The following is a 55,523-nucleotide window of genomic DNA, read 5'->3' on the forward strand; positions in this document are numbered from 1 at the left end:
CGGCGCGCTCGCGGCGGTCGTCCTCGCCGTCGCCCTCGCCGCCCTCGACCAGTGGCTGGTCGCCGTACCGCCGGTCGCGATCGGCATCGTCGTCGCGCTCGCGCTCGTCCTCGGAATCGTCTATGCCATCCGCCTCTATCAGGTCTGGCAGTTCGAACTGCAGGACGACGCGCTCTACCTCGAGCGAGGCGTCGTCACCTTCGTCGAGACCGCCGTCCCGTTCGTCCGGGTTCAGCACGTCGACACCCAGTTCGGCCCCGTCGAGCGGGTACTCGGACTCTCGAGCGTCGTCGTCTACACGGCCGGGTCTCGGAACGCCGACGTTCGGATCCCGGGACTGACGCCGGATCGGGCCCGGAGCCTACAGGACACGCTCCGCGAACTGGCCGTCGAGAGCGAGGCGGAGGACGCCGTCTGAGATGAATCGCCTCCACCCGCTCAGCGCCGTCTCCTTGGCCATCCAGCGCGGGATCACCGGCCTCTCGATGCCGTTTTTCGCCGTCATGATTCTCTCGAGCGTCTTCGACTTCGTCGACGTCGGCTGGACGTTCGTGCTGGCGCCGATCGGACTCGTCGTCGGCGTCGGCTACGGCATCGCGTACTACTATCGGTTCTCCTACGAGGTCACCTCGGACACGTTCGACGTCACGTCGGGCGTGCTCTCCCGGCGCTCTCGCGAGATCCCCTACGGTCGCATCCAGAACGTCGACGTCGCGCGGGGCGTCCTCCAGCGAGCGCTCGGACTCGCCGTCGTCTCGATCGAGACCGCCGGCGGTGGCGAGACCGAGGCGACGCTGCGGTTCGTCAGCGAGGACGAAGCGAACCGGTTGCAGCGCGATATCCGCCGCCGGACCGCCGAGGTGAAACGGCGCCGCCGGGAGCGAGAGGCGACCGGCGGGGAGTCGGAAGCCACCCAGAGCGCCGCTGACGCGGATATCGACGATCCTACCGCCGGCACCGCAGACGGATCGCCTGCTCCGACAGCGGACTCGCCTCGAGCCGGGAGCGCGACGGCGGATTCCCAACCGAATTCCGAACCCGGGTCGTCGCCGTCCGCGGACCGAACGCCCGCGGAGCCAGCGCCCGAGCGATCCCGCCGGCAGCAGTTGTTCGCTCTCGAGCCCCGGGAGCTACTGCTGTACTCGCTCTCCTCGTTCCGGCCCGCGGCCGGTGCCGGGCTGCTGTTCCTCTTTTTCATCGCGAGCGATGCGATCGTCGAGTACCTGCTCGCCGTCGCACAGCCCCTCGGCGGGCCGGCGGACCTCGAGAGCGGCTCCGTCGGGAGCTACGGCATCCTGACGCTGGTTTCGCTCGTCAACGGGATCGTCGTCACGTACGTCCTCAACGTCGGCTACACGTTCGTCGCGTACTACGACTTCCGACTGGGACGGGCCGACGAGGACTTCGTCTACGAACGGGGACTGTTCCAGCGCTACAGCGGCTCGATCCCCGCCGACAAGATTCAGGCGGTGACGATCACCGACAATCCGATCCAGCGACTGCTCGGCTACGCCGGTCTCTGGGTCGAGACCGCCGGCTACGGCCCCGACAGTAGCGGCGGCAGCCAGTCAGCCGTGCCCCTCGCCGCCGCATCTCGCATCCGCCAATTCGCCGAGAACCTCACCGGCGCCGACCCGTCGCGATTCCGAAGCCCGCCGACGCTGGCGCGTCGACGGTATCTCGTCCGGTACGCCCTGATCGCGGCCGTCATCGTCGCCGCCGCGTTCGGGCTCGCGCAGGTCTCGAGTCTCGAGCGCTGGTATCTCGCGGCGGTCGCCTTCGCCGCGGTGCCGCCCGCGGCACACCTGCGGTATGCCCACCTGGGCTACGTCGTGGGCGAGGACCACCTCGTGATCCGGACCGGATTCTGGAAGCGCCGGACGACCGTGATTCCGTACTATCGCATCCAGACCGTCTCGACGCGGCGATCGATCTTTCAGCGCCGGCTCGGACTCGCGTCGCTGACCGTCGACACCGCCAGCTCCCGGACGTTCGCCTGGGATACGCCGACGATCTACGATATCGACCTCGCGGACGCGCGTGCCGTCAACGAAACCAGTCGGGAGAATCTGCAGGTGGCACTGCGCGAACGCGCTCGGGGCGACGGCGCGCTATCGGTGGATTTCACTGATCGGCCGTGAACCACCGAGACGACAGCGAGATCGATTCGGCGCTCGGCGACCTCCCTGCCATCACGGCCGAGACCACGACGTTTTTGCCCCGACCGTCCCACCCGCTCCGTATGGGTTCAGACGGCATCGACCGACCGACCGAGGACCGTCACCGGGGACGGCCATGATCAGCGATGCGCTCCGGTATCCGGTCAGTGACGCACTCGGACGGGCGGCGCTGCTCAGGTGCGGTGTCAGCGTCGTCGCGATCGCGGTCGGGTCGCGGTACGCTGGGGCGTTCGCGCCGTCGATAGTCGCGCTCGTCCCCGCGCTCGTCGCGCTCCTCGCTCTCGTCGTCCTCTTCGGAACGACGGCGTCCCTCCTCGGATCCGACGAGGAACGACCGCAGCCGTCCGTGCGAGCGGTCGTCCGTCCCGGTCTCGAGGCGCTCGCGCTGTCGATCGTGTTACTCGTTCCACCGATCGCCCTGCTGGCGCGGTCACTGATCGAGACGCCGGCGGCGCTCGCGCTCGAGAACGGCGCGGGACTGTTCTCGCTCGTCTCGTCGACCGCGGCAGTGTTCTTCTTTATCGCGTGTACGTACGTGTATCCGGCCGCAGTAGCCGCGAGCGTCTCGACCGGACGGCTGCGCGCGGCCGTCGAGGCCGAGACGTTACTGCCCGTGTTGATCGATCCGACGTACTTCCTGCGGTGGGCCGTCGGGTTTTCGTTCGTCGTTCTCGCGGTCTGGTTCACCGTTACGGCCGTCCGTCGCGGTGACGTACTGGGGCTGATCGCTGCGGTGACCGCCGCCTACGTTCTCGTCGCGGGCACCCGCGCCGTCAGCGTGGGCTACGCTCGAGCATCGGGCGGCGAACCGAAATCGTAGCCGCGTCCGGAGGCCCGAAATCCGTGCCGTATTGAGAAAATCAACCGCTGTGACCCGTCTCGAGAATCGTCGGACCGTCCTCGCCGATCAGATGTTCGGCGCTCGAGGCTCGGTGCTCTCGACGCGGCGGTTGTGGAGTGCCTCGTCGGTTTCCGCATCGAAGACGTGGATCGCGTCCTCGGGAATATGCGCGACCACGCGTTCGCCGGCTTCGATCCGGCTCATCCCGTCGATCGTCACGATGGCCGTCTCGCTCTCGTCCTCGCCGAAGTCGAGGTAGACGATGTTCTCGTCGCCGGTCGGTTCGACGACGCTGACCGTCGCGGGGACGGTGTGGCCGTCCGCTCGCCGGGCCTCACCCTCGCTGCGCTTGATACCGATATCCTCCGGACGTACGCCGAGGACGAGTTCGCTTCGATCCCCGATCGCCGTCGAGATGTCGTCCGAGACGGTGTACTCGAGGTTCTCGCCGACGAGGACGGCCCCGTCGCCGTCCGCGTCGCGGCGCGTCACGTCGAAGAAGTTCATCGCCGGTTCGCCGACGAAGTCCGCGACGAACGCGTTCGCGGGTTCGTGATAGCACTCGAGCGGCGTGCCGACCTGCTGCAGTTCGCCGTCGTTGAGGATGGCGATCCGGTCGCCCATCGTCATCGCTTCCGTCTGATCGTGCGTGACGTAGACCGTCGTCGTCGCGAGTTGCTCCTGGAGTTGCTGGAGCTCGGTCCGCATCTGCGCGCGGAGCTTGGCGTCGAGGTTCGAGAGGGGTTCGTCCATCAGGAAGACGTCCGGCTCCCGAACGATCGCTCGACCGAGCGCGACCCGCTGTTGCTGGCCGCCCGAGAGCTCTTCGGGTTTCCGGTCCAGCAGTACCTCGATCCCCATCATCTCGGCGGTCTCTTCGACTCGCGTGGCGATCTCGTCGTCCGAGAGGTCGGTGGACTCCTCGAGTCCGAACGCCATGTTCTCTCGAACGGTCATGTGCGGGTACAGGGCGTAGGACTGGAACACCATCGCGATGTTCCGTTCTTTCGCCGGCAGGTCGTTGATCACCCGGTCGTCGAGGCGGATCTCGCCGTCCGTGATCGTCTCGAGGCCCGCGATCATCCGCAGCGTCGTCGACTTGCCACAGCCCGAGGGGCCGACGAGAACGAGGAACTCCCCGTCCTCGATGTCGATCGATACATCGTTGACGGCAACGATCTCGTTGCCGTCGTCTTCCGTGAATACTTTTCGTACGTCGTCGAGTTGGGTTTCTGCCATCGTCAGAGCCTCCGGTTTCGTACCAGTAGTCGTCGGTCGGTCATGTCTGTACCCCCTCCGCGAACTTGTCGGCGAACAGTACGTAGACGAGCAGCGTCGGCAGTGCCGTGATGAACGCGCCCGCCATTCGGAGCGGGTAGTCCGTTCCCTCGAGCGACTGGCCGAGCCCGGACAGGATGAGGGTCGCGGACGCGGCCGGATCGTTGACGCTCCCGATGATCGTCAGCGAGAACAGGAACTCGTTCCAGATCTGCGTGAACTGGAAGATGAACACGACGGCGAACATCGGTATCGACAGCGGCAGGACGATCCGTCGGTAGACCCGCCAGACCGACGCGCCGTCGAGCCTCGCGGCCTCGATCATCTCGTCGGACATCGTCTTGTACTGCGACCGGAACAGCAGCGTCACGATCGGGATCCCGTACGCCGTGTGCGTGATGATCAGTTCGAGGATCGTCGCGTAGTGTGGCTCGAGCAGCGGGAGGCCCCACAGGAACGAGAGCCGCGCGCCCAGTTGCATGTACTGGCTCCAGAACTGGAAGAGCGGGACGATCACCGCCTGATACGGGACGAAGATGCCCGCGATGAACAGCGCAAGCACGGCGATCTGACCGCGCCAGTTGACGAGCGTCAGCCCGTAGGCGGCCATGCTGCCGAAGATCGCACACAGGATCGTCGACGGGATGGTGAACAGCATGCTGTTGACCATCCCGGGCGCGAGGTAATCGAACGCCACCTGCCACTTCTCGAACGTAATCCCGCTCGCAGAGAACGGCGGAAGGAACGGGAAGGTCTCTTGGAGTGCGGTCGACGTTTTGATCGATGTTACCAGTCCGGACTCGATCGGGATCAGGTAGAACCCGATGAGACCGATCAGCGTCGCGTACAGCCCTATCTGGCCGATCGAAATCTCGCTGGTCTCGTGTTCCGTCGGCGTCGCCTGCTCGGTGGTAACTGATTGTTCGCTCATAGGTTCCCCCGCTTATACTGATTGTACAGGTACGGTGCGATGACCGCCAGCGACAGCGCGAACAGCATGAGCGCGATCGACGATCCGTACGCCCACTCGGATCGGCCGAACGACTCGCGGACCATCTTGGTGGCCAGGATATCGGCCCCGCGGCGGGGTCGGTAGCCGTCGAAGGTCGCGTACAGGAAGTCGAAGGCCTTCAGCGCGAACAGCACTAACACGACAGATGCGCTAACCGTCGCCGGCCGTAACTGCGGAACGATTACGCGCCAATACATCCGAAGCGTGCTCGCTCCGTCGACTCGTGCGGCCTCGTACTGGTCGTTCGGGATCGACCGGAGCGCGGCGAGGTAGATGATCATCGTGTACCCGCTGAACTGCCAGACGAGCGCGAAGATCACCGATCCCAACACGAGACGGGGACTCCCCAGCCAGTTGTAGGGTCCGAGACCGAAGAGCCCGATGAATTGGTTGACGATACCGTTTTGAACGTTGTACATCCACCGCCAGAACTGGGCCGTGACGATGAACGAGAGGGCGAACGGCAACAGATAGATCGTCCGAAACGACCTGCTGAACCGGATCTCGCGATCGAGCAGGAGTGCTAGCAGCAGGCCGACGATCAGACACACGACCGTGAATCCCACGAGCAGGACGAGCGTGTTCCGCGTCGCCGCCCACATCCCCGGATCGTCCAGCATCGCCCAGTAGTTTTGCAGACTGAGGTTGCTGTAGTCCGGGTCTCCGAATCCCGAGTACTCCGTCAGCGAGAGCAGGAGGTTCCAGCCGATCGCGGCGTAGACGAAAAAGCCCATCAACAGGAACGGCGGCAGCCAGAACGGCGACGATTGAACGATGTCGCTGTCGAGCCAGCGACGGAGCGTCGAGCGCTTCTCGGTGGTCCCCCCGTCCGTCCTGACGCGTCGCTCGCAACCCGCTCGTTCGCTTTCCCGGCTCTCGCTTCGATTACGCCGGACGCTACGCAGTAGTTCTAAAAAACGTTTCATAGTCTTGGAACGGGTTAGACGGCGTCCATGAAGCCGCTCGTCGCGCCGTCGACGTCGTAGGGGTCCGCGAAGTTGTTGTTAAGGACGTCCTCGAGGTCGGACTGCGTGCTCGTGTCCACGGCGAGGCCGTGTGCGAGCGTCGGCGGCTTCTCCGAGGCGTTGTCGAAGTCGTCGATCGTGTCCGTGAGGTAAGCGTTGAACTCGTCGGTGGACACGTCCGTCAGCGTCGGGATCGATCCCTTGTACTGGTTGAACGCGACCTGCGCCGTCTCGGACCCGACGAACTGCAACCAGGTCGCGGTATCCTCGGGCGTCGGATTGTCGTTCGGGTAGATGAACGAGTCGATGTGGAGGGTGTAGTAGTCCTCCGTTCCGGGGTACTGGATCGCGTCCCATTCTCCGCCGTATTCGAGTTCCTCTGCGATGTACGCGCCGGCGGCCCAGTTCCCCTGGTGGATGAACGCGGCGTCGCCGCTCATGATGTCTTGGTTGACCTCGGTGAAGTCGACGGAAGCCGCGTCGGAGTTGATGTAGCCGAGGAGCCCCTCGAGTTTCTCGAAGGTATCGCGGACGGCGGCTTCGTCGCCGTCGCCGTTGATGAAGTTCATGTAGGCCTCGTAGCCGTGCTCGCCGAGCATCGTCTGGGCCCACGTCTGGAGGATGCACCACGGCGCGAGCGAGAACGCGAACGGCGTCGCGTCGGTCTGCGACTCCACGGCGTCCAGCGCATCGATCAACGCGTCAGCGCTGTCGATCGACTCCGGATCGACGCCGGCGTCCTCGAGGACCCCGACGTTGTAGAAGAGGTCGTTCAGGCGGTGGGAGCCGAGCGGGACCGCCGAGAAGCCGTCGTTGTGCTGGCAGAGTTCGACCGCTTCCTCGACGTGGGCGTCCTTCAGGCCGGCCTCGTCCCAGACCTCCGACTCGATGTCGCCGACGGCGTCCCCGTACTGCTCCAAGTTCGCACCCGGCCAGCCGGCGAACGAACTCGGCGGATCGCCGCCCTGAAGTCGGTTGGCGACCGTCTGATCGAGATTCTCGTTTCCGCCGCCACCGATCGGATTCTCATTGAAGTCGACGTCCGAATGCTCGTCCTCGAACGCCGAAAAGAGCGCGTCGGCGGCTTCGGCGCCGTCGCCGCCGGTCCATCCGTGCAGGACCTCGAGCGTGGCGTCGCCACCGCCCCCCGTACAGCCCGCGAGGCCGACGATTCCAGCCGTTCCTGCCATCCCCGCACCCTTGAGCACCGTTCTGCGTGGTAGAGTATCACCGTCAGACACTGTGAATCACACACGATGGATTGGCTGGGGTGCACTTAATAGTTTTCAAAATTAATTATGTTCCGAGTGAAATGCTTGAATTGTTGAATATCGGTCGCGTAGCCCCGTGAGACGCAATCGAGACACGAGCCGAAAACGGTCTCGTAGTGGCTCCCTGGGTCCCGAAATCAGACCGGTGGATTTTACGCACCTGCCCATCAACCCTCCGCACATGAGTGAGGACTACAGAGTCGAACGCGACAGTCTCGGCGAGATGCAGGTACCATCGGACGCCTACTGGGGCGCACAGACTCAGCGTGCGATCCAGAACTTCCCCATCTCCGGGATCACGTTCAGCCGCCGGTTCGTCCGCGGGCTCGGTGTCGTCAAGAAGGCCGCCGCACAGGCCAACCGCGATCTCGGTCTGGTCGACGACGACGTCGCCGAGGCGATCATCGAGGCCGCCGACGAGGTCATCGCCGGCGAACACGACGACCAGTTCCCGGTCGACATCTTCCAGACCGGCTCCGGAACGTCGTCGAACATGAACGCCAACGAGGTCATCGCCAACCGCGCCGCCGAGCTCATGGGCAGCGAGATCGGCGACCGCGTCGTCCACCCCAACGACCACGTCAACTACGGCCAGTCGAGCAACGACGTCATCCCGACCGCGATGCACGTCGCCTCCCTCGAGGCCGTCGAGAAGGACGTCATTCCGGCGCTCGACACCCTCCGCGAGGCGCTCGAGGAGAAAGAGGAGGAGTTCGACGACGTCGTCAAGACCGGCCGCACGCACCTGCAGGACGCGACCCCGGTCACGCTGGGTCAGGAGTTCAGCGGCTACCGCACGCAGGTCGAGAAGGGACTCGCTCGCGTCGATCAGGTTCGCGACCACCTCGGCGAACTCGCGCTCGGCGGCACCGCGACGGGGACCGGCCTGAACACCCACGAGGAGTTCCCCGGCCGCGCCGCGGAGTACATCACGAAGGAGACCGGCGTCCAGTTCCGCGAGGCCGACAACCACTTCGAGGCCCAGGCCGCCCACGACGCGATGTCCGAGGCCCATGGCGCGCTTCGCACGGTAGCGGGCTCGCTGAACAAGATCGCCAACGACCTGCGCCTGCTCGCCTCGGGCCCGCGGAACGGACTCGGTGAGATCGAACAGCCCGAGAACCAGCCCGGCTCCTCGATCATGCCGGGCAAGATCAACCCGGTCGTCGCCGAGGCCGTCAACCAGGTCCACAAGCAGGTCGTCGGCAACGACGCCGCGGTGTCGGCCGGCGCGGCCGAGGGCCAGATCGATCTCAACCTCTACAAGCCCGTGCTGGCCCACAACTTCCTCGAGTCGGCCGAACTCATCTCGAACGCGAGTCAGGTCTTCGGCGAACGCTTCGTCCGCAAACTCGAGGCCAACGCGGAGTACTGCGAGGAACGCGTCGAGCAGTCGATGGCGATGGCCACCTCGCTGAACGTTCATATCGGCTACGACAAGGCGAGCGAGGTCGCCAAGACCGCGCTCAAGGAGGACAAGACCGTCCGCGAGGTCGTCCTCGAGAAGGGCTACTTGGACGAGGAGGAGGCCGACGAGGTGCTCGACCCCCGGAAGATGACCGAGCGCGGCATTCTCGGACAGGACGACTGAGCCACCGACGGCTCTCGTAACAGTAGTTAGCGGAACGGGTTCGCTATTCAGTCACGGTTCTGCATCTGAACTGGCAGTTCGTTGCCTCGAGATGCAGAAGTACCTTTTTCTCGTCGGGTTCGCTCGCGTGACTCGCTCACCGCTCCGCCAAAAATCTACGCTAAAAAGGCCGCTCGCTCCCGTCGGTCGCTCGCGGGTGCGCTCTTTCTGACTCGACCGCAACGGTAACTCCTTCGCCTGTACGTACCGCTAGGGAACGAACTCGAGAGACCCAGCGGTTACGTAACCGGCGCTCTCGAGGGACGATCGCCCGAGGTGTGAAAAGGGCGACTTCCGGCCGTGCTCGCCCTCGTGCCGAGAGTCACGCGTAGAACGGAACCACTCGAGGACTGATCGCTATTGATTCGGTTACTACTGCAGTCGGATTCCTACAGCGATGTCAGATATCGGTCCACGGTCCACCCTCCATCTAACAGAGACGGATATGAGCTGCTTCGGCGCTGAGAAAGATGAAGCGTCGGGGAGTCTGATCAGTTCTCGTAGCCGTTGAGTTGGAACTCCGCCTGCGCGACGTAGCCGGTGACGCCCGCCGGGTGGGGAACCTCGTCCATCGAGGCCTCCATGATGAGCCAGAAAATGACCCGCTGGTCCTGGATGCTCTCGTCGTCGACGTACTGGGCGGGGTGGTAGAACTCGCTCTCGACCTCCCTGTCATCCGTCCGGGTCACCTGGTCCTGTGCGGGGCCGATTTCGTCGGAGTTGGGCCGGACGACAACGACCTCGAGCTCGCGGCTCAACGGTACGTCGATCTGCTCGCTCCCGTCGGGGTTGGAGAACCGGACCTTCTGGCCAGGTTCGCCGACGAGGTAGAACTCGTTCTCGGGGGTGATCCACTCCTCTCCGTCGAAGACGTCCGTCTGGACGCCGCCGTCGGTCGTCCCGGGCGTCGGCTCTAGGGCCGTGAAGTGGAGGTACTGCTGGACCACTGTCTCCTCGCCCTCCCAGTCCTCGGGGACGCCGTAATTGCGCAACGCCTCGACCACGTAGCCGGGTCCGTGGCGGCGCCAGATGGGAACGACGCGACCGTCCTCGAAGAACTCGTAGGAGATGTTGTAGTTGTACGGCCCGAACTGGGCCCCGGAGTGGAAGTCGATGCTCCCGCGGCCCTGTGCCCCGGTGTGGTAGTGGGTCCGGAACTGGAAGCCCGAGGGATGCCCGCGGCGTGCGGGGTAGTCTATCTTCGCCAACTGGCCGGGACCGCCGAAGGGAATGCTGTGGACGTCCCAGAAGATGTGATGGCCGTTGATAACCGGCTCGTTGTCCGGGAAGTACCACTCTCGGGTGTTGCGGCCCTCGCGCGGCGGGAGCCCGTACGCCGTCGGGGTGGCCATCGCATTCATCGTGCTGAACACGGGCTTGCCGTTGTACTCGCCCCAGAAGGTCACGCCCTGGGTCTCGGGCGGTTCCCACCTGATGGTCCAGCCGTCCTGCTGGAACTGCTGTTCGGGCAGGGTTTCGAACCGATGGTACCCGTTGTTGGCCGTCTTCATCGGCCGTTTCTCTAAGGGGACGTTCGGGACCTGTCCGAGGACCGACTCGTCGTTCGTGGCGGTCTCCCGCGCCATCTGCTGGACCGGATACCGGATGAAGTCGTCGATGATGTACGCCTTCAGGAACTCCGGGTTGCCCTCCTCCCGGACGTCGAGGAATCCGGAGACGACGCTGACACTGTCCTCGTCTACCACGTAGAGGACGATAGTCGACATCTCGTAGTGCGCGAGGCCGCGGCCGCTCGTGATGCTCTCGGCCACCTTGAACATCGGCCAGAACTCCTTCCCTTCCACGTACTGCTGGACCTCCGACTGCTCGAGCACGAGCCGGCCGCGCTGGACTTCCTCCTCCGTGTACTCCTCGGTCCACTCGACGTCGGTGGGATCGCTGATCTGCAGCCCGACGATTTCGTTCCGTCGCCGGTCGATCAGGCCATAGACCGTCTGCCGGTCGACCGCCGTGACGTTGAACGTCCCCGACTCGAGACTGCCGTCGACGGTGTAGTCCGTCGGTCCCTGAATGCTGACAGCGTCGAGGTGGTTCGTCAGCGCCTCGTAGCTGATGAAGTGTGCGATCCAGTTTTGCGCCACGCGGTTGACCTCCGGATCGCGCAACAGCGTCTGAATCGCTTCTTTCCGGCGGTGGACGTTGATTAGCTCGTAGTTTTCCTCGTGGAAGTCTCGCGGACCGACCCGTTCAGCCATGTCGATGCGCTGCTGTGCGTCCGGTAGTTGCGGTTGCTCATCGGTGGTGATGACCTTGTCGTCGCCCTGATCGTTCTCCTGTGCTCCGGCGATGCTCGCTTGCAACCCCAGTACACTGGCTGCTCCGGTCGCCTTCATGAACCTGCGCCGGTACCACTCTCCCCCATGTTGCATGTCATCTTGTGACATGGAAGGAGTCCTACCCCTGCACGCAGCTTAATGGTTCGGTACACCCGTAAGTATCGAGACAAATTACTAGGCGACCACGCCAGGGAGCGATTAGCGCGGTGATTGATACGACTCCTCGCTGTTACTGTTGCGATCAGAGATCGTGAGTCGAGGATTCCTACGCTAATCCAGCGAATTTCACCTCTGACTTCCAGTGAGTGGTTCCATCGATGGCGCTCCGAGACGCAGTCGGTACACGTTCAGGGCCGTGCGATCAACACGGAAGTATCAACAGTGCGCACGACCCGATCGGTCGTGCTTCCGAGGAGCCGTCCTTTCACCCCAGAGCGTCCGCTGGCGCCCATGACCACGAGGTCGACCGCGTCGGCGCTGTACTCCGCGATCACTTCGTGGGGGTCGCCCTCGCGAGTGGATCGCTCATGGGTCACTCCGGCCCGCTCGGCCCGACCCGTCGCGTCGTCGAGGGCCGATTCGGCCTCGTCTGCGAGCGTTTCGGTCAGTTGGGGCGCGATGCTCCGGACGCGCCCGCGGACATCTCCGTGCCCACGTCGATAACGTGGAGGAAGTGAACCGTCGCCGCGTCCCCGTCGGCTATCGCGACGGCCTGCTCGACCGCCGCTGCGCTCGAGTCGCTCCCGTCGGTCGGCACCAAGCTATCGTCGTACACGGTTGGCGTGTCCACGACGACGGAGAAAAAGCGATCCCTCGCAGTCGCGTGGTCGCGGCTTCGTCGTCCGGGGTCGATGGCGGGCGATCAGCGATCGATCGGCTCGAGCTCTGCCTGATCGAGCGGGTCCTCGATGTCACCCATCACCGCCTCGAGCAAGTCAGTCACGGTGACGAGGCCGACGACCGATCCGTCCTCGATGACTAGCGCGAGCTCCTGATTCTCCGCCTGAAACTGGTCGACTGCGTCGCTGACGTCCGCGTCGGGCGAGAGCGTCATCGGCGGTGCTGCCAGCTCCTCGAAGTCGACGGTGCCGTCGGCCAACTCCTCGCGGTGTCTGACGAGGATCGGCGTATAGAGAATGCCGCGGAAGTCGGTCATCTCGTCGCCGACCAGCGGGTACCGCGTCTGCGGCCGTTCCTCCATCTTCCGGAAGTTCTCCTCGGCGTCGGCGGTCGCCGACAGTGCGACGATCTCCTCGAGAGGAACCATCAGATCACTGATGGACTGTTCACCGATCTGAAAGGCGTTCATCACTTCCTCGCGGCGCTCGTCGGAGAGGTCGCCCTCCTCGAGAATCGAGCCGAGCCGGTTCCGGAGATCGGCGCGGGACTCGATGACGTCCTCTTCGGTCTCGAGCCACGCGCCGGTCATCTCGATCCCGAAGAGCTTGAGCGTCAGTTTCGCGACCCCGTCGCCGAGCGTGATGATCGGCGAGATGAGCCAGTGAAACCAGTACAGCGGCGTGGCACCGTACCGGCAGACCATCCGCGACCGCTCGACGCCCAGATACGTCGGCGTCTGCTCGCCGTGGGTCAGGTGGACGAGGTTGATGATGAGAAACGCGAGGATCGCGCCGCTTCCGATCGTGGCCAGGACGGTGTTCTCGAACAGCGGCTCGAAGATGGCCGCCAGCGCGGGTTCGGCGACGATCCCGACCGCGATGCTCGAGGCCGTAATCCCCACCTGACACGTCGTGAGATAGAGTTCGAGGTCGTCGGTCATCGCCCAGGCCCGCTCCAGTTTGGGGTTGCCGTCGACGAACTCCTCCTCCGTGAACTGTCGAGCGCGCGTCAGCGCGAACTCGATGGCGACGAAGAAGGCGTTCGCCAGAATGAGCAACACGCCCGCGAACAGCCGCCCACCGATAACGAGCGAGTTCATTACTCGACCGTTGGTTCGCCGCACACAAATCGGTCGGGGAGATTCCACCCGAGCGAAATCGGCCGAGCGACGATTGTACTACTAGTCCCGTGACAGTATCTCGAACGGTGTGCTCACACGGATAATTGAGTATCGATCTACCAACCAACGGAATACTCGAGGGCGAGTAAACCACCCGTTCGGGCCGTCTTTTTTCCCGAACCGTCGCCGCCAAATCGGGGTATAGCAGCCGAATCAGTCCAGAATCAGGCGGAATAAAAGAACCCAAGCAGTTTTGGCGGATGCTCGCGTCAGACGAAATATGCACACCTGTCGTAACTGCAACCAGTCGTTCCAGACCGAACTCGCCCTCGAGTTACACCGAGACACGTGCAAAAAGGGACAACTCCTCTGCGAAGTATGTGGAGAGCAATTTCAAGAAGGCGCAGCGACCCAGGACGGGTGGCACTACGAGTGCCCGAACGAGGACTGTGATGGAGACGGTCTCGAGGAAGACCTCTATCGCGTCGGGAACGTTCGAACGGCGACACAGTAACTCTCGCGTCGCGTTTCTGCTTCGTACCCCGTGTTCGAACGATGATAGTGGAACGGCTATCGAGTCCGGACCCGAAAATACGAAGTGACAGTTGGGTCAGGGTCCGTCATCCGTCGTCTCGAGAGAGGCAACCAGATCTCCGACGATCACCGGATCGTACGTCCAGAAGCCGTAGTACTGACCCGGATCGCGTTCTTCGGCGACCACTGCACAGCGGTGTCGGCCGGTTCCGCCGCCGTCGAATATCACGAACCAGAACGCGCCGAGTTCACCACCGACGTCCGTGACGACCGTCACGGCGTCGGTGAGCGCTCCGTCGTACTTTCCCTCGAGGAACACTGTCACGGCGATCGAGTCGCGTTCACCGAACCGCTCGTACACGTCGGTCTGTGCCCGGAGCGCAGCGGGGCGCTAAAAACCGGCGTACAACCGTCCCCTTCCGACGCGCCACGCCCGTTCTTCGATCTCTCGAGACGTGGCCACCATCTGCCGGCGGTCGTACGACGAAAACAGCGTGTTCTCGAGGAAGCTGAACAGGTCCTCGCTGTCGAGTTCCGTTTCGGCGAGCTCCCACGGCGGATGGATCTCGGGCGAGAGGACCGCCTCGAACTGGTCGATCCCCAGTGCACCCCGGAACTCGCCGTCGCTATCTCGGATGATCACGAACCCTGTCCCGTCGATCGCTCCCAGTGGCCGGTGGGTCACGTCGACGTTCCGCGTGTCGAACTGTCGTCGGAACTCCGCGACGACCGGCTCCGCGTCGGTGCGTATCTCGAGCGTCTTCCGTCGTCGGTCGACGGTCTCGAAGGCGTCTCGAAGCGAGTGCATGTCAGTCGTCGAACCCCAGCGCGGTAGTGACCGCGTCCGGGATCGACGTCTCGGTCACGGTGTTCGTCTCGCTGTCGAAAGTAATGAACTCCAACTCGGCGAGTTGCGGGAGGATCACGTGATACAGTCGGATCCGAATCCGGTCGCGGTCCGACGGCGTCGCGATCGTCTCGTCGCTACTGGCAGCCGCGGCTGCGAGTACGTCGGCGAGTTCATCGACCGCCACCGTCGGGTGGTCGTGGAGATAGACGAGCGCATTTCGAGCGTGTACGTTCCCGAAGAGGCGGATCACGTCGTCGACCGGAACGTCATCGGCCGCCGATCGGAGGGCGAACAAATCGGGAGTGACGTAATCGTTGCCCATTATTAGTGATGTATGGTAACTGTGAACAAATAGCTGTGGTTTGTCAACAGTGCAACACACTCACGCGGAACCGGATATCGCCGATCGCAACTCGCTGCTTCGTCTCCGCGTGATCGACGATCTCACCACTGAGGGCGCGTACGCTCCTCACTGGTCTTCAGGGAAGATTCGGTCGCCCATTCCCAGTTCGCGGACGCGTTCCGTGTCGATCGCCTCGCCGGATCGCTCTCCTTTCACGTCGTGAGAACCGCCGCCGCTTTCCTACCCTTTAATCCGGTCGTTCCCTCACGGTACGTATGGAACGGCTCACTCCGCGAGTGCGCGTCGTCTGGCTGTTTCTCGCGCTCGTCCGAGCCGCGATTTTCGGTGGGGTCATCGTCGGTGCGGCGCTCGGTCTCGTCCGCACGGACTTCTGGGAGGCAGCGCCGGACGCTCTCGTGCCGGCCGCCGTCGCCATCGCCGTCGTTCTCGCACTCCTCCGCGTCGTCGTGGCCTGGCGGCGCTACGGCGTCTGGCGGTTCGAGCTCCGGGACGACGACCTCTACATCGAACGCGGCGTCTTCACGCGCGTCAAGACCGTCGTCCCCTACGTTCGGGTCCAGCACGTCGACTCCCGACGATCACCGCTCGAGCGAACGACCGGGCTCGCGACGGTCGTCGTCTATACGGCCGGCTCTCGGAGCTCCGACGTCGCGATCCCGGGACTCACGCCGGCTCGAGCCGAGGAACTACAGGAGTCGCTTCGCCGACTCGCGATCGAGAGCGCGGGTGAGGACGCCGTATGAAGACGCTCCATCCGGCGTCGGTCGCCGTCCGCTCGCTCTCGCGGAGCCTCAACACCGGCTTTCTGTTCTTCGTCGTGGGGATCGTCGCCTCGCCCGGCGGGAACGGGACGGACCTGCTGTCCGTGTTCGGGCTCGTCGCGGTCGGCGTCGTCGTCGGCATCGTCTACGAGTTCGCCTACTACCAACGGTTCCGGTACGAACTCACTGACGACACGTTCGACGTTACCTCGGGGGTGGTCGCGCGCAGGGACCGCGAACTCCCCCTCGGACGCGTCCAGAACGTCGACATCAGACAGAACGTCGTCGGCCGCGTTCTCGGGATCGCTGCCGTCCACATCGAGACCGCAGGCGGGGGGCAGACCGAAGTCAGTCTGGAGTACGTCTCCGAGGCGGAGGCTCACCGCCTCAGGCGACAGCTCCGCAGCGGTGCGAGCGCCGACGAGACCGACGCGACCGACGCGAGCGAGACGAGGACAGACGCGACCGAAACGGACGCGGCGACGGCCGACGACGAGACGCTCCTGTTCGAGATCCGGCCGCACGAACTCGCGATCCTGAGCGTCTTCACCATCGATCCGGGGGCGAGTCTGCTGGGCGGTATCGCGCTCTCGTTCGCCAGCGGCCTCGATCCGATGGCGTTGGTTCCGTCGGACCGCCTCGGCGGACTTCCGGGCCCGGAAACGGGGCTGTTCGCGCTCGCGTGGGGTCTCCTGCTCTTCCTGCTCGCGGCCTGGGTCATCAGTGCCGTTCTCACGTTCACCCGCTACTACGGCTTTCGGCTCACCCGCGTCGGCGACGAACTCTACTACGAACGTGGCCTCCTCCAGCGCTACAGCGGGACGATCCCCCTCGAGAAGGTCCAGACGCTGACGATCACGGAATCGATCCCCTTCCGCTGGTTCGGCTACGCTGCCTTGAGCGTCGAGACGGCCGGCTACGCCCCCGGACAGTCCGACTCTCGCGGGACCGAGTCCGCGATTCCGCTCGCCGACGCCGGCCGGGTCGCCGAACTCGCCCGCGCGATCGAGCCGTTCGGGCCCGTCGACCTCGAGTCCCCGCCGCGGCGCGCTCGCGAGCGGTACGCGGTCCGATACCTGCTCGTCGTCACCGCTGTCGTCGGCGTCGCGTACCTGCTGGCGCGATACACGGGGATCGTCCGGCAGTGGTACGTCCTCGCCGCCCTCGCCGTCCTCGCCCCGATCGCGGCGCACCTGAAGTGGCGGAATCGGGGCTACCGCATCGACGACCGGTACTTCCTCACGCGAACGGGGTTCTGGCGGCGGACGACGAAGGTCGTCCCCTACTACCGTGTCCAGGCTGTCCTCCACCAGGCGACGATCTTCCAGCGCCGACGGCGACTCGCCAGCGTCACCGCCGACACCGCCAGCTCCGCCTCGCTGCTCGGCCGCGCCGCGACCGCCTACGACGTGGACGCGGACCGGGGCCTCGAGATGCAGGCCGTCATCGAGGAGCGGTTACAGGACCGTCTCCGGGCGCGCCAACGCCAGCGGACGGTCGGGCGGTGGTTTCGCGACTCGGGCAATGACGAGTCGAGGAACGACGAATCGTCGGCGGAGCCCGGCGACGGCGACGGCGGGTGAGCGCCGAGCGGCGGGGACCAGTGCCGGCCGCTCGAGAGGGGTAGTTACATGACCCCGACTCCGAAACGGCCACCGGAATGAGCGACGAGCACACGAAAGTCGCGATCGCCTGCCAGGGCGGCGGAAGTCACACGGCGTTCACTGCGGGGGCGCTCCAGCGGCTCCTCCCGGAGATCGCCCGCCCGGAGTACGATCTCGTCGGGTTCTCGGGGACGTCCGGCGGCGCGATCTGTGCGCTGCTCGGCTGGTACGGACACGTCCATCCCGACCTCGCGCCCGGCGCACTGCTCGGCGAGTTCTGGAACGATCTGAAAGCGACGACGCCCGCCGAGCGGTTCGTCAACGATTTCGCGGTCGCGATGACCGAACTCCGGACGATGGGGGTCGGATTACCACAGTACAGTCCGACACAGACTCCCGCCGGGATGATGGCACAGCGGGAGCTTCGATCGCTGCTGGAGCGACACGTCGACTTCGAGCGCGTTCGATCGCTGAGCGATACGATCCGCGAGCGACGACGGACCGAGGGCGCCGTCCTCCCGGCGTTACTGGTGAGCGCGATCGACGTGCTAACCGGTGAGTTTCGCGTGTTTCGCGGCCACGAGATGTCCGCCGATGCCGTCCTCGCCAGCGCCGCCGAGCCCGGCATCTTCGACGCCATCGACGTCGACGGTGGTCACTACTGGGACGGGCTCTTCTCGAAGAACCCACCGGTCCGGGACTTCTCGACGGCCGACGACATTCCGGACCCCGACGAGGTCTGGCTCGTCCAGATCAATCCCTCCACCCGGTCGAAAGTCCCCCGCTCCCAGGCCGAAATCGCCGACCGACGAAACGAACTCAGCGGCAACACTGCACTCGAGCAGGAGGTCGAGTTCATCGAACAGGTGAACGAGTGGATCGATGCGGGCTATCTGCCGGATCGATACACGCACACCGACATCCGGCGGGTCAGATTCGACGAGGAACTCCGGTGGTCGACGAAACTCGACCGGTCACCCCACCTCATCGACGCGCTGTTCCGGACCGGCCGCGAGCGAGCGGGGTCCTTCCTCGCCGATCGGGCCGCCGACGCACGGCCGACGAACTACTCCGAGGATCCGTGAGTTCCCTCGGGAATCAGTAGGTCAGGCTCATCCCGCCCTCGTGGGTCATGTCGCCGCCGTTGAGGTGTTTGCTATGCTGTGAACAGCCCATCACGAACAGGTTCGCGACCTCGTAGGGCTCCATCATCTCCTTGACCCGAGTGCGCTCTAACATGACGTTCTCGACAACCTCGTCGACGGTCATGTCCCGCCTGTCGGCCGTGTCCGGGAGCTGTTTCGCGACGAGCGCCGTCTTGACGTAGGCGGTGCTGACGGTGAACGCCCGCACCTTCCCCTCGCCCTCGGCCGCGATCGACTGCGTGAGTCCCCGGAGCCCGAACTTCGTCGTGTTGTAAGCCACCTTGTCCCGGGTCACGATGTGGCCGTGGACCGAGCACATGTTCCCGACGACGCCCGTCCCGTCCTCGTTGGCACGGAAGTGGGGCAGACAGTGTTTCGCGAGCACCATCGGTGCGCGCTGCATGACGTCGTGCATCAGGTCGTACTTCTCGAGCGGGAACGATTCGATCGGCGCGACCGTCTGAATCCCGGCGATGTTGGCCAGATACCGGAGGTCGCCCTGCGCTGCCGCTTCGTCGACGATCCGCTCGAGATCGTCGTCGTTCGTCAGGTCGGCGACGACCGTGACGAGTTCGCCCGGCAGGGACAGGTCTTCGGTCTGACTCTGCGTCTCGGCGAGCCCCTCCTCGTCGCGGTCCGTCGCGACGACGGTCAGTTCGTTCGCGGCGAAGGCCAGCGCAGTGGCCTGTCCGATACCGGAGCCGGCCCCCGTCACGATCGCGACGTTCTCGGCGGCGTAGTGTGGATCCTCGAGCTCCAGGAGATCGTCGCGCGTTAGTTCGGACGGTCCGTACTTTTCCATCGCTTCCTCGACGGTCATATCAGCCATACCGGGGCGGACGACCAGTAGCGGGGAATAACTACCGCCGATACGGACTGCGCTCTCTCATCGACGGGGAAAGACTGGCTCCGATCCCAGCGACGGGACAGAAAAACGGATTTCATCGAATCCGACTCCCTCGTCCCGTTTCGATGATCCGTTTCGGACGAGTGTCGATAGTCGCCGCACGGAGTCGCTCCTCCGCCGTGAAGTCGGGTACGTCGAGAATAATCACTTGAATCGCTCGAATCCGGGCGTATAAACGACTTAGCTCAGATGGCCGTTTGACTCTAAAGAAGGTATTTACGTATTTCGCCCAACTCATTTGATATGAACCGCCGCACGATCCTCGCTGGTGCCGGCTTCGCCTTCTCCACTCCGTTCGCTGGGTGTCTCGCAGACAGCGTTTCGTCGGGAGATACCGGTGCTGAACACGACCCCGACAGTTCGGATATACCAGATTCGCCCGGAGACTATCCGGTTAACACGGGTGGCTTAGAGGAATTCGACCCGGAAAGCACATACGAGGAGATTGATATCGGGAGTCGAGAGGGAGTGGACGATTCCTCTAGACCACACGATGTGGAAATTTGGAACGAAGCCGCTGAATCCGAAGTAGTGCTCCGAACTATCGACTTCAGAGAAGAACTCGTGGTTCACCACGAGACGTATGAAATCCCGGACGACACGTCACTCTCGGTCTCACTCGTAGAGCCGTCAGAATACCTCATTGAGATGCGCGTTCCTGCCACCGAGACACAACGCATGTTGCGAGTACCCTGTCACTTCTTCGATTGCAACGCATCAGTCACACGAATCGGAATCTTCGAGGACGGGAAAATGCGGTCTTCCGTGCTCTTGACGACGGCAGCGTGTCCATCCGCAGAATGTTAAATTTCGCACAAATGTCGAATCGGTCAGACGATTTCTTCGTGAGCTCGTCTCTTCTCTCGGCTATATACCCGGGAATTCTGAACTGGCTACTCACTTATCGTATCCTCAGTGAGTTTGTGCAGTCTCGAGGCAACCGTGAAACGGTCGCTTTTACCTAGTCTCACCCCGTCGAATGGATATAGCGCTATGTGCTTTATTAGTCTGGGTACAGACAGCAATTCTGTCTGGAGAACGGAATTCGAGGGGCCGTCTCATCGACGTAGACCGTTCGAAACGGACAGCCTGTCGTGCTGAAACCGATGGAGAAGAAACGATGTCGCAGATAGTGTACGGATTCCCACCACTGAAACCGCTCAGTGACGTTCTGAGAGGCTTCGAACTGAAGCGATTGAATACTACTTGGAACTGAGTTTAAGCCGGCGAGAGTCTCCGCCAGAAGAGTAAACGAACTCTCCTGATCGACTCGAGACCACACTCTATAGATGAGCGCTGCGACGAAGACCGGGGGCGGCCGAGACCAGTGGCCCGCTGCCGAGTTCCTCGCAGCGGGCATTCGGTGTCGAATCGCAGACTCCCAGTGGCGTTCGAGCACGGAACAGGCAATGCATGTCGATGCTGCCGACAAACCGAACGAAGCGCCACCCGGAGAGAGTCACGACGCCACAGCAGTAAGCCGTCAGTGGGACAGCGACTCGACGTCCGCTGTGGTCGACTGGAACGCTAATTACTGATTGACGATTGGGGAAGTTTCCACGACAGCCGAAGAATTACAGAGGTACGAGAACGGGAGCACGACGACTCGTCGAGGCGACCGGGGAGACACTCACGAACCGGGTCGCGGTCGATCGGCCTCGAGAGTCGATTTCGGGCCCGGTACCGCGCTGTTCCTCGCCGACAGACCGCGTTTTTGTCCGAGAAGCGGAGCAGGTCGACTCGAGTTCGAGCCCCACCCGAGCGAAACCGCTGAACGAACTCCCGATCGAACTTCGGTGCTCGACCGCGCGGCGGAACGAGAACTCGAACTGATCCCGGCCGACCGGATCGATGATCACGACTCATCGGTAGCCGGTCGGCCGCGGCGACGGCCGCGACAGCTACATGGAGATCGCGGCCCGCTCGAGCAGTTCCGGACTCCCTCACGCGAGTCGGCGTTCCCGCTCGAGTCCCACATGAGAACGGACGAGATCGCATTCACTGGTCGCCGAGTGGGTGATGGCTGACACGAGGTGACGGCGAGAGACCAATCGCCGACAGTCTTCCCGACGGCATACATCTCAGATCATAGTACCACCTACCAGAATATTATATCTGCATTCATGGGACTTCTACTGCAGTTAATATGCAACCAGAGTACAATACTTCGCACAATATGGGTCCCGTAGCTCGAGATAAACTCACTTAGCTCGAATAATGGGTAGATTGAATATCACCGCGTCTGATGGATGGCGTATGAGCGATTCGGCGGATACATCTAAGACTGCTGTCAAAACGTACGTCCCGACCTACCAGAAGGAGGAGTGGGAATCCCATGCCGACGAACTCGACATGAGCCAGAGCGAGTTCGTTCGAACGATGGTCCAGGCGGGGCGTCGGGGGTTCGAATCCGGCTCAGCGGAACCCGATTCTTCGGACCAAGACCCTGGGGGTAACGGCCTCGAGACACAGGTTCTCGAATTACTATCTACTGACACGTATTCGTGGGACGAGCTCCTCGAGGCGGTCGCCGACGACATCGAGTCGCGGTTGGACGAGACCCTCGAGGAACTCCAGTCGGCGAACCGGGTTCGATACAGCGGACGCCACGGTGGGTACACGACTATCGACGGTGGTGGCGATGGCGACTGAGCCCGGGACCGACGCCCCGGCGGACGTCGCGGACCCAATCGAGTACTTCCTCGACGACCAGCGATACCACGGCAAGAGCGAGCGGACCCTCGAGGCCTACGAGCGCGTGCTCCGGCGGTTCGAGGCGTTCGTCCGGGAGCGCTTCGACGTCGAGGCGGTCGGGGCGGCCCAGCGCCGCGAGTGTATGGCCTGGATTCACTCGCTGCGCGGCGAGTTCGAATCCAGCACGATCGCGACCTACGCGTCCTATCTCAACCGATTCTACGATTACATGACTCGCGTCGGCGTCTTCGACGACAACCCGATGGGGCTGGTCATGGAAGAGATGTCCGAATCGATCGATACGAACCCGACGCGGCGGGACATCTCCGTCGGCGAAATGCGATCGTTCGTCGGCTCGATCGATCATCCCCTCGAGCGGGCCGTCGTCGTCACTCTCCTGAAGACCGGGATGCGCGTCGGCGAACTGTGTAACCTCGATCTCCGGGACCTCCACCTCGAGATTCCGGAACTCGACCTCGAGTGGACGCCCCGCGTCGGGCTCGAGCGGCGGCCGTCGTCGCTGTTCGTCTCGTCCGAACCGGCCCGCGGGACGACCGTCAACGGTGAGGAACGGACGGCGTCGAACAAGCGAAAGCGGGACACGGTGGTTCCCGTCGACGCCGAACTTCGGCGCGTACTGCTCGAGTGGCTGGCGATCCGACCGGACGCGGTCTCGGGGGCGCGGCCGCTCTTTCTCGACACGCGTGACTCGTGGGGCGAGCGGCTCACGCCGTCGGACGTGCGCTATATCGTCGAGAAACACGCTCGAGAGCACGGCTGGTACCGGACCGGCGGCGGGACTCAGGAGAACGTCACGCCCCACTACTTCCGGCACTTCTTCACCACCCATCTGCGGGATCGGACCGGCGATCGGGGGATCGTCCAGTACCTCCGCGGCGACGTCGCCGGCGACGTGATCGACACCTACACTCACAACTGGGGCGACCGGGTCCGCGAGACCTACCTCGAGTGCATCTACGGCGTGACTCGGTAGCGAGACGGGATAGTGCAGCGATGAGGGCCGCGACTTCGGCGGGTTCGATGTGACCACGTCGGACAATTCTGTCCGAATCTACCCGTGGGTGCTGCATATTTACTATATCTGGACTCAATTGCAGCGTCCGAAACCCGTCTCATAAATCAAATAGTGATATACCAATATGCCACCATCCGGGACGAAAACGGGAACCCGTTATTCGACGAGCGAGGTCATCTCACAGGAGAGGACCGTCGTCTCGTCGTCTTTGACGACGTCGACCTGATAGCGGACCGTGCCGGTACCCGGCGCGTCGGGCGTTCGCTCCGTCTCGAGGACCTCGCGTTCGACGCGGATCGTGTCGCCGATGAACGTCGGCGCGGTGAATCGGAGGTCGTCCATGCCGTAGAAGGCGACGATCGATTCGCGCTCGAGGGGGGTGCGACTCTGCCAGATCAGGCCCGTCGCGGCCGAGAGGACGAGCATGCCGTGGGCGATCCGCTCGCCGAACGCCGAGTCGGCCATCCGGTCACCGTCGGTGTGGAGGTGATTGAAGTCGCCGGAGACGCCGGCGAAGTTCGTCACGTCGGCCTCGGTGATCGTCCGGCCCTGAGTGACCATGCGATCGCCGACCGCGGCTCGCTCGAAGAAGCCGTCCGCTTCGGGGTCGGTTCCGGCGCTCATCGGTCGGTCCCCGTGACGGACGCCCCTGCGTTCTCGAGGGGTCGGATCTCCGCTCGGGCTGTGACCGTTCGTCCCGCGTCTCGTCGACGAGTCGTCCGTTCGTCTGCCGTCGGTGTCGGATCTGACATACGTCCATACCCGATGATCGCTCTGTTAAGCGTTATGGCGGCAGTGACGGACCGGCGTCTGATCCCGCCGCTCACCGGGGGACGAAGGACGGATCGAGTCTCGAGCAGCCGCGCTGTGGGGTCTCGACAGAGGGACCGTAGTCGCGGATTCGGCCGGCGAGTCACTCGATGGGAGTCGGGCTCGAGTCACTGGTCAGGAATAGGACGCCGATGCCGACGACGCCGATGCAGGCGTAGCAGAGAAACGTCGTCTCCCAGGAGAACGCACCGATCAGCCAGCCGCCCAGCGTCGGCGAGACGAGCGTGCCGCTGAACGCGATCGACGTGAACACGGCGAGGCTCGTTCCGCCGGATCCGGCCGCCGCGAGCTCTCGCGTGTAGACGTAGTAGACGCCCATCCCGAACTGAAGCGAGAAGCCGACGCCGAGCAGAATGATCGAAAAGAGGGCCGTCGATATGGTCCGCGAGACGACGAAGAACGCCGGCAGCGCGAAGGCGAGCGAGCAGACGACGATCAGCCGCCGACGGTAGCCGACGTAGTCCGAGAGCCAGCCCCCGACGGGTCGGGCGACCATCCCGACCGCGGGCAACAGCGCCGTGATCGCGCCCGCCTCGCCGAGCGACAGCGGCAATCGCTCCGTCGCGTAGGTCGGCATCCACGAGTTCATGAAGATATAGAGGAGGTACGAACAGAACCCGGAGAGCGAGACGAGCAGAACTGATCGGTTCCGTAGCGCGTGCCCGAACTCGCCGAGCGTGATCTGATCGCCGGACCGTATCGCCGCGGGCCTCGAGAGGCGAAAGACGAGATACCCGATCGCCGAGAGGATCGGATAGGCGACGAACACGGCCGCCCAACCGAACGCCGACGCGATGATCGGACCGCCGAACTGACTGATCGCGAAGCCGAGCGGTGCGCTCGCGATGAACACTGTCGTCACGAATCCCTGCCGGGGACCGCTGAAGACCTGCGCGACGACGTTGGTGCCGAGAACGAACAGCGCACCCCCGGCGACGCCCGCGACGGCTCGAGTCACGAGGAAGAGCGGATACGCGCCCGCGAACGAGCCCGCGATCGCGACCGGCGCGAAGACGACCGTGCCGAGGGTCATCAGCCGCCGGTTGTCGTAGTGATCCATGAGGTAGCCGAACGGGAGCTGGATGAGAACGGAGCCGAGGACGGCCGCGCTGATCGCCAACCCGGCACTGGCCTTGTCGATTCCGAAGGCCGCCTCGAGCAGCGGCACGATGCTCGCCGGGGCGATCATGTACGCGTTCGCGCCGACCGAGACGAGGAAACACGCCGCGAAGACGCCGCCTCGAGACCGGTGATCGCTCATTCCGTCCCCCGATCCGTCGACTGCCTGAAGTCGTATTCACACATGCCGTCCGGTTGGAGACGTTTCATACTCGTCTACTTATATGTATCTCGAATTATTTCCCCCTCGACCGGTCCAAATTTCACATTTCGGTTTATTTCCGGAATTAGCGCGTTAGAGAAACCAGCGGACACTGTGGGTTGGTGTGACCTACCATAAATTGTATTACTCGCCTAGTAATTCAGTAGATTATGACAGCTACCGATGAACTCGAGGCCTATCACTTCTACGAGCGCGAGTGGGACGATTACGACAGCCTCCGCGAGGCGTTCGAGTGGGAGGTGCCGGAGACGTTCAACATGGCGAGATACGTGTGCGACCAGTGGGCGGACGAGAAGGGGCGAGTCGCAATCTTCGCCGACGACGGCGAGGGCGGCCGGGAGACGTACACGTACTGGCGACTCCGGAACGCCGCTAACGCGACGGCGAACGCGTTGCGTGAGCGCGGCGTCGAGCGCGGCGACCGGGTCGCGATCAATCTCCGGCAGCGACCGGAGACGGTCGTCGCCCACCTCGCCTGCTGGAAACTCGGCGCGGTCTCGGTCCCGTTGAGCACGCTGTTCGGAACGGAGGCCGTCTCCTACCGGCTGAACGACGCCGATGCGGTCGCCTGTTTCGTCGACGACTCGAACGTCGACACGCTCCGAGACGTCGCGGACGATTCCCCGTCGCTCGAGACCGTGATTACGGTCGGCGACGTCAACCCTGCGGGCGACGAACTCGCCTTCCGGAACCTGGTCGACTCGCACTCGCGGGAGTTCGAAACCGTGGAGACCGCCGCCGAGGACGACGCCATCATCATCTACACGTCCGGAACGACGGGCGATCCGAAGGGCGTCAGGCACGCACACCGAGTGCTCCTCGGGAACCTCCCGCTGGTCGTCACCGGGTTCTGTAACATGGAACTGCGGGAGAGCGACGTGTTCTGGACGCCGTCGGAGTGGGCCTGGGTGGCGACGCTGTTCGACGTGGTCTTCCCGGCCCTGTTCTACGGGAAGCCGGTGGTCGCCCACACCGCCGACGAGTCGTTCGATCCCGAGACCGCCATGGAGATCATCGAACGCCACGGCGTCTCGGTCTTTTTCGGCCCCGCGACGGCGCTCCGGATGCTGGAGCGACTGGACGACCCCGACCGGTGGGACGTCTCCAGCCTGCGGTGTCTCCCCAGCGGCGGCGAGTCGCTCGGGCGGTCGCTCGTCGAGTGGGCGCGAGACGTTTTCGACGGCGCCGCCGTCCACGAGGCGTACGGCCAGACCGAAGCGAACATGCTCGCCGGAGACTGTACGGCGCTGACCGAGTTCCGCGACGGCAAGATCGGCCGCGCCGCGCCGGGCCACGAGATCGCGATCGTCGATCCGGACACCGCAGAGGAGACGGTCGAAACGGGTGAAGTCGGCGAGATCGCCGTCCGATACGAGGGGAACCCGGTCTGCTTCAAAGAGTACTGGAACAAACCCAAGCAGACCGATCGGAAGGTCCGTAACGGCTGGCTGCTCACCGAGGATCTCGGACGGATGGACGAGGACGGCTACCTGGAGTTCGTCTCGCGGAAGGACAGCGTCATCATCAGTGCGGGCTATCGCATCGGCCCCGTCGAGATCGAGGAGGCGCTGGCGAACAGCGACGCGGTCGCGGACGCGGGCGTCATCGGCGTTCCCGACGACGAACGCGGGGAGGTACCGAAGGCCTTCGTCGTGCTCGCCGAGGGCTACGAGGAATCTCCCGAACTCAAGGAGCGTCTCCGCCAAGAGATCCGCGACCGACTCGCGAAGTACGAGTACCCACAGGACATCGAGTTCCTCGCGGAACTCCCGAAGACGTCCTCCGGCAAGATCCGTCGGACCTCACTCGAGGAACGCGAGGGAGTTCTCGAATAATTACTGACGGTCAAGCCGGCTGAACTCCTTGCGATCACCGGAATCAATTATCGTTTCGAAATCGCCGTAACTATTCCAAAGCGAACGAACGCGCGAAATAATATTTCAAGTAAGGGACAATATTTATTATGAGGAATAGTGACATGGCACACTATGGCATCGTCGTTCGATCCTGATGGTGAAATCGTGAAACGTGGGGTTCCAAATATCAAAGAAAAGATTGGTCGGCGGCGGTTCATGAAGGGTGCCGGGACCGCAACCGCCGCGGCGTCGATGGGGCTCGCCGGCTGTAGCAATCCCGCGGACCAGGGCGAAGACAGTTCGGGCGGCGGCCCGATTCCCGACGAACCGCTTCGGATGGCCTGCATCGGGTTCACGTCCGGTCCGGCGTCCGTCTTCGGCACCCCGATGATGCAGTCCGCCAGAATGGTCGTCGATCAGATCAACGAGAACGGCGGCATTCTGGGCGAGCGAGAGATCGAGATGGAGGAGTTCGACGAGAACGTCGACGAGGTCGTCCAGCAGTACCGGCGACTGGCGACCCGAGAGGAGTTCGACGTGATCATGGGCTACATCTCCAGTGCGAACGTGCTGTCGATCGCTCCCATCGCGGAGGAACTCGAGCAGCCGACGGTCGTCTGGGACACGGGGACGACGGACCTGTTCGACGACGCGGTGACGGATCCACAGTATATCTTCCGAACGTGTGCGAGCAGTTCGACCGACGCGGTCGGCGCGGCACGGCTCTTGCAGAACGCGCTTCCCGACGTCGAGACCGTCGCCGGCGTCAATCAGGACTACGCCTTCGGGCGGAACAACTGGGATCTGTTCCAGCGAGCGGTCGAGAGCCTCGGGATCGACGTCGAACTCGTCGACGCGCGGTTCACGCCGTTCCCGAACGACGACTACAGCTCGACGATCAGCGCGCTCAACGACACGAATCCGGACTTCATCTACTCGAGTCACTGGGGCGGTGACGCGGTGAACTTTATCACTCAGGCGAACAATCAGGGACTCTTCGACGATACGCTCCCCTGTTTCACTGCCGGAAGTCACGTTATCGGGAACATTCCGGACGAAATTCCGGAGGGCATTCTCTTCGGTGCCCGCGGGCCGCACTACCCGTTCGGTGACCAGCAGTGGAACTCGCTCCACGGAGAGTTCGTCCAGAGCTACCAGGACGAGTACGGCGAACCGCCGTACGCCCACGGGGCCTTCCACGCCTGGCAGGCCATCTGGGCGTACGTCTACGCGGTCGAACGAGCGTACAACGTGAGCGGCGAGTACCCCACGAAGGACCAGTGGGTGCAGTCGATGGAGGGGATCGGCTTCAACTCCCCGAGCGGGTTCGTCAACATGCCACAGGGGAGCCACAACGTCGTCGAGCCGTCCTTCTACGGGTTCTCGGAGCGACAGGAGGATCGGGTCGCCCTCCGAGATACCGTCTGGATCACTCCCGAGCACGTCAATCCGCCGGCGTCGATGAGCACCGGCGAGTGGATCGACAATCTATAGCGAGCTGACAGTAGCACAATTTATGGTTCAACAAATACTCAGCGAACAACTGGTAATCATCCTCAACGGGCTGTCGGGAGCGGCGACGCTGTTCCTGCTCGGGACCGGGCTGTCCCTGATATACGGGATGCTCAACTTCCTGAACCTCGCCCACGCGGCCTTCCTGCCACTCGGGGCGTATCTCGCCGCGAGCCTCATCCACGCGACGGTCGGAGCGGTCGGCGGGACCCTCGGGTTCGTCGGCCTGTTCGTGGTCTTCCTCGTCCTGCTCCTCGTCGTCGTCCCGGCGGTCGTCTCGATCGTCGGCCTGGCAATGGAACGGACCGCGTTCAAGCCGCTGTACGGGATCGAGGACGATTACCAGCTGTTAGCGACGTTCGGTATCATCCTGATGATGGAGGACGCGATGAAGTTCATCTGGGGCGGCGAACCGGTGAGCGCGACGGCACCGTCGAACCTGCTCGGCACGTTCAGCCTCCCCGGGGGAACGTATCCCTGGTGGTCGGTGCTGACCATCCTCGTCACCGCACTGGTCGCCGGCACGCTCTACTACTTCTTCGAGGCGACCCGCCTCGGGAAGATCACGCTCGCGATGGCCGAGGACGAGGAAGCCGTCGGCTTCACCGGGATCGACACGCGGTCGATCCACCTCAAGGTGTTCGTCATCGGCATCGCGCTGGCGGCGCTCGGCGGCGCGCTCTACCTCCCGACCGCCTCGATGACGACCGGGCTGGCACTCGAGTTCGTCATCCTCGCGTTCGCGGTGTTGGTCATCGGCGGCCTCGGGAGCCTCAAGGGGGCCATCGCCGCCTCGCTGATTATCGGCATGGTACAGGCCTACGGCTCGTACTACGTGCCGGTCCTCGAACTCGCCCTCGTCTTCCTCCTGATGGCCACGATAATGCTGATTAAACCAACCGGACTGTTCGGAGAGATCGAAGCATGAGTCAGGACACGAAAACCGGAATCACGGTCGGTATCAGACAGCGGTTCGGGAATCGCTCGAGCGCCGTCGGTGCCCTGTTGCTGGTCGGTGCGTTCGCCTTCCCGTACCTGCCCGGCACCGGGCAGTACGAGGTGTTCCTGCTGGGCCAGATACTCGCGTTCGCCATCGCGGCGCTCGCGTACAACGTGTTGCTTGGTTACACCGGTCTGCTGTCGTTCGGGCACGCCGCCTTCTTCGGCGGCTCGGCGTACGCGGTCGGACTCGCGATGCAGTACTACGGGATGACCGAACTGCTCCTGTTGATCCCCTTCGGCGTCCTCGTCGCGGGGACGATCGCGGTCGTCATCGGCTTCATCTCGGTTCGCCACACCGAGGTGTACTACGCGCTGTTGATGCTGGCGCTCGCGCACCTGATCTACGTGCTGACGGTGAAGCTGTACACCGTCACCGGCGGGACCGACGGCGTCGCGATCACGACGCCGACCATCGCCGGCGTCAACTACCTCACGGCGTGGGGGTACGCGGGCTATCTGATGGGAATCCTCTACTACGTCATCCTGATCTCGTTCGTGGTGACGGTCGTGTTGCTGTGGACGTTCATGCACTCGCCGTTCGGCCTCACGCTCAAGACCATCCGGGACGATCCGGAGCGAGCGCGAGCCATCGGCATCCCGGTCCGGCGCTACCGGTGGTACGCGAGCATCATGTCCGGACTCTTCACCGGTCTCGGGGGCGCGATGTACGCGTTTCTCAACGGTCACGTCACGCCGGGCACGGTGCTGCACTGGTCGCGCTCCGGCGAACTGGCCTTCATGACCGTTCTCGGCGGGACGGGCTGGTTCTTCGGCCCGATCACCGGCGCGGGCGCGTTCATCCTCATCCGGAGTCAGGCCCAGCAGCTGACCGAGTACTGGCACTTCATGATGGGGCTCGTCCTGTTCCTCGTGATCGTGTTCGAGCCCGAGGGCATCTCGGGCATCGGCGCGCGGATCCGTCGCAGGGTTCGCGACTGGCGAGGCGGCGGAGGTGAGCAGTGATGTCCGTCCTCGAGACCCAGGGGCTGACCAAGGAGTTCGGCGATCTCAGGGCCGTCGACGAGATGAACTTCGAAGTCGACAGCGGCGAGATCGTCGGTATCATCGGCCCGAACGGTGCCGGCAAGACGACCTTCGTCAACCTGCTGACCGGCGTGCTCGACGCGACGTCCGGCGAGATCGTCTTCGACGGGAAATCGCTGCAGGGATCGGCGGTCCACGACCGGGCTCGAGCGGGACTCGTCCGCTCCTTCCAGATCCCGCGGGTCTGCGACGACCTCACGCTCGTCGAGAACGTCCGCTCGGCGATCCTCTCCCGGGAGCGGAAGAATAGCTCCCTGTTCACCGTGCTCGACTGGGAGAACGACACCCGCGCCGAAGCGATCGACCTGCTCGAGGAGTTCGGCCTCGCGGAGAAACGAGAGACTGAGGCCGAAGCGATTCCCCACGGGGACAAGAAGATCCTCGACGTCTGCATGAGCGTCGCGATGCGGCCGAAGCTGCTCATCCTCGACGAGCCGACCAGCGGCGTCGCGACGGAGAACAAGTACGCCATCATGGACCGACTGCAAAACTACTTCGAGACCTCCGATTCGGCGGTACTGTTCATCGAACACGACATGGAACTCGTCGCCGACTACGCCGAGCGCGTCGTCGCGATGGACCAGGGGCGGAAGCTCATCGACGGCACGCCCGAGGAAGTGCTCGAGGACCAGACGGTCAAACAGCGCATCCGGGGTGAGGAGTGATGTTGCTCGAACTCGACGGCGTCGACGCCTCGATCGAGAACATCACCGTGCTCCGGGACATCGACCTCGCGGTCGACGAGAGCGAAACCGTCGGCATCATCGGTCGGAACGGGGCCGGCAAGACCTCGACGTTCCGCTCCGTCATGGGGCTCCAGACCGTCCAGAAGGGGTCCGTGTCGTTCCGCGGCAAGGACATCACGAACCTCCCGACCCACGACCGCAAGCGTCTCGGGATCGGCTTCGCACCCGAGGACCGCCGGCTCATCTCGAAGCTGACGTCTCGAGAGAACATCGAGATGGCGCTGTGGGGCGGTGAGAACGACGCGATCGATTTCGACGACCGACTCTCGGTCGTCCTCGACATCTTCCCCGCGATGGAGAGCTTCCTCGACCAACCGGCCGGAAAGCTTTCCGGGGGCCAACAGCAGATGGTCACCGTCTCCCGCGCGCTCGTCGCCGAACCGGAACTGGTCCTGTTGGACGAACCCTTCGAGGGGCTCGCACCGAGCATCAAGCAGGACCTGATCGAGAGCATTCCGCGAATCCGCGAGGAGTTCGACGCCGCCGTCTTCGTCGCCGAATCCCAGATCAATCAGGTCAAGGACTTCGTCGACCGGTTGTACGTCATCGAGCGCGGCGAGATCATCGCCGAGACGGACGACGCCGCGGCGGTCACCGAAGACGAGGAACTGATGCAGATCATCGGCGGTGCCTGACCGATACCGCGGCTGATCGCCGCGGCCGAGCGTCGCTTCTACGTCCGTCGTCATCCTCTCTCCGACCATGACCGAGGCCCCATCCCACGCCGACTGGATCGATCTCACCCAGCCGTTCGACGGCGACGTCCCGCACTCGGCGGCGCTTCCGGCCCCCGAGTTCGAGACGATCAGCGACGTCGATCGCGACGGAGTCAACGCCCAGTGGATCGGAACGCCGACCCACGTCGGCACGCACGTCGACGCGCCCCGCCACATGATCGCCGGCGGCGCGACGATCGATGAGCTCCCGCTCGAGCGCTTCGCCGGTCCCGCGACGGTCGTCGACGTTGCCCGCGAGGACTCCGAACCGATCGCCGCGGCCGAACTGGCGGCGGCCGCCGACGACGTTCGCCCCGGCGATATCCTGCTCGTCCGGACCGGCTGGGGCGACCGATACGACTGCGAGGAGTACGAGCGGTATCCGTGGCTCGCCGCCGACGCGGGCGACTGGCTGCTCGAGCAGGGAGTGAAACTGCTCGCCGTCGACACGCCGAGTCCGGACCGGCCCCGTGCGACGCGACCCGACGGCTGGGACGAGTATCCGATCCACCGGACGCTGTTCTCGGCGGACGTGCTCATCGCGGAACACCTCAACATTCCGGCCAAGCTGGCCGGCACTCGGCCGACCGTCTTCGGATTTCCGCTGTCCCTCCGCGGCGGCGACGGCGCGCCCGCCCGGTTCGTCGCGACCCCGACGGCCGCGCCGTGACTCGTCTCGAGCCGCGATCGTCGACACCTCGAGATGCAATCGCAGACACATCGACGACGAGACCTGTCTCTCCGACAGACCGGGAAAACGCTTTTACTGCTCCCTGATGAGTGGGTCGTATGTCCGAAATCGGAAACGGTCACGTTCGGATCGAGCGCGACGGACCGCGCGCCGACGTGATCATCGATCGCCCGGAGAAACGCAACGCGATGAACGAGGCGACCGTCGCGGATCTCACCGCCGCCATCGGCGAGGTCGACGCGGACGACGACGTCCGCGCCGCGACCCTGCTGGGCGAGGGCTCGGTGTTCTGTGCCGGCTTCCAACTCGAGATGATGCACGAGAAGGACGTCGACGACCACGACGAGTTCCACCGCGCGTTCCGCGAGCTGCTGGACGCGATCGACGAGACGACGACACCGGTCGTCGCGGGCATCAAGGGCGCCGGCATCGCCGGCGGGTTCGAGCTCACGCTCCCCGCGGACCTCCGCGTGCTGGGCGCGGAGACGAAGTACGGCATCATCGAGGTGAACCTGGGCATCTTCCCGCATCAGGGCTCGACCCAGCGCCTACCCCGAATCGTCGGCATCGGGAAGGCCAAGGAACTCGTCCTGACGGGCGACTACGTCGACCCCGAAGAGGCGGCGCAGTGTAACCTCGTCACCGAGGTCGTCGCCGAGGACGCCGTCGACGACCGCGCGAGGGAACTGGCAGACGAACTGACCGAGAAGGCACCGCTGGGCATCGCGAACGCGCTCGAGGCCTTCCAGACGACGTTCGACGTGCCCCTCGAGGACGGGCTCTCGACCGAGCACCGACTGGCGATGCAGGTGTATGGCACTCGCGACCGGAAGGAAGGGTTCGAGGCGCAGTTAGAGCGCCGAGAACCGGAGTTCGAGGGTCGGTAGCACCATCGAGTCAACGTTCGAAGACCGATACGCTCGCGGGACCGGTCAGTCGTCGAAGAAGTCGGCGACCCGCCGCTGGGTCTCGTCTTCCTGATAGGCCGCGATCGCGTGGTGAATCGCCTGCTGCATCGCCTCCTCGAGGTTCAGCGGCCGGGCCGAGTGGACCTGGCGTTTGGCGAGCCCGTGGACGTAGGTGGGCTTGCTCGCGAGGTCGTCCTCGAGGGCCCGGAGTTCGTCCTCGAACGCCGCGGAATCGTGGACTTCCTCGACCAGCCCCGCGTCGAACGCGCGGTCGGCATCGATCGTTCGATCGGTCATGATCAGGTACTTGGTCAGTCCCTCGCCGACGAATCCCGGGAGCTTCTGTGCGCCGCCCAGGTCCATCGCGAGTCCCATCTCGGACTCCGGAAGGCCGAACTCCGCGGATTCGTCGGCGATGCGGATATCACAGGCCAGCGCTAGTTCGAGACCGCCGCCGAGGACGTGGCCTTCCAAGGCGGCGACGACGGGCGCGTCCAGTCGCTCGATGGCCCGCAAGTCCTCGTGGATCGACTCGAGTTGATCGCGGACGACGAGCGGATCCGCCGCGCCCCACTCCGGTACGTCCGACATGTCCACGCCGGCCGAGAAGGTTCCGTCCGCGCCGCGGATCGTCACCACGTCGACGTCCTCGGCCGCGAACTCGTCGAATGCGTCGCCGATCGCGGCGAACATCTCGCCGGTCAGCGAGTTGGCCTTCTCCGGCCGGTCGAGCGTCACCGTCGCGCGGCCGTTCGATCGCTCTACGAGAATGTCACTCCCACTCATGGATGTTCGTACCTTATCCCGGGTGTTAGTGCTTCCGCAGAATCGACTCGCTGCTCGGCCGTCGGTGGTCGCATCGGCTCGAGGAAGGAGTTCGTGGGTACTCGAGACGAGCGACCGATAGCGAATCGTCCGGCAGGAGAATACCGAGTTACTCGGCGTTTCGCGGCGACCGAGCGGGATTTCGGCTTATCGACCGACGGCGAGTTCCGTCTCGAGGTCGCCGCCGTTCAGCAGCGATCGAACGAGGTCGACCGTCTCGGTCGTCTCCGCCGTGTTCTCGAGCAACACCGTCTCGCTGGGGAACAGCTGCTCGCCCAGCAGGAGCCCGTGTTCGCGCGCGGTCGATCCGGTCACCGTCAGGTAGACGCCCAGACCCGCGTCAGCGATGGCCGCCTCCTCCTCGCGGCCCTCCTCGGGATAGTAAAATTCGATGCCCTCGAGCGCCCGCGTGCCGAGGACCGCTTGCACGAGCCGTTCGTATCGCGGCTCGATACAGAGCGGGCCCTCGTAGCTCTCGAGGAAGTCCCGATCGAGCGATCCCGAAGCCGGGGCGACCTCGGGCGTGGCCAACAGCGTGTGGTAGACGGTATCGCCGAGCCCGGTAACGACCTGGACGTCGGTGTCGGAGGGATCGATCCGGGCGTTGACGTCGGCGATCCGGCCGAGCGGCTCCGGTCGGAGCTCGACGACCTCCTCGAGGACGAGGTCGGCGCTGTCGAACCCGAGCGCGAACTCGTGGGTCCGAAGCGATCGAAACGGCTCCTCGCGACCCACGAGCTGGATCACCGCGTCGTCGGGGGCTCCCTCGACGCCCGTTAGCGGAATTATCACGCTGTCGAAGACGATCCGGCGCGGTTTGCCGGCCCGATCGTCCCGCAAGAGTGTGTACTCGGGTTCGGTCGGATCGTCGACGGCGCTGTAGTCGGCGAGACGATGGTAGACATCCTCCTCGTCGGAGTCTATGGTGCCCTTCGTGAGCGCCTTTTCGTGGCGAAGCGTCGACGTAATGTCGTCCGCGAGCTCGGGGACGTCCAGGCGGTTAGCGAGGCGGTCGAGCACCGACTCGAGGGGGCGCCCCTTGCGCGGAACAGCGATCGGTATCGTCTCGCCCATCGACAGATGGTCCACTGCCGACGGATAAACGAGTTGTGTTTCCGGAATAGCGCTGCATCGAGTCGATAGCGGCGACGCGGCTCAGTCCGAGAACATCGAGCCGAGCTGGTCGCGCCACTCCTGCATGTCCGTCACGTCCGCCTTCACGTCCTCGAGTTCGTCCTCGACGGATTCGACGTCGTCTTCGACGTCCTCGAGATCTGCCGCGACGTCCTCGACGTCCGATTCGACGGCCCCGATCTCTTCTTCCACGGACTCGACGTCGGCTTCGACGGCCTCGACGTCTCCTTCCACGGACTCGACATCGGATTCGACCGATTCGACGTCTTCCTCTACGGACTCGACGTCCGATTCGACGGTTTCCAGTTCGCCCTCGACCGTCTCGAGTCCGTTCGACACCGTTTCGACCTCGGCGTCGACCCCGTCGATATCGGTCGCGAGGTCGTCGACGGTCGCTTCGAGGTCGCCGACGTCGTCGTCGACCGCGTTCAGATCGGCCTCGATATCGGCGTTCCAGTCGCTGAGATCGGCGACGTCACCGTCGAGGTCGGCGACCTGTGACTCCGTTCCCGCGAGTCGGTCGTCCATCGACGCGAGGTCGCCTTCGAGCGCCTCGATATCGGTCTGGATCTCCTCGATGAGCTGTGCGCCCGTCCCGTTCTCCTCGAGGAACGTCTCGAGCGCGTCGGTGTAGGCCGCGACCTCCTCGACACGAGACTGGAGGTGCTCGACTTTCGCGATGTCGGGCCCCGAGGGCTCGAGATCGAGTGCCGCCCGGACGGTCTCGAGATCGTCGTCGTCGACCGTCCCGTCGCGGATCTCGGCCGCGAGACGGGTCGCGATCGACCCGCTGACGTCGGGAGCGGAGGTCGGCGCTGTGTCGGCCGGTTCTGACTCGGCCGCGTCCTCGGCGTCGACGTCGGTGTCGTCGGCCTCGGCCACTGCGTCTTCGGACTCCGCCTCGAGGTCGGGCTCGGTCGCCGTCTCGCTCGAGTCGTCCGCGACGCCATCGTCCGTCACGGGTTCGTCGTCCGCGACTTCGTGGTCGTCTCCGGCGGTCGGTTCGGAATCCGCAGTCGGTTCGTTGTCGCCCTCGGCTGCATCGACAGCCGGCTCGTCGGCGTCCGAATCGTCTGCACCGACAGCCGGCTCGTCGACGTCCGCATCGGCTGCATCGACAGTCGGCTCGTCGATGTCCGTCTCGTCGGCGTCGTCAGCCTGCTCGTCAGCGTCCGTATCCGCGTCGGCGTCGGTCTCGGAATCGGCGTCGAGTTCCGGCTCGGGCGACCCGCTGTCGTCGTCCTCGGCCTCGTCGTCAGATTCGTCGCCCTCGTCGATGGACTCGATGGCGTCGGATTCGGTCTCAACCGTCTCGTCTGCGTCGGCCGCCGACTCTGCGTCGGTGTCGGCCGCCGACTCCTCGAGACCGAGATCGATCGCGGGTTCGTCCTCCTCGTCCGCCTCAGCGTCGTCTTCGAGCGTGTCGTCGGTATCGTCCGGCTCGGAATCTCCCGGTACGGTTTCGTCACTCCCCGTCTCGTCCGTGTCGGTGCCGAGATCGAGTTCGACTGCGGATTCATCGGTCCCGTCGTCTGCGTCGAGGTCGAGTGCGGATTCGTCGTCGCCGTCCGACTCCGGGATCTCCTCTTCCGCGAATCCGAGATCGATGTCTGGCGCGTCCGCTTCGTCCTCGGCATCGTCCGCGTCGGCGTCGACCGGATCGGGGTCGGTGTCGATGTCACCGAGATCGAGATCGAGCCCGCCCGACTCCTCGTCGGCGTCCTCGCTCGAGTCGGACTCCGCGTCCGCCGTCGCGTCGTCGGACTCGCCGTCCTCGAGTCCCGGAACGGAGTCGGAGTCGCCGGCGATCATGTCCTTGACGGCCTGGTTGCGGTCCTCGGAGACGATGTTATCGATGACCTCGTCGTCGACTTCGTCGGCCGCCGCGGCGTCGTTGCTGGTCTCGCGTTCGGTGATCGTCGGTTCGGTGAGGAACTCCGCGGCCTGACTCTCGTCGTCGATCTGGATGCCGTAGACCGTCTCGAGTCGCTCGCCGGGCTCGAGCGTGGCGATGAACTCGACGTGGTGGTCCTGATAGGCCGTCCAGTCGTCGCTGTGAAAGTCGGGATGGAACCCGACCTTGTCCATCGGGAACGACTCGGGAACGTCCTCCGAGAGCTGAAACGTCACGGGGTCGTCGCGATCCGATTCGATCTCGAACCGGATCGCGGGGACGGGAAACTCGTCCGCAGTGAACGTCTTTCGGACGCCTATCCCGTCAGTACTGACCTCGATCACGTCGTCCGTGTCGGCGGTGCTACTCATATGGGCCCAACGTTACCATACCATTACTATAAATTGTGCGGACGGACTCATATCTGATCTACGACAGGTCGACGCGATCACCGATCTCGACGATTTCGAGTCGCTGCGGATACTCGAAGCTGTTCGCGTGATGGTGCAGCGCCGTCGGATCGGCGGTGAGTCCCTTCCACATGTCCCAGTGACTCGGCAGGAGCCGCTCGCACTCGAGGGCGTCGGCGCACTCGACGATCTGGTTCTCGTCGTTGTACCAGCGGGTCCGCTGTAGCTCGCGGGTCTGTTTGTCCGGAACCCGTCCGACGGTACCGAACGCGAGCGCCGCGAGGTCGATCTCGTACTCCTCGCCGATCCGCTCGAACTCGTCGGTGGGTTTCGTGTCCCCGCCGTGGAAGAACGTTCCCGCCTCGTGTTCGAACACGTAACTCACGGGGTGGGTCGAGTCCGGATCGTTCGCCTGCTCGACGTGGACGGTAAATTCGCCGATCTCGAGGGTGTCGCCTTCGGTGATCTCGGTCAACTGGTCGCCGGTCACCTCCCACTCGTCGGTCCAGGCCTCGTCCTCGCGGGCGACCGCGATGCTGTCGTCGGGTGCGTAGAAGGTGGTGCCCGTGTTCGCGAGGATCGGTGCCTGGCTCGGCCCGTGAACGTGGTCGGTGTGTTCGTGGGTCGCCAGCACCGCGTCGGCTTCGGTCACGTCGTCCGGCTCGAACGGGACGGGGATCATGCGGATCGTCCGCGGCGGACTGCCCAGCCCGAAGTACGGGTCGACGTAGATCGTCGTCCCGTCGCCGCCCTTGACGACGAAGCCGTTACAGCCGAGATACCATATCGCGACGCCGTCCGGAGTCGCGTCTTCGATCTCTCGAACGAGCCAGTCTCCCCAGTCGCTTGCGATCATACTCGAGGATGCGCGGACCGATTGGGTAAGTGTTGTCGTCTCCGGCGACGGGGTGACGTGACGGGAGCAGCGAGACCGGCGCGACGAGATCGAACTAAGAGAAGCAGTGCGATGAACGGACGGCCACTGTCTAGAGCGGGAACTGCGAGCGCCGGTCCGTCTCGCGCGCGTCGAGTTCGTCGAGTCGCGAGCCGAGCATCTGGCGCATGATGACGACGAGGCCGTTGTCCGGGCCGTCGCCAACGAGTGCCGTTTCGGCGTACTCGCCGTCGCCCGGGGCCGGCCGTCCGAGCGTACCGATCATGACCGCGTCGCGGTCTGCGAATACCAGCCGGCCGACCGACTCGCCCTCCGGCGGCAGGTTGAGCCAGTCCACGCGGGGCTCCCAGAGTTCGACTTCGGGTACGCGCTCGCGGACGAGGTCACGGACGCGCGGATCTCGCGACCCGAGGGTGACGTCGACGCCGCGGTCGACCGCATCTTCGATCCGGCGGAAACAGCCCTCCTCGAGCAGTCCGGTCGTCGTGAACAGCAAGAAGAGTTCGTCGTCGGCTCGCTCACAGAGGGACTGTCCGGTCGCGATGACCTCGTCCCGGCCCTCGAGGGTTCGAACGTCCGTTCGACCCGTCTCGGCATCGCCCGCGGCCGTTTCGGCGTCCGTCGCCGGCGCACTGTCAGCGGGCCGGATCCACTCGGCGCGAACGACGGGGTGGCCCTCGTAGGAGACGCGGTCCGCGTCGTCGTCGTAGCCCACGAGCGTCGCGTCGTGTAACACCGGGAGGTGAACGTGAACGAGCGATGCCAGCACCTCGTCGACGCGCTCTCTCGAGACGTCGCGCTCGTTCGTCTCGGCCTCGCGCGCCGCGACGTCGCGGGCGAGCGTTTCGGTGGTAATCAGATGATACTGATCGCTGAGCACCGCGAGGACGGTCCGCCGGCGGTCGTCGGCGAGCGCCTCGAGAACGGCGTCGAGTTCGTCCGCGTCGGTCGTCTCGCGGTCCGACGTGACAGTCTCGAACGCAGGCTCGTCGAACACCCAGTGATCGGTCGTCCGGAGCAGTCCGTCGTCGGTCTCCTCGAGTAGCCCCGCGTCCGTCAGTCGAGGCACGAGCCGGTGGTGGAGCGCGACGAGCGCTCGCTGGTGATCGTCGTCGGTGACCGCGGCGAGGCGTTTATCATCGGTTACTGCCGCGAGTCGGAAGGCAAGATCCTCTTTCCCGATCCCGTGGGGCGTTCGGTCGCGGACGAGACGGAGGACGGTCCGTCGGCGGGCGTTGGCGAGGGCGTCGAAAAGTTCGTCGCGGGTGGCGGCCGCGGATCCGCTCTGGACTGAGTTACTCATCGACTACTGGTCGGGGACTAGCGTGCAAAAGGACTGCTCCAAACTACTTTGGATTCAGTGTCGTATTACCCATCATTAGGAAGATATTTAATGATATATACTATTTTTCTAGAGAACGTAGTACTCTATTTCGGTGAGGGTTGAGAATATGAAATTATTTACTACTATTGTCCATCGCTGACGATCGTCGATACCTGAACGTCGGCGATATCGGAATGACGTCGATACCGATCGATCGACTCGGAGAACGAGCGAGGGGCGACGAGCGGTTTCCGTCGCTACCAGGTGCCGTGGAACGTGTCGAACGAGAGGCTATCGAGCGGTTCGTCGCCGACGGCGATGCGATACTCTCCGGGGGTGAGCATCGGCTTGTGGAACTGCGGGCCGTCGTCGGTCGTGATCCGCGGACAGCCGGTGTTGACGAACGCGTCCATGTCGAAGTTCCGCAGGCGGTCCGGCGTCACCTCGTCCATCGTGATGAGATAGGCGTTGTCGTTGTCGTCGATGATCTCCTGAGCCATCTCCCAGCGGCCCTGGCCGATCTTGGTACAGAAGATAACGCCCCACTTCTCAGCGTCCATCGCGCGGTGGACCGCGCCGTACCGTTGCTTCATGAACTTCTCGGTGTCCGCGAGGGTGACGACGTTGTTGACGGGGTCGGCGATGACGACGTGTTTCTCGGGGTACTCCATTGCCAGCCCCAGGGGATGGAATTTGCCGCCGCCGACGTAGAGCACTTGATCCGCCGGTACGTCCGCGCTCGCGTAGTTACAGCCCAGCACCTGTCCTTCGTTGGTCAGCCGTTCGTCGCCGCGACGGCTGTGGACCTCGTAGCCCCGCTCCTCTAAGAACTCGCTCATCTCCTCGTAGCGGTTCATGTGCTGAGCGGTCGTCACGAGACCGACGTCTTCGGTCTCCTCGGGCGGCTCTAAGGTGTCGAGGGACTCCTCCATGATCGGCGTGACCTCGACGTTCGAGAACAGCGGCACGTAGATCACCTTGTCCGTGTTCTTCATCGGCGAGTGGCCGAAGTGGACGAACACGTCGGTGCGTTTCATTAGATAGGTATCGAGGTCACAGGCGCCGTAACACGGCTGACCCGAGAGCATGAACGTCACGTCGTCGCCGGACAGTTCGCGGAGGTCGTCGGCGACGGCCGGGCCGCGCCGTTTCAGTCCCTCCGGGAACTGCAGGCCGACCTTCTTCGCGTCTCGCTCCTCGATCGCCTTGACGATCTGCTCGAGTTCGTAGTCCCACTCGCGGTCGTGCTTGAGCTGCATTCCGGTGTTCCGGAGGTCCCCCTCGGTGTACTCCGACTCCTGACTCATTGAGCGTCCTAACGCCCACGGACGTATATACTGCACGCTGTGCCGAAACGGTCGCCTTCGTCGTGTCCACCGTCGAATTCAGGGATCGATTTCGGAGACGGGGTCCGCCGACGGCGTCTCTCCGACCCGCGATCAGGAGAGTTCGCCGGCTCGCTCGGACGGGGTGACGTCGCCGGCCGCACACGTCTCGAACGCGGCCCGGAAGTCGTCGCGGTCGAACGACGCCACCAACTCGTCCAGGTCCGAAAATACCGCCTCGAGTCGACGCTCGAGGGCGGCGTACTCCGCGTCGCACTCGGAGGTGGGGTCCGCGTTCGAGCGGGCCTCGAGCGTGCCGCGTTTCGCGGCGAGGGTCGCGCATTCGGCCATCAACTCGTCGTAGCGAGCGCGGCGCAGCAGACGGTCGACGGTCTCGCGGAGGTCGGCTTTCGCGAGCGGCTTGACGAGCGTTTCGCCGGCCACAGTGGAGGTGTTCCCTCGCTCGCCGTCGCAAAGTGTCCCCGTCGCGGCTCGGTGCTCGACTTCGGCTGCGACGGCGGTTCCGGCCGCCGTCCGGAGGCCCTGTCCGACCAGTACGACGTCGACGTCCGCGAGCGCTGCGAGAGCGTCGTCGCCGTCCGTCGTCGCCTCGATGCGATAGTCTCCCACGAGCCATGACCGTATCTCCGTTACTACGGCGGGATCCTCGTCCGCGACGAGGACGGTGTTGGTATCACCAGTCATCATTCGGAATGGTATCCGTTCGTGCCCCTATCAATATCAAACTGTGGAAAAATTTATATCTGTTTACACGAACCCGGACGGTTCAGTGGCTGGAACCGACGGTCGCTGATGGAACGCCGAGCCAGTACGACAGTGTCGGCGACGGAAACGGAGCAGACGTACTTCCCGCGGTTGCTACTGTCCGTTCGAACCGGCCGATCCGGAGTATACGATCACTGACTCGGTTCGTTTTTCGTCCCAACAGTCATAGTACTGGAGTGTAAACGAAGGACTAATGGCAGCGGAACAGGCCGCAGACGGCTATCTCTTCGACCTCTACCGTCGATACATCGGTGAACCGGAGGATCGGACCGACGTCTACGTGGGATTCGGTCTGTTTCTCGGCGGAATCGGGCTGGCGATTATCGGCCTCGTGCTCTTCCTCTGGGGCAGCACGTTCGAGGCGCGATCCGGGACGTACTTCGCGTGGGTCGGTCCCGCGTACGCGCTCGCGATGATGGCACTTCCCGCGATGATGCTCGGAATCGTCGTGCTCCTGCCCTCGGAGCGCCGGATGCTGTACGCGTCGGTCGCCGGCGTCGCCATCACCGTCGGCGCGGTCGTCGGCTTTCTCTTCGCCTATCCCAACGACTGGAACGGCTACGGCGCGGATTACACCGTTCAGGTCGTCGCGGTCTACGCCCTCGGGCTCGCCGGCATCACCGCCTCGACGGGCGCGGCACTGATCGCTCACTACCTCGATATGGCACAGCAGGCCGAGGTCGTCGCGACCGAAGACGACGAGGACGACGACGAGAACGAACTCACTGACGAAGAGATCCAGCGGGATATCGACGACGCGATGGACGGCGTCGAACTCTCGTGGGGCGGCGTCGAACAGACCGAACACAAACGGCTGAACTTCTCGAGCGACGACCTCGAGGAGGTCAGTATCGACTCCGACGCCGGTACCACGACCACCCGATCGTCGGGCGTCGACGCACAGGTCGCCGGCCTCCAGGGACTGAAAGGTGGCGAGACGAAAGAAACCACCTCGAGTTCGACGGTCGACGACCAGACGGCGAAACTGAAGGAACTGCGCGAGCAACAGCGCGTCGAGGAACTGGCGACGGCCGACGACGACGGCGGTGCCGTCGACACCGTGACGAAACCGTTCTCCGGACTGCTCGAGCGCTTGCGGAAGCTGGTAAAACGGAATTAAGACCAGTCAACCAGAAGAAATAGCGTATTGTATCGGTATTCTTGAAAGTGAAATTAATGCACATAGATTTATAATCCGTCGGTGGCCTTGCCCACATATGGCCAAAGGCCTAGACGTCGGAACGATGAACATCCTGTCAGCACAGCAGGATGGGAACGATACGGTTTTCGTGCAACAGCGTAACTCATTCGTCGAGATCGAGTACTCGGATATGGCCGAGCAGATGCTCTCGCGAAGCGAAGTGCTCCACATTCGCAAGGACGACAAGGTCTACGTCGTCGGCGACGACGCGCTCAACTTTGCGAACATTTTCAACAAGGAGACTCGCCGTCCGATGAAACACGGGATCCTCTCGAACGACGAGCAGAGCGCGATCCCGATGATGAAGCTCATCATCGAGCAGGTCGTCGGCGAGCCCGCCTATCCCGACGAGAAACTTTACTTCTCGTCCCCTGCGGACCCGATCGACTCCGATCTCTCGACGCTGTACCACCAGAAGACGATCGAGTCGTTCCTCGACGACATGGGGTACGACTCCGAACCGATCAACGAGGGGATGTCCGTCATCTACAGCGAACTCGCGGACAACAACTTCACCGGACTGGGGATCAGTTTCGGTGCCGGGATGACGAACGTCTGTCTCTCCTACTACGCGGTCCCCGTCATGAAGTTCTCCGTCGCCCGCGGTGGCGACTGGGTCGACGAGCAGGCCGCCCGCGCGACCGGGACGCCCGTCGACAAGGTCACCTCTATCAAGGAGGACGACTTCGAACTCGACTTCACGACCGACGTCGGCGGCGTCGAGGGGGCGCTCTCGATTTACTACGAGAACCTGCTCGACTACGTCATCGAGAACATCGTCAAAGAGGTCGACGAGGAAGACGTCGAGGAAGGCCTGGACGTCCCCGTCGTCGTCACCGGCGGCACCTCGAGTCCCAGCGGCTTCGAGGCGCTGTTCAAGGACCACCTCGAGGACGCGAACATTCCGTTCTCGATCAGCGGCGTGACCCACGCGAACGAACCGCTGTATAGCGTCGCCCGCGGTGGCCTCGTCGCCGCGCGCTCCGACGAGGACGTCGACCACCAGCAGGACGACGAGGAAGCGGAAGCGGCGGCCGCAAACGAGTAACCGTCGAGACTGACCGGTCGGATTTTTTCGATACTCGACGGACAGCGGCTCGTCTCACGGCTCTCGTAGCTACTCGCAGTCGATGCAGACCTGATCGCGCGACAGCCGTGCGATCGGCAGATAGCTCGGTTCAGTGGCCACTCTCGTCGTCGGCCGATTCCTCGTAGAAGCGATTGAACGCGTCCCGCCAGGACTCGCGGTCCTCGCCCTCGGGCTGGTGTTCGACGGGGACGTCGGCGAACCCACAGTGAGGACACGCGACCGTCGACACCTCCCCGAGCGCGAGTTCTTCGACGGCACCCCCACACCGTGGACACTGCTCCATACGTATAACTTTCCCGGGGCGTCCTTAACTCTATTCGAACCTATCGCGGAACGGAAACTTCCTGCCGGATCGATCATCGGCTCCGCAGACGTCGTCAGGTCGCTTCGGGTGTATTACTACTACGTATTCAACAACCTTTTTGTATGCAAGCCATGTATGGCTCGGTAATGAGTACGTCGTCCCACGGAACCGCGATCGATCGCTGTCAGCCCGCAGACGCCACGCCCGTCGCCCTCGAGGCCGCGGCGCTCGAGTCGACGGCACCGGAGTACCTCCGCGATCTCAAGGCCGAACTGACCGACGAGGGGATGATCCCCGCCGAACTGACCGTCGACGCGTGTTTCGACGAGGACTGCTCGCTCGCGACGCAGGACGAAGTGGATCGCATCCGCGGCTACGTGCGCGCCGGCTCCTTCCTCGGCGTCGGCACCGTGACCGTCACCGTCGACGACGTCGCCGATCCCGAGAAGGTCCGACCCGCGCTGGCGGCCTGTGCCGAGCGGGCCGACCGCGAGGGGCTCGCGTTCGACCTCGAGGGACCGATCGCCGTCGACGCGTGAGATGGCCGGCCCCTCGCGGCGCACGCTCGCCCGCCGCCTCGAATCGATCGCGGACTTTTCGGACCCCGCCGCCGACCTCGAGCAGTATCTGACGCCGGCGGAGCTGGCGGCCCACATCTGTCACCTGGCCGGGTTACACGACGACCTCGAGCGGCCAGTCGTCGATCTGGGCACGGGGACCGGAATGCTCGCGATCGCGGCGTCGCTTGCCGGTGCCGATCGGGTCGCGGGGATCGACGTGGATGCGGGCGCACTCGACCTGGCTCGCCGGAACGAACGGACGGTTCTGGACGATTACAGCGGGGACGGCCGCGCTCTCGAGTGGCTCCGCGGGGACGTCACTCGACATCCGTTTTCGACGACCGACGCGACCGTGGTCTCGAATCCCCCGTTCGGCGCGCAGCGCGGGAATCGACACGCGGATCGAGACTTCCTCGAGACGGCCGGCGAGATCGCGGCCGTCTCCTATACGATCCACAACGAGGGAAGTCAGGAGTTCGTCGAGTCGTACGCCGCGGACGCGGGTGGCGACGTGACGCACGCGTTCCGGGCCGAGTTTCCGCTCGCGAAGCGATTCGAGTTTCACACCGAAGCTGAGGAGACGCTCGAGGCCGAGGTCTTCCGAATCGAGTGGGAGTAACGGTATCAGGTTCGATCGGGACGGATTCGAGGACCGGAATTACCGCGATCCTCGCCGACGCCGGTGCGTCTCACCTAATGAGATGCTTTTTCTAATTCGAACGGAGATAAAAAGCATCGGCGGTCGATCGCGTCGTCACCGGGCGCTTAGCCGACCGAATCGTACGTCTCCTCGCTCGCGATCGCGACTCGCGTCCCGTCGGCGGCCGCGTAGACCGACTCGTTCTGGCGTTCGAAGGTGAGCCCGCCCGCCGTCGCCGTCTCGTTCGCGTCCGGAATCGGCGTCGTCGCGACGGCGTCGCGCTCGGTCGATGTCACTTCGAGGACGAACGTCCCGTCGTCGGAGTCGATCGTCACGTTCCGATCGGCGATTCGCGCTTCGGCCCGTGACTCGTTCGATTCGTACGCGAGTTCGGTCGCCTCGCCGTCTTCGTCCAGTCGGACCTGATAGACGGTATCGTTGCCGACCGGTTCCCAGCCGGTGCGTTCGACGTGAACCGCTTCGCGCCAGCCGGGCCCGCCGACGTAAACCGTCTCCTCGCCCGTAAAGGAGAGGCGCTGCGCGCTGACCGCCTCGAGCCAGATCTCCCGCTCGTCGCTCGAGACGATCACCCCGCTCGACTCGAGACCCTCGTCGCTCTCGAGGGCCTCGATGCCGATGCCGCTGACGAGCCCGTTCTGGACGCCCTCGACGTACTCGACCGTGTAGTCCTCGACCTGGACGGCCGAGTCCGAGGACGCGGTGGCCTCGTCGACGACGAGGAAATTAGCGGGGATGGCGATGCCGGCAAGGACCGCGAGGATGCCGACGACCGCCAGAACGGCGGTCCCTCTGCGACCGAGGCCGAGCGGCGAACTCGAGTCGCGGGCTCGCGTTCGCGCGCCCGCGGCGATCTCGCGGACGCGGTCGACGCGCGCGGTGACGGCACCGCCCTGATAACTGGCATCGGCCAGCTCGAGCACCCGATCGACCGACGGCCGACCGCCGCCGTCCGATCGGGGAGTCGTCCCCGTTGACCGCGTGAACAGCCCCTCGAGTCGGCGGGGGAGGAGCGGCCGCTCCGAGGCGGTCATCGATAGCGTGACGACCAGTGCGAGGACCGACACGACGGCGACGCCCGGGCCCTGATAGAGGACGTACGTGTTCTCGCCGCCGAACCAGTAGATCGCCCACAGCCGCTTCGAGAACCCGAACAGGAGGATCGCGAGCCAGAGCCGCAGCGGATTCGGGCGCTGCCCCCGGCGCTCGAGGAGCGCGATGCCGAGGACGAAGCCGAGAAAGAGGCCCAGCGCGTGGCCCTGAATGGCGATGCCAGCCCACGACGGGGCGGAGGGCGGGCTCGGCTGGGCGGTGTAGACGTTGATCGGATCCCGGAGCGCGTAGAAGAGGCGCAGGACCACGCCCTGGACGCCGAGGGTGCCGACGATCGTGACGATCGGGTAGTGGACGACGGCAAAGCCAGCGAGGGCGAAGACGACGCCGGAGAAGCCGATTACGGGACCGAGCGCGAACAGGCTCGTCACCAGCCCGATACCGATGACGATGAGCGGAAAGATCGCGAACGCCCGCACTCGAGGGTCGGTATGCCAGGCGTCGGCCCGCTGCGGATCGCGCGCGTCCGAATAGTGGCCCCAGGCGAACTCGGCGAGCGGTGCGACGACGACCGTTCCGGCCAGGTTTCCGACGAGGTGACCCAAACTCGCGTGGGAGAACGACGCCGCGGCCATCCCGAGCGGGTAGAAGTACGACCAAGTTCGGTAGGGGATCGTCACCGGGTCGTCGAGGTTCGTGATGCCGTCCTGAACGAAGAGATAGACGCAGACCACGAACGCGATGACGACGAGCGACCCCCACGGGACGCCGTACACGAATCGCGACCGGAGCACGTCGCGCCAGCGCCGAGCCGGCCGATGGACCCGTCGAACGACCGCGATCGACCCCACCAGCGCTGCGACGACGAGGGCCGTCAGCAGGGCCGTGAGCGAGAGCATGGCTCGTGGTTCGAACGGGGGCGTATAGTGATTTGCCTTCAGCGACCGCGACGAGCGGCGGCTTCGAAAGGTACAAGCAGCCGACGGCCGGACTGAATGACATGGAACTGCGGGTCACCGAGAGCACCGAGAACGAACTCTCGATCGAAATCGCCGGCGAGGACCACACCTTCATGAACGTGCTCAAGGGCGCACTGCTCGAGCACGACGACGTGAGTGCAGCGACCTACGACGTCAACCCCGAACAGTCGGGGGGACAGACCGAGCCCATCCTGACCATCAAGACCGAGGGCGGTGCCGATCCCCTCGAGTGTCTCGAGGACGGGGCCGTGACCGTCCGCGAGAAGGCGATGTCGTTCCGAGAAGCGTTCGAAGCAGCCGCCTGAACGGGACAACCGCCGGCCGATAGCCGATCGCACGACTCGTTTCGGCGCTCGTTTTTCGTTCGAATCGGTTCGCCTGTCGGTCCTCGATAGCGGCGGCTCGATCGACTGACGGCGACTCGATCACCGTGGTCGAGTGACGGCGACTCGGCAGTGCGTCGCGACCCTCGTCAGCACGTCGCGTAAAAGGTGTAGATGTCCCCGTTCGGGGCGACGTGAACGTCGATTCCTTCCGCGTCGAACCCGGTTCGCATATCGTCGCCGTACCGCGAGAGATACTCCGCGACGATCGCCTCGGCGAGGGCGGACTCGTCGGTGTAATCCGCGGCCGAGACGCCCGTAATGACGACCGGCGCCTCTCGAGGGATCGCGTCGCCGCACGCGTGATCGAACCTGTCAGCGTCTACGTTCTCGGGATCGGAATCCCCGAACTCGCGCTCGACGAGCCGACGGTTCTGGTACTCCGCGTAGGCCGCGAGGCCGCTATCGTACGTTCGACTCTCGGCGGCGTCTCGTTCGTTCTCGAGGCGGTCGTGAATCTCCTCTTCCGTGGCCTCGAGATCGAGCCCGCCGGACTCGGCCCCGTCACCGGGCGCGTCCGGCGGCGACGGCTGGCCGATCCCCGGCAGCACCGACAGCGGGACGATCCCCGTCGCGAACAGCGCGACGACGACGCCGAGAACGGCGAAAATAGGCAGATAGGGTTTCGCAACCTCGAACCAGCTCGGCGTGTCGAGGTCCCGTTCCAGACCCTCGTAGGTCTGCTCGACCCGCTCGAGGTCCGGATTGCCACAGCGCGAACACGGCGGAGTGTTTCGGACGTGTTCGCGGCCGCAGTTCGGACAGGCCCAGACGTACTCCTCGCCGGTTTCGACGGTTCCGGAGGGTATCGGCTCGCGATCGACGTCGGGAGCGCCGTCGCTCCCGGGCCCGGATTCGCGCTCCTCGTCGACGCGGACGACCGCCTTCTCGAACGAGTTATGGCCGCAGTCGTCACAGGGCGGGTCGTTCTCCGCGTGCGGTTTGCCACACCGCGTACACCGCCAGTTCACTGATAGAAGTGCACGACTGCGGAGGGATAAGCGTATTGGACGGTCGAACGCGTTGATCCGTGAGTCGCTAGGCCAACTCGACGATGCGGTTTCGGTCGTCGGTCCGCTCCCTCGGAGAGCGTTCGATCGAACACGGACCGGCTAGCACGTCGCGTAGAACACGTAGACCGAGCCGTCGACGACGTGGAGATCGATCCCCTCGCCGTCGTACCCGGACCCGGTAACGCCGTCGCCCGAGCGCATGAGATCGACGACGCCGTCGGCGAGCGCCGCTTCATCGTCGTAGTTCGCCGTCGACAGGGCGTACGGTAACTGGCCCTCCTCGAGCCTGCCGCGACAGTCGATTCCGAAGTCGCTCAGCGATACCGCCTCGACCCTCGCGTCCTCGTATTCGATCGCCACGTACGCACGGTTGTGGTACTCCGCGTACGCCGCGAGCCCGTCGTCGTACGTCCGCGAGTCGGCGCGCTCGTCCTCGAGGCGGTCGTGGATCAACTCCTCAGTCCGTTCGAGATCGATCCCCGCCGCCTCGGTTCCGTCGCCGGGCGCGTCGGGCGGGTCCGGCGTGACGATTCCGTTTATCATCGTTGGCGAGACGATTCCCGTCGCGAACAGCGCGCCGATCAGGACGACGACGGCGACAACGGGCAGGTACGGTTTGGCGACTCCCAGCCAGCCCGGCGCGTCGAGATCGCGGTCGACGTCGTCGTACGTCTGCTCGGCCTTCTCGAGGGTCGGATCGCCACAGCGCGAGCAGGGCGGATTGTTCTTGACGTGCTCGCGGCCGCAGCTCGTGCAGGCCCAGACGTAGGACGGGCCGCTGTCTATTCCGCCGGCCGACGAGGACGCCGACTCGTCGTCCCCCTCGCGGACGACCGCCTCTTCGAACGAGTTATGGCCACACTCGTCACAGGGCGGGTCGTTCTCCGCGTGCGGCTTCCCACACCACGTACATCGCCATCTCACTGATACTACCCGCTAATCACTCGAATATAAATATGTCGGATAGCGAACGAAACCCGTCGCTCGACCGCCGGTCGTCCGGTTCGGAGTCAGAGGCGGACGGGAACGCCGCGTTCGTCGAGATAGGCCTTCGTCTCCTCGATCGAGTACTCGTCAAAGTGGAAGATCGAGGCCGCGAGGCCGGCGTCGGCGCCCGCCTCGGTGAAGACGTCGTACATGTCTTCGGGGCCGCCACAGCCCGACGAGGCGATAACGGGCGTGTCGACGGTGTCACAGACAGCCTCCGTCAGGTGGAGGTCGTAGCCGTCTTTCGTTCCGTCCTTGTCGATCGAGTTGACGAAGAGTTCGCCCGCACCGCGGGACTCGGCCTCTGCCGCCCACTCGAGGACGTCGATTCCGGTTCCCTCGCGGCCGCCCTTTTTGGTGCACTCGAACCAGCAGGACTCGCCGTCGACCTTGACGTAGTGTTCGCCCTGTTCGTCGAAGCGCCGTCTGGCGTCGACGCTGATGACGATACACTGGCTGCCGAACGCGCGCGCGCCCTCGTTGATCAGTTCGGGCCGCTCGAGCGCGCCCGTAGTGATCGAGACCTTGTCCGCGCCGGCCCGCAGCGTCTCCTTGATGTCCTCGGTAGTCCGGATGCCGCCGCCCACGGTGAGGGGGATGAAGACCTCGTCGGCGACGCGCTCGACGACGTCGAGCATCGTCTCGCGGCCCTCCGCGGAGGCGGTGATGTCGAGGAAGACGAACTCGTCCGCGCCGGACTCGTTGTAGGCCTTGGCCATCTCGACCGGATCGCCGGTGTACTTCAGGTCCTCGAAGTTGACGCCGGTGTAGACCGCCGGGTTCCCGTCCTCGTCGAGATCCACGTCGATACACGGGATGACTCGCTTGGTCAGTACCATGTGGTTCTTACCGGACCGTTCGCACCGGGGATAGTAAAGGGGTCTGGATCGGGTGCCGAGTGATCGGCCGTCCGCGGCCGCGCGACGCCGGACTCGAGTCGGCGCTCGACGGTCACCTCAGGCCGTCTGGAGTCGCTTTCGGAACGCCGCGACGGCGTCCGGCAGGACCTCGAGTTGCGCTCGCAGGCGCACGTACTCGCCGTATTCGTCGCCGAGCGAGACGGCGGTGTCGGCGTCGTCGTCCGCGGCTCGCCGTACCCGCTCGTCGGTCCACTCGAGCGATCGCAGCGTCTCCGCGAGGACGTCCGTCCCGAGCGAGGGGTAGGTCAGCGACTCCCGCACCGACGCGGCCGCGTCGATCGCCGCCGTTCGTTCCGCGCGGATCTCGTCGACGGTGTCGGGGACCGAGACCGTCCCGTCCTCGATTCCGTCGCGCACGCGCTCGAGAGCCCGATACCGCTGTTCGAACCGGACGGCCTCCTGGAGGCCGATCCCGAGCCGTCCGTCTTCGATCGCCTCGCGAAGGCCGCTTTCCGCGCTCGAAACCGGATCCGCGACTCGCCAGAGCGCGCCTTCGAGGTGATCGTCGAGCTCCGCGTCGACGCCGTCGAGCCAGTCCCGATCCGTCCGCCGGGTTGGAAGGTCTGCAGCCTCGACGCGATCGGTCGCCGCCTCGAGCGCGGCGTCGAAGACCGGCGCCAAATCCGTCGGCTCGTCGAGACGGTCCACGTATCGCTCGTCGAGATGGTCCCAGACAGTCGTCGTTGCCGCCCCCGACTCGACCGCGCCCGCACCGGTCCCGATCTCGACGACGTTCGAGTCGGGGTAGACGTCCCAGCGTCGATCGCCGAGGCGGGTCGCGACGGTCTCGAGATCCGATTCGAGCCGCGCGTACAGCAGCGCCGCCCGGAGGCGGTAGTCGTCACTCCCGCGGTACGCGACCGACTCGAGTCGGTCGCGGGCGATCGATCGGACCTCGCGACGCTCGTCGAGGACGGTTTCGACCAGCGCTTCGTCGCCGATCGCGGTGAAAGTAGTCGCCGCGGTCCGAGCGCGTCGATCGCTCGAGCGACGGGTGGCCTCCGCTCGTCGCCGAGAGAGGTGTCTTTAAGGTGGTGAGTCGGCAATACCCGGATATGACAGACGACTCGGAGCAGTCGGCGGATCAGGATACGGGTGCCGACGTCGGCCACGATCTCGAGGCCGAGCGGACGACCGCACCGATGAGCGACTACTCGTCGCGAGCCGTCCTGATCGGGACAATCGTCGCGCTGGTCGGCGCGGCGATCGTGTTCGGAATACCAGTACTCGCAGTCGGCGTATAAAGCTAGAAGACGTACTCGTCGTCGTGGCCCATCATGCCGTCGTCTTCGAAGCCGGTGCCGCCGGTTCCTGTACCCTCCTCCTCGTCCGAGGGACCACTGGTCTTGTAGGCCTTGATGCCCGTCGAAAGGAGGTCCTCGATCGCCTCCTCGCGGTTGACGAACTCGCCGCGTTCGACCATCTGGGCGATCTGCATCTCGAGGTGTTCCGGTATGGTGATCTCTACTTTCGGCATCTGATTCGGCTTTCGGCGAGGGGGTATTTAGGTTTGACGGGGACCCTACAACGACTGGGAGAAACCAATCAATCGTTGAATGAAACGAGTCCCGGTCGAGCGCGGATCGAAGCCGACGGCGGGATCGCGGGTGAGAAGTCGGCTGACTCGGCTCGGCTTAGCGGTTGCCCATCATCGAGTCGAACGCGTCTTTCAGCTTCGTCCCGGGCTGAGTCAGCGTCTCGAGTTGCTGGCGCATCTTGCGCTGGTTGAAGTAACTCGCGAACGCGAGGATCGTCGGTGGCCAGAGGCCGATGAATGTGCCGAGTCGCTGCTCTCCTCGGAGGAAGAAGTAATAGAGCGAGAGGCCGACCGATGCGGCCGACGCAACGAATGCGGGCCCCATCGCCTGCTCGCCGACTTCTTCTGCTGCCTGTCCGGACGGTTCTTGTTCCATTAGTTGTTGTCTACTCGCCATGCACTGCTATCTCTCGGTCAGACCGTACTAAGTGATGACGAGGGTTTCGCCGGAAACTCTCGAGTTGGGACGAGACTGGTATCGTTTCAGTCAATTCCTGCCCCGATCCCGTCCCGCAAATGTCGCGTTTTTCGAGCGCCGGTCTCTCGAATTCGGTGCCGGTCGCGGATTCCGTCTCAAGTCGCCGGTCACCGTCGGAATGACGAGGCCGCAGTCAGTGGTACGGCCGGTGACACGTCGAATCGAGCGAATGCCGGCCGTCAGCGGATGGCGTCACATCTACGTCCGTCCGGGCGTAGGCACGAGTATGGACACGACGGACGTAACGGATCTCTATCAGGAGTTCGGCGACGAGCGGCTACCGCCGGGACAGCGAGAGACGTCCGAGTTCCCCGTCCTCTCGAAGAGCGGGACGCCCGACTGGGACCCCGAGACGTGGGAGTTCACCGTCACCGGCGCGGTCGACGAGGAGCTGACGTTCTCGTGGGACGAGTTCCGAGAGCTACCGACCGTCACCCAGCGACAGGACTTCCACTGTGTGACCGGCTGGAGCAAGTTCGACTGCGAGTTCACGGGGGTCTCGTTTCTCGAACTCGCCGAACGAGCCGGCGTTCGTGACGATGCCGTCCACGTCATGTTCTCCGCGCTCGACGACTACACGACGGACCTGCCCCTCGAGGACTGCATGCGCGAGGAAGTCCTCTTCACCTGGGCGTTCGACGGCGACCCGCTTCCCGAGGACCACGGCGGTCCGCTCCGTGTCGTCACGCCCCACAGGTACGCCTACAAGGGCGCGAAGTGGGTCGACGGCGTCGAGTTCCTCACCGAGCCCCAGCGGGGCTACTGGGAGCGACGCGGCTACTCGCAGACGGCGGACCCGTGGCAGGAGGAACGGTACAGTTAACGTGACCGTCTCGGTCGGTCACCGAATAGTTAGGCTGAAGGCCGGGCGGTCCTGACGTGCGGTCGATGGACCGATCGTCGGGCGATGGCCGACTGGCGGGTGAGACGGAGCCGGCTGATGGCGTCGACCTCGTCAGCCGGAGTCGCGAACTCGAGGGAGTCTCTTTCAGTGCAATGCTCGACGGGAGCGCCGAGTCGCGCGTCCAGTGGGCCACGCCCGGCGGTCTCGAACTCGTCGGTCGGGGCGTCGCCGCTCGCTTCGCTGCCGGCGGCACCGACCGATTCGATCGCGTTCGAACGCAGGCGAGCCGCGCATTCGACGGGCTCGCACACGACGGTCCCGATGCGGCCAGACCGCGAGCCTTCGGGGGCGTCTCGTTTCACGACGGCCACGAGCCGGACCCGCCCTGGACCGGCTTCGAGGCGGCCTCGTTCGTCGTCCCGCAGGTGCTCGTCACTCGGACCGACGACGGGACGTGGCTGACCGCCGTCGGTACCCGGAGCGACGATACCGACGACCGCCTCGAGCGCTGGCACGAGCGCCTGACGTCGCTGCCGGCGATGCGACCGAGCGGATCGACGCCCGGCGTCGCCGCGACGCGGCGGACGACCTCGCCCGCCCAGTGGACCGATCAGGTCGAGACCGCACTCGAGCGGATCGCCGACGGCCGATTGACGAAAGTCGTCCTCGCACAGTCCCTCTCGGTGGAACTCGAAGGGCCGGTCGACGTCCCCGCGACCCTCGAGCGTCTGCGCCGCCGGTATCCGAACTGTTATCGCTTCCTGATCGGTCACGAGATCGGCGGCACCTTCTTCGGCGCGCCACCCGAGCGACTGGTCTCGAAACGCGGCCGGCGCGTCGAGACGGAAGCGCTCGCCGGCTCGGTGCCCCGCGGCGAGACACCGGCCGAGGACGAGGAGCACGTCGAACGCATGCGAGCGGACGAGAAGTTTCAGCACGAACACG

The 55,523-nt window shown here is 64.5% G+C and carries 54 protein-coding genes and 2 pseudogenes (2 of these 56 only partly in view); 28 read left to right on the forward strand and 28 right to left on the reverse strand.

What is annotated here, in order from left to right:
• The 3 genes from LDH66_RS20375 to LDH66_RS20385 form a co-directional block, all read left to right on the forward strand.
• On the forward strand, window positions 1-418 hold the 3' portion of the coding sequence (locus LDH66_RS20375; protein ID WP_226482917.1) for a PH domain-containing protein. 44 nt of this gene lie to the left of the window's left edge; only the last 418 of its 462 coding nucleotides appear in the window; its start codon lies beyond the left edge, outside the window; it ends in the stop codon at window positions 416-418.
• A gap of 1 nt (window position 419) precedes the next feature.
• Complete coding sequence (locus tag LDH66_RS20380) at window positions 420-2,141, forward strand: PH domain-containing protein (protein ID WP_226482918.1); 1,722 nt, start codon at window positions 420-422, stop codon at window positions 2,139-2,141.
• A gap of 154 nt (window positions 2,142-2,295) precedes the next feature.
• Window positions 2,296-3,000, forward strand: coding sequence for a hypothetical protein (locus tag LDH66_RS20385; protein ID WP_226482919.1), 705 nt, complete (start codon window positions 2,296-2,298; stop codon window positions 2,998-3,000).
• Window positions 3,001-3,087: 87 nt separating this feature from the next.
• On the opposite strand, the gene LDH66_RS20390 is transcribed toward LDH66_RS20385, so the two are convergent.
• The 4 genes from LDH66_RS20390 to LDH66_RS20405 are packed head-to-tail and all read right to left on the reverse strand — an operon-like array spanning window position 3,088 to window position 7,466.
• Window positions 3,088-4,260 carry an ABC transporter ATP-binding protein gene (locus LDH66_RS20390; RefSeq protein WP_226482920.1) on the reverse strand — a complete coding sequence of 391 codons (1,173 nt, stop codon included), beginning with the start codon at window positions 4,258-4,260 and terminating at the stop codon, window positions 3,088-3,090.
• A gap of 40 nt (window positions 4,261-4,300) precedes the next feature.
• Window positions 4,301-5,230 (reverse strand): carbohydrate ABC transporter permease, encoded by a 930-nt coding sequence (locus LDH66_RS20395; protein ID WP_226482921.1) that lies wholly within the window; start codon window positions 5,228-5,230, stop codon window positions 4,301-4,303.
• Window positions 5,227-6,237, reverse strand: coding sequence for a carbohydrate ABC transporter permease (locus LDH66_RS20400; RefSeq protein ID WP_226482922.1), 1,011 nt, complete (start codon window positions 6,235-6,237; stop codon window positions 5,227-5,229). Before LDH66_RS20400 ends, LDH66_RS20395 begins: the two co-directional genes overlap by 4 nt.
• A 14-nt stretch (window positions 6,238-6,251) precedes the next feature.
• On the reverse strand, window positions 6,252-7,466 hold the full coding sequence (locus LDH66_RS20405) for an ABC transporter substrate-binding protein (RefSeq protein WP_226482923.1): 1,215 nt from the start codon (window positions 7,464-7,466) through the stop codon (window positions 6,252-6,254).
• A gap of 262 nt (window positions 7,467-7,728) precedes the next feature.
• On the opposite strand from LDH66_RS20405, the gene LDH66_RS20410 reads away from it, so the two are divergent.
• The gene (locus LDH66_RS20410; RefSeq protein WP_226482924.1) at window positions 7,729-9,138 is read left to right on the forward strand and encodes a class II fumarate hydratase; all 1,410 of its coding nucleotides are present in this window, start codon (window positions 7,729-7,731) and stop codon (window positions 9,136-9,138) included.
• A 530-nt stretch (window positions 9,139-9,668) separates the two neighbouring features.
• Here the strand turns inward: LDH66_RS20410 and LDH66_RS20415 are convergent.
• From LDH66_RS20415 to LDH66_RS20425, 3 genes and pseudogenes are all read right to left on the reverse strand, one after another.
• Window positions 9,669-11,582, reverse strand: coding sequence for a hypothetical protein (locus tag LDH66_RS20415; protein ID WP_226482925.1), 1,914 nt, complete (start codon window positions 11,580-11,582; stop codon window positions 9,669-9,671).
• A gap of 239 nt (window positions 11,583-11,821) precedes the next feature.
• Window positions 11,822-12,249 (reverse strand): annotated as a pseudogene (locus tag LDH66_RS20420) (universal stress protein).
• Window positions 12,250-12,336: 87 nt separating this feature from the next.
• Entirely contained in the window at window positions 12,337-13,413 is a 1,077-nt protein-coding gene (locus LDH66_RS20425) for a hemolysin family protein (RefSeq protein ID WP_226482926.1), read from the reverse strand.
• 301 nt (window positions 13,414-13,714) lie between these two features.
• Between LDH66_RS20425 and LDH66_RS20430 the strand changes: the two genes are divergently transcribed.
• Entirely contained in the window at window positions 13,715-13,948 is a 234-nt protein-coding gene (locus LDH66_RS20430; protein ID WP_226482927.1) for an HVO_2901 family zinc finger protein, read from the forward strand.
• 96 nt (window positions 13,949-14,044) lie between these two features.
• Here LDH66_RS20430 and LDH66_RS20435 read toward each other — a convergent pair.
• Window positions 14,045-14,776 (reverse strand): annotated as a pseudogene (locus LDH66_RS20435) (DICT sensory domain-containing protein).
• 1 nt (window position 14,777) lies between these two features.
• The gene (locus LDH66_RS20440) at window positions 14,778-15,140 is read right to left on the reverse strand and encodes a DUF7344 domain-containing protein (protein ID WP_226482928.1); all 363 of its coding nucleotides are present in this window, start codon (window positions 15,138-15,140) and stop codon (window positions 14,778-14,780) included.
• A gap of 296 nt (window positions 15,141-15,436) precedes the next feature.
• Between LDH66_RS20440 and LDH66_RS20445 the strand changes: the two genes are divergently transcribed.
• The 3 genes from LDH66_RS20445 (at window position 15,437) to LDH66_RS20455 (ending at window position 18,632) form a co-directional block, all read left to right on the forward strand.
• Window positions 15,437-15,925, forward strand: a complete 489-nt coding sequence (locus LDH66_RS20445) for a PH domain-containing protein (RefSeq protein WP_226482929.1) — start codon at window positions 15,437-15,439, stop codon at window positions 15,923-15,925.
• A complete protein-coding gene (locus LDH66_RS20450; RefSeq protein WP_226482930.1) occupies window positions 15,922-17,526 on the forward strand; it encodes a PH domain-containing protein in 1,605 nt (534 codons plus the stop codon). The genes LDH66_RS20445 and LDH66_RS20450 overlap by 4 nt, the downstream gene beginning before the upstream one ends.
• A 77-nt stretch (window positions 17,527-17,603) precedes the next feature.
• Window positions 17,604-18,632, forward strand: a complete 1,029-nt coding sequence (locus LDH66_RS20455) for a patatin-like phospholipase family protein (RefSeq protein WP_226482931.1) — start codon at window positions 17,604-17,606, stop codon at window positions 18,630-18,632.
• 13 nt (window positions 18,633-18,645) lie between these two features.
• Here LDH66_RS20455 and LDH66_RS20460 read toward each other — a convergent pair whose 3' ends face one another.
• Window positions 18,646-19,512, reverse strand: a complete 867-nt coding sequence (locus tag LDH66_RS20460; RefSeq protein ID WP_226483036.1) for an SDR family NAD(P)-dependent oxidoreductase — start codon at window positions 19,510-19,512, stop codon at window positions 18,646-18,648.
• A 330-nt stretch (window positions 19,513-19,842) separates the two neighbouring features.
• On the opposite strand from LDH66_RS20460, the gene LDH66_RS20465 reads away from it, so the two are divergent.
• The 3 genes from LDH66_RS20465 to LDH66_RS20475 all read left to right on the forward strand — a co-directional run bounded on the left by LDH66_RS20465 (window position 19,843) and on the right by LDH66_RS20475 (window position 23,287).
• Window positions 19,843-20,406 carry a hypothetical protein gene (locus LDH66_RS20465; RefSeq protein ID WP_226482932.1) on the forward strand — a complete coding sequence of 188 codons (564 nt, stop codon included), beginning with the start codon at window positions 19,843-19,845 and terminating at the stop codon, window positions 20,404-20,406.
• A gap of 1,449 nt (window positions 20,407-21,855) precedes the next feature.
• Window positions 21,856-22,251 carry a DUF5805 domain-containing protein gene (locus LDH66_RS20470; RefSeq protein ID WP_226482933.1) on the forward strand — a complete coding sequence of 132 codons (396 nt, stop codon included), beginning with the start codon at window positions 21,856-21,858 and terminating at the stop codon, window positions 22,249-22,251.
• A complete protein-coding gene (locus tag LDH66_RS20475) occupies window positions 22,241-23,287 on the forward strand; it encodes a tyrosine-type recombinase/integrase (protein ID WP_226482934.1) in 1,047 nt (348 codons plus the stop codon). The genes LDH66_RS20470 and LDH66_RS20475 overlap by 11 nt, the downstream gene beginning before the upstream one ends.
• Before the next feature lie 198 nt (window positions 23,288-23,485).
• On the opposite strand, the gene LDH66_RS20480 is transcribed toward LDH66_RS20475, so the two are convergent.
• From LDH66_RS20480 to LDH66_RS20485, 3 genes are all read right to left on the reverse strand, one after another.
• On the reverse strand, window positions 23,486-23,953 hold the full coding sequence (locus tag LDH66_RS20480; protein WP_226482935.1) for a MaoC/PaaZ C-terminal domain-containing protein: 468 nt from the start codon (window positions 23,951-23,953) through the stop codon (window positions 23,486-23,488).
• On the reverse strand, window positions 23,950-24,081 hold the full coding sequence (locus LDH66_RS23025; protein ID WP_264182562.1) for a hypothetical protein: 132 nt from the start codon (window positions 24,079-24,081) through the stop codon (window positions 23,950-23,952). Before LDH66_RS23025 ends, LDH66_RS20480 begins: the two co-directional genes overlap by 4 nt.
• Window positions 24,082-24,242: 161 nt before the next feature.
• The gene (locus LDH66_RS20485) at window positions 24,243-25,421 is read right to left on the reverse strand and encodes an MFS transporter (RefSeq protein ID WP_226482936.1); all 1,179 of its coding nucleotides are present in this window, start codon (window positions 25,419-25,421) and stop codon (window positions 24,243-24,245) included.
• A gap of 230 nt (window positions 25,422-25,651) precedes the next feature.
• On the opposite strand from LDH66_RS20485, the gene LDH66_RS20490 reads away from it, so the two are divergent.
• The 8 genes from LDH66_RS20490 (at window position 25,652) to LDH66_RS20525 (ending at window position 33,956) form a co-directional block, all read left to right on the forward strand.
• The gene (locus LDH66_RS20490) at window positions 25,652-27,337 is read left to right on the forward strand and encodes an acetate--CoA ligase (protein ID WP_226482937.1); all 1,686 of its coding nucleotides are present in this window, start codon (window positions 25,652-25,654) and stop codon (window positions 27,335-27,337) included.
• Between the two features lie 153 nt (window positions 27,338-27,490).
• Entirely contained in the window at window positions 27,491-28,852 is a 1,362-nt protein-coding gene (locus LDH66_RS20495; protein ID WP_264182563.1) for an ABC transporter substrate-binding protein, read from the forward strand.
• Window positions 28,853-28,874: 22 nt separating this feature from the next.
• Window positions 28,875-29,798 carry a branched-chain amino acid ABC transporter permease gene (locus tag LDH66_RS20500; RefSeq protein ID WP_226482939.1) on the forward strand — a complete coding sequence of 308 codons (924 nt, stop codon included), beginning with the start codon at window positions 28,875-28,877 and terminating at the stop codon, window positions 29,796-29,798.
• Window positions 29,795-30,835 carry a branched-chain amino acid ABC transporter permease gene (locus LDH66_RS20505; RefSeq protein WP_226482940.1) on the forward strand — a complete coding sequence of 347 codons (1,041 nt, stop codon included), beginning with the start codon at window positions 29,795-29,797 and terminating at the stop codon, window positions 30,833-30,835. Before LDH66_RS20500 ends, LDH66_RS20505 begins: the two co-directional genes overlap by 4 nt.
• Window positions 30,835-31,581, forward strand: coding sequence for an ABC transporter ATP-binding protein (locus tag LDH66_RS20510; RefSeq protein WP_226482941.1), 747 nt, complete (start codon window positions 30,835-30,837; stop codon window positions 31,579-31,581). Before LDH66_RS20505 ends, LDH66_RS20510 begins: the two co-directional genes overlap by 1 nt.
• On the forward strand, window positions 31,581-32,297 hold the full coding sequence (locus LDH66_RS20515; RefSeq protein WP_226482942.1) for an ABC transporter ATP-binding protein: 717 nt from the start codon (window positions 31,581-31,583) through the stop codon (window positions 32,295-32,297). The genes LDH66_RS20510 and LDH66_RS20515 overlap by 1 nt, the downstream gene beginning before the upstream one ends.
• 67 nt (window positions 32,298-32,364) lie before the next feature.
• Window positions 32,365-33,048, forward strand: a complete 684-nt coding sequence (locus LDH66_RS20520) for a cyclase family protein (protein ID WP_226482943.1) — start codon at window positions 32,365-32,367, stop codon at window positions 33,046-33,048.
• A gap of 119 nt (window positions 33,049-33,167) precedes the next feature.
• On the forward strand, window positions 33,168-33,956 hold the full coding sequence (locus LDH66_RS20525) for an enoyl-CoA hydratase/isomerase family protein (RefSeq protein WP_226482944.1): 789 nt from the start codon (window positions 33,168-33,170) through the stop codon (window positions 33,954-33,956).
• A gap of 45 nt (window positions 33,957-34,001) precedes the next feature.
• Here LDH66_RS20525 and LDH66_RS20530 read toward each other — a convergent pair whose 3' ends face one another.
• The 7 genes from LDH66_RS20530 to LDH66_RS20560 form a co-directional block, all read right to left on the reverse strand.
• The gene (locus LDH66_RS20530) at window positions 34,002-34,763 is read right to left on the reverse strand and encodes an enoyl-CoA hydratase/isomerase family protein (protein WP_226482945.1); all 762 of its coding nucleotides are present in this window, start codon (window positions 34,761-34,763) and stop codon (window positions 34,002-34,004) included.
• 186 nt (window positions 34,764-34,949) lie between these two features.
• A complete protein-coding gene (locus tag LDH66_RS20535) occupies window positions 34,950-35,876 on the reverse strand; it encodes a phosphoribosyltransferase HisG-related protein (RefSeq protein WP_226482946.1) in 927 nt (308 codons plus the stop codon).
• Between the two features lie 81 nt (window positions 35,877-35,957).
• On the reverse strand, window positions 35,958-38,201 hold the full coding sequence (locus tag LDH66_RS20540) for a midas domain-containing protein (protein WP_226482947.1): 2,244 nt from the start codon (window positions 38,199-38,201) through the stop codon (window positions 35,958-35,960).
• 58 nt (window positions 38,202-38,259) lie between these two features.
• On the reverse strand, window positions 38,260-39,096 hold the full coding sequence (locus LDH66_RS20545; RefSeq protein ID WP_226482948.1) for an MBL fold metallo-hydrolase: 837 nt from the start codon (window positions 39,094-39,096) through the stop codon (window positions 38,260-38,262).
• A gap of 130 nt (window positions 39,097-39,226) precedes the next feature.
• The gene (locus LDH66_RS20550; protein WP_226482949.1) at window positions 39,227-40,438 is read right to left on the reverse strand and encodes a DUF7344 domain-containing protein; all 1,212 of its coding nucleotides are present in this window, start codon (window positions 40,436-40,438) and stop codon (window positions 39,227-39,229) included.
• Between the two features lie 278 nt (window positions 40,439-40,716).
• The gene (dph2, locus tag LDH66_RS20555) at window positions 40,717-41,766 is read right to left on the reverse strand and encodes a diphthamide biosynthesis enzyme Dph2 (protein ID WP_226482950.1); all 1,050 of its coding nucleotides are present in this window, start codon (window positions 41,764-41,766) and stop codon (window positions 40,717-40,719) included.
• Between the two features lie 132 nt (window positions 41,767-41,898).
• A complete protein-coding gene (locus tag LDH66_RS20560) occupies window positions 41,899-42,492 on the reverse strand; it encodes a HalX domain-containing protein (RefSeq protein WP_226482951.1) in 594 nt (197 codons plus the stop codon).
• A 271-nt stretch (window positions 42,493-42,763) separates the two neighbouring features.
• Between LDH66_RS20560 and LDH66_RS20565 the strand changes: the two genes are divergently transcribed.
• Window positions 42,764-43,690 carry a cell division protein CdpA domain-containing protein gene (locus LDH66_RS20565; protein WP_226482952.1) on the forward strand — a complete coding sequence of 309 codons (927 nt, stop codon included), beginning with the start codon at window positions 42,764-42,766 and terminating at the stop codon, window positions 43,688-43,690.
• A 97-nt stretch (window positions 43,691-43,787) separates the two neighbouring features.
• The gene (locus LDH66_RS20570; RefSeq protein WP_226482953.1) at window positions 43,788-44,819 is read left to right on the forward strand and encodes a disk-shape morphogenesis protein volactin; all 1,032 of its coding nucleotides are present in this window, start codon (window positions 43,788-43,790) and stop codon (window positions 44,817-44,819) included.
• Between the two features lie 130 nt (window positions 44,820-44,949).
• Here LDH66_RS20570 and LDH66_RS20575 read toward each other — a convergent pair whose 3' ends face one another.
• Window positions 44,950-45,144, reverse strand: a complete 195-nt coding sequence (locus LDH66_RS20575) for a zinc finger domain-containing protein (RefSeq protein WP_226482954.1) — start codon at window positions 45,142-45,144, stop codon at window positions 44,950-44,952.
• A 167-nt stretch (window positions 45,145-45,311) separates the two neighbouring features.
• Here LDH66_RS20575 and LDH66_RS20580 point away from each other — a divergent pair, with 167 nt between their 5' ends.
• Both LDH66_RS20580 and LDH66_RS20585 read left to right on the forward strand, forming a co-directional pair.
• Complete coding sequence (locus tag LDH66_RS20580) at window positions 45,312-45,704, forward strand: DUF7961 family protein (protein ID WP_226482955.1); 393 nt, start codon at window positions 45,312-45,314, stop codon at window positions 45,702-45,704.
• Between the two features lies 1 nt (window position 45,705).
• Window positions 45,706-46,344: an METTL5 family protein gene (locus tag LDH66_RS20585; protein WP_226482956.1), complete on the forward strand. Its 639-nt coding sequence runs from the start codon at window positions 45,706-45,708 to the stop codon at window positions 46,342-46,344.
• Between the two features lie 146 nt (window positions 46,345-46,490).
• Here LDH66_RS20585 and LDH66_RS20590 read toward each other — a convergent pair whose 3' ends face one another.
• The gene (locus tag LDH66_RS20590; RefSeq protein ID WP_226482957.1) at window positions 46,491-48,335 is read right to left on the reverse strand and encodes a rhomboid family intramembrane serine protease; all 1,845 of its coding nucleotides are present in this window, start codon (window positions 48,333-48,335) and stop codon (window positions 46,491-46,493) included.
• Between the two features lie 101 nt (window positions 48,336-48,436).
• Between LDH66_RS20590 and LDH66_RS20595 the strand changes: the two genes are divergently transcribed.
• The gene (locus LDH66_RS20595; protein ID WP_226482958.1) at window positions 48,437-48,721 is read left to right on the forward strand and encodes a DNA-directed RNA polymerase subunit L; all 285 of its coding nucleotides are present in this window, start codon (window positions 48,437-48,439) and stop codon (window positions 48,719-48,721) included.
• 167 nt (window positions 48,722-48,888) lie between these two features.
• Here LDH66_RS20595 and LDH66_RS20600 read toward each other — a convergent pair whose 3' ends face one another.
• The 4 genes from LDH66_RS20600 to LDH66_RS20615 all read right to left on the reverse strand — a co-directional run bounded on the left by LDH66_RS20600 (window position 48,889) and on the right by LDH66_RS20615 (window position 52,367).
• Complete coding sequence (locus LDH66_RS20600; RefSeq protein WP_226482959.1) at window positions 48,889-49,770, reverse strand: hypothetical protein; 882 nt, start codon at window positions 49,768-49,770, stop codon at window positions 48,889-48,891.
• Window positions 49,771-49,911: 141 nt separating this feature from the next.
• Window positions 49,912-50,736 carry a hypothetical protein gene (locus LDH66_RS20605; protein WP_226482960.1) on the reverse strand — a complete coding sequence of 275 codons (825 nt, stop codon included), beginning with the start codon at window positions 50,734-50,736 and terminating at the stop codon, window positions 49,912-49,914.
• 86 nt (window positions 50,737-50,822) lie between these two features.
• Window positions 50,823-51,638 (reverse strand): imidazole glycerol phosphate synthase subunit HisF, encoded by an 816-nt coding sequence (gene hisF / locus LDH66_RS20610; RefSeq protein WP_226482961.1) that lies wholly within the window; start codon window positions 51,636-51,638, stop codon window positions 50,823-50,825.
• Between the two features lie 117 nt (window positions 51,639-51,755).
• A complete protein-coding gene (locus LDH66_RS20615; RefSeq protein WP_226482962.1) occupies window positions 51,756-52,367 on the reverse strand; it encodes a hypothetical protein in 612 nt (203 codons plus the stop codon).
• Between the two features lie 15 nt (window positions 52,368-52,382).
• Here LDH66_RS20615 and LDH66_RS20620 point away from each other — a divergent pair, with 15 nt between their 5' ends.
• Entirely contained in the window at window positions 52,383-52,757 is a 375-nt protein-coding gene (locus LDH66_RS20620; protein ID WP_226482963.1) for a hypothetical protein, read from the forward strand.
• A 17-nt stretch (window positions 52,758-52,774) separates the two neighbouring features.
• The gene (locus LDH66_RS20625) at window positions 52,775-52,963 is read left to right on the forward strand and encodes a DUF7550 family protein (RefSeq protein ID WP_226482964.1); all 189 of its coding nucleotides are present in this window, start codon (window positions 52,775-52,777) and stop codon (window positions 52,961-52,963) included.
• Window positions 52,964-52,965: 2 nt separating this feature from the next.
• Here the strand turns inward: LDH66_RS20625 and LDH66_RS20630 are convergent, their stop codons facing one another.
• Window positions 52,966-53,196 (reverse strand): ribbon-helix-helix domain-containing protein, encoded by a 231-nt coding sequence (locus LDH66_RS20630; protein WP_226482965.1) that lies wholly within the window; start codon window positions 53,194-53,196, stop codon window positions 52,966-52,968.
• A 157-nt stretch (window positions 53,197-53,353) separates the two neighbouring features.
• Window positions 53,354-53,653, reverse strand: coding sequence for a hypothetical protein (locus LDH66_RS20635; RefSeq protein WP_226482966.1), 300 nt, complete (start codon window positions 53,651-53,653; stop codon window positions 53,354-53,356).
• Window positions 53,654-53,903: 250 nt separating this feature from the next.
• Between LDH66_RS20635 and LDH66_RS20640 the strand changes: the two genes are divergently transcribed.
• Window positions 53,904-54,557, forward strand: coding sequence for a sulfite oxidase-like oxidoreductase (locus LDH66_RS20640; protein ID WP_319004376.1), 654 nt, complete (start codon window positions 53,904-53,906; stop codon window positions 54,555-54,557).
• A 65-nt stretch (window positions 54,558-54,622) separates the two neighbouring features.
• Window positions 54,623-55,523, forward strand: the 5' portion of a protein-coding gene (locus LDH66_RS20645) for an isochorismate synthase (protein ID WP_226482968.1). 440 nt of this gene lie beyond the right edge of the window; the window shows 901 of its 1,341 coding nt (coding positions 1-901); the start codon lies at window positions 54,623-54,625; the stop codon falls past the right edge of the window.

It is taken from the genome of Natrinema amylolyticum (assembly GCF_020515625.1).
GTDB classification, from domain to species: domain Archaea; phylum Halobacteriota; class Halobacteria; order Halobacteriales; family Natrialbaceae; genus Natrinema; species Natrinema amylolyticum.

What these genes read in the sequence shown, in the direction of transcription:
- LDH66_RS20405 (WP_226482923.1), bottom strand. Translation starts at nt 7,466, where the DNA reads ATGGCAGGAACGGCTGGAATCGTCGGCCTCGCGGGCTGTACGGGGGGC.
- LDH66_RS20410 (WP_226482924.1), top strand. Translation starts at nt 7,729, where the DNA reads ATGAGTGAGGACTACAGAGTCGAACGCGACAGTCTCGGCGAGATGCAG.
- LDH66_RS20625 (WP_226482964.1), top strand. Translation starts at nt 52,775, where the DNA reads ATGACAGACGACTCGGAGCAGTCGGCGGATCAGGATACGGGTGCCGAC.
- dph2 (WP_226482950.1), bottom strand. Translation starts at nt 41,766, where the DNA reads ATGAGTCAGGAGTCGGAGTACACCGAGGGGGACCTCCGGAACACCGGA.
- LDH66_RS20565 (WP_226482952.1), top strand. Translation starts at nt 42,764, where the DNA reads ATGGCAGCGGAACAGGCCGCAGACGGCTATCTCTTCGACCTCTACCGT.
- LDH66_RS20400 (WP_226482922.1), bottom strand. Translation starts at nt 6,237, where the DNA reads ATGAAACGTTTTTTAGAACTACTGCGTAGCGTCCGGCGTAATCGAAGC.
- LDH66_RS20545 (WP_226482948.1), bottom strand. Translation starts at nt 39,096, where the DNA reads ATGATCGCAAGCGACTGGGGAGACTGGCTCGTTCGAGAGATCGAAGAC.
- LDH66_RS20560 (WP_226482951.1), bottom strand. Translation starts at nt 42,492, where the DNA reads ATGATGACTGGTGATACCAACACCGTCCTCGTCGCGGACGAGGATCCC.
- LDH66_RS20630 (WP_226482965.1), bottom strand. Translation starts at nt 53,196, where the DNA reads ATGCCGAAAGTAGAGATCACCATACCGGAACACCTCGAGATGCAGATC.
- LDH66_RS20500 (WP_226482939.1), top strand. Translation starts at nt 28,875, where the DNA reads ATGGTTCAACAAATACTCAGCGAACAACTGGTAATCATCCTCAACGGG.
- LDH66_RS20590 (WP_226482957.1), bottom strand. Translation starts at nt 48,335, where the DNA reads ATGCTCTCGCTCACGGCCCTGCTGACGGCCCTCGTCGTCGCAGCGCTG.
- LDH66_RS20465 (WP_226482932.1), top strand. Translation starts at nt 19,843, where the DNA reads ATGAACCGCCGCACGATCCTCGCTGGTGCCGGCTTCGCCTTCTCCACT.
- LDH66_RS20505 (WP_226482940.1), top strand. Translation starts at nt 29,795, where the DNA reads ATGAGTCAGGACACGAAAACCGGAATCACGGTCGGTATCAGACAGCGG.
- LDH66_RS20640 (WP_319004376.1), top strand. Translation starts at nt 53,904, where the DNA reads ATGCCGGCCGTCAGCGGATGGCGTCACATCTACGTCCGTCCGGGCGTA.
- LDH66_RS20570 (WP_226482953.1), top strand. Translation starts at nt 43,788, where the DNA reads ATGGCCAAAGGCCTAGACGTCGGAACGATGAACATCCTGTCAGCACAG.
- LDH66_RS20455 (WP_226482931.1), top strand. Translation starts at nt 17,604, where the DNA reads ATGAGCGACGAGCACACGAAAGTCGCGATCGCCTGCCAGGGCGGCGGA.
- LDH66_RS20495 (WP_264182563.1), top strand. Translation starts at nt 27,491, where the DNA reads ATGGCATCGTCGTTCGATCCTGATGGTGAAATCGTGAAACGTGGGGTT.
- LDH66_RS20385 (WP_226482919.1), top strand. Translation starts at nt 2,296, where the DNA reads ATGATCAGCGATGCGCTCCGGTATCCGGTCAGTGACGCACTCGGACGG.
- LDH66_RS20480 (WP_226482935.1), bottom strand. Translation starts at nt 23,953, where the DNA reads ATGAGCGCCGGAACCGACCCCGAAGCGGACGGCTTCTTCGAGCGAGCC.
- LDH66_RS20470 (WP_226482933.1), top strand. Translation starts at nt 21,856, where the DNA reads ATGAGCGATTCGGCGGATACATCTAAGACTGCTGTCAAAACGTACGTC.
- LDH66_RS20450 (WP_226482930.1), top strand. Translation starts at nt 15,922, where the DNA reads ATGAAGACGCTCCATCCGGCGTCGGTCGCCGTCCGCTCGCTCTCGCGG.
- LDH66_RS20515 (WP_226482942.1), top strand. Translation starts at nt 31,581, where the DNA reads ATGTTGCTCGAACTCGACGGCGTCGACGCCTCGATCGAGAACATCACC.
- LDH66_RS20580 (WP_226482955.1), top strand. Translation starts at nt 45,312, where the DNA reads ATGAGTACGTCGTCCCACGGAACCGCGATCGATCGCTGTCAGCCCGCA.
- LDH66_RS20585 (WP_226482956.1), top strand. Translation starts at nt 45,706, where the DNA reads ATGGCCGGCCCCTCGCGGCGCACGCTCGCCCGCCGCCTCGAATCGATC.
- LDH66_RS20525 (WP_226482944.1), top strand. Translation starts at nt 33,168, where the DNA reads ATGTCCGAAATCGGAAACGGTCACGTTCGGATCGAGCGCGACGGACCG.
- LDH66_RS20475 (WP_226482934.1), top strand. Translation starts at nt 22,241, where the DNA reads ATGGCGACTGAGCCCGGGACCGACGCCCCGGCGGACGTCGCGGACCCA.
- LDH66_RS20395 (WP_226482921.1), bottom strand. Translation starts at nt 5,230, where the DNA reads ATGAGCGAACAATCAGTTACCACCGAGCAGGCGACGCCGACGGAACAC.
- LDH66_RS20540 (WP_226482947.1), bottom strand. Translation starts at nt 38,201, where the DNA reads ATGAGTAGCACCGCCGACACGGACGACGTGATCGAGGTCAGTACTGAC.
- LDH66_RS23025 (WP_264182562.1), bottom strand. Translation starts at nt 24,081, where the DNA reads ATGTCAGATCCGACACCGACGGCAGACGAACGGACGACTCGTCGACGA.
- LDH66_RS20460 (WP_226483036.1), bottom strand. Translation starts at nt 19,512, where the DNA reads ATGACCGTCGAGGAAGCGATGGAAAAGTACGGACCGTCCGAACTAACG.
- LDH66_RS20535 (WP_226482946.1), bottom strand. Translation starts at nt 35,876, where the DNA reads ATGGGCGAGACGATACCGATCGCTGTTCCGCGCAAGGGGCGCCCCCTC.
- LDH66_RS20380 (WP_226482918.1), top strand. Translation starts at nt 420, where the DNA reads ATGAATCGCCTCCACCCGCTCAGCGCCGTCTCCTTGGCCATCCAGCGC.
- hisF (WP_226482961.1), bottom strand. Translation starts at nt 51,638, where the DNA reads ATGGTACTGACCAAGCGAGTCATCCCGTGTATCGACGTGGATCTCGAC.
- LDH66_RS20550 (WP_226482949.1), bottom strand. Translation starts at nt 40,438, where the DNA reads ATGAGTAACTCAGTCCAGAGCGGATCCGCGGCCGCCACCCGCGACGAA.
- LDH66_RS20440 (WP_226482928.1), bottom strand. Translation starts at nt 15,140, where the DNA reads ATGGGCAACGATTACGTCACTCCCGATTTGTTCGCCCTCCGATCGGCG.
- LDH66_RS20510 (WP_226482941.1), top strand. Translation starts at nt 30,835, where the DNA reads ATGTCCGTCCTCGAGACCCAGGGGCTGACCAAGGAGTTCGGCGATCTC.
- LDH66_RS20415 (WP_226482925.1), bottom strand. Translation starts at nt 11,582, where the DNA reads ATGTCACAAGATGACATGCAACATGGGGGAGAGTGGTACCGGCGCAGG.
- LDH66_RS20530 (WP_226482945.1), bottom strand. Translation starts at nt 34,763, where the DNA reads ATGAGTGGGAGTGACATTCTCGTAGAGCGATCGAACGGCCGCGCGACG.
- LDH66_RS20430 (WP_226482927.1), top strand. Translation starts at nt 13,715, where the DNA reads ATGCACACCTGTCGTAACTGCAACCAGTCGTTCCAGACCGAACTCGCC.
- LDH66_RS20485 (WP_226482936.1), bottom strand. Translation starts at nt 25,421, where the DNA reads ATGAGCGATCACCGGTCTCGAGGCGGCGTCTTCGCGGCGTGTTTCCTC.
- LDH66_RS20575 (WP_226482954.1), bottom strand. Translation starts at nt 45,144, where the DNA reads ATGGAGCAGTGTCCACGGTGTGGGGGTGCCGTCGAAGAACTCGCGCTC.
- LDH66_RS20390 (WP_226482920.1), bottom strand. Translation starts at nt 4,260, where the DNA reads ATGGCAGAAACCCAACTCGACGACGTACGAAAAGTATTCACGGAAGAC.
- LDH66_RS20425 (WP_226482926.1), bottom strand. Translation starts at nt 13,413, where the DNA reads ATGAACTCGCTCGTTATCGGTGGGCGGCTGTTCGCGGGCGTGTTGCTC.
- LDH66_RS20595 (WP_226482958.1), top strand. Translation starts at nt 48,437, where the DNA reads ATGGAACTGCGGGTCACCGAGAGCACCGAGAACGAACTCTCGATCGAA.
- LDH66_RS20445 (WP_226482929.1), top strand. Translation starts at nt 15,437, where the DNA reads ATGGAACGGCTCACTCCGCGAGTGCGCGTCGTCTGGCTGTTTCTCGCG.
- LDH66_RS20520 (WP_226482943.1), top strand. Translation starts at nt 32,365, where the DNA reads ATGACCGAGGCCCCATCCCACGCCGACTGGATCGATCTCACCCAGCCG.
- LDH66_RS20635 (WP_226482966.1), bottom strand. Translation starts at nt 53,653, where the DNA reads ATGGCGAGTAGACAACAACTAATGGAACAAGAACCGTCCGGACAGGCA.
- LDH66_RS20620 (WP_226482963.1), top strand. Translation starts at nt 52,383, where the DNA reads ATGGTCCCAGACAGTCGTCGTTGCCGCCCCCGACTCGACCGCGCCCGC.
- LDH66_RS20490 (WP_226482937.1), top strand. Translation starts at nt 25,652, where the DNA reads ATGACAGCTACCGATGAACTCGAGGCCTATCACTTCTACGAGCGCGAG.